At 57.9% G+C, this 57,671-nt stretch carries 47 protein-coding genes (2 of these 47 running past the window's edge); 33 read left to right on the top strand and 14 right to left on the bottom strand.

The window, feature by feature from the left end; genetic code table 11:
* The 3 genes from xylG to xylA form a co-directional block, all read right to left on the bottom strand.
* Positions 1-25: the beginning of a D-xylose ABC transporter ATP-binding protein gene (gene xylG, locus EE949_RS14480; protein ID WP_122664902.1), read on the bottom strand. 1,535 nt of this gene lie to the left of the window's left edge; only the first 25 of its 1,560 coding nucleotides appear in the window; the start codon lies at positions 23-25; its stop codon lies beyond the left edge, outside the window.
* A gap of 175 nt (positions 26-200) precedes the next feature.
* Complete coding sequence (xylF, locus tag EE949_RS14475) at positions 201-1,202, bottom strand: D-xylose ABC transporter substrate-binding protein (protein ID WP_122664901.1); 1,002 nt, start codon at positions 1,200-1,202, stop codon at positions 201-203.
* A gap of 150 nt (positions 1,203-1,352) precedes the next feature.
* Positions 1,353-2,669 (bottom strand): xylose isomerase, encoded by a 1,317-nt coding sequence (gene xylA, locus EE949_RS14470; RefSeq protein WP_122664900.1) that lies wholly within the window; start codon positions 2,667-2,669, stop codon positions 1,353-1,355.
* Positions 2,670-2,859: 190 nt separating this feature from the next.
* Here xylA and EE949_RS14465 point away from each other — a divergent pair, with 190 nt between their 5' ends.
* A complete protein-coding gene (locus EE949_RS14465; RefSeq protein WP_122664899.1) occupies positions 2,860-4,038 on the top strand; it encodes a XylR family transcriptional regulator in 1,179 nt (392 codons plus the stop codon).
* A 402-nt stretch (positions 4,039-4,440) separates the two neighbouring features.
* Complete coding sequence (locus EE949_RS14460) at positions 4,441-5,091, top strand: TetR/AcrR family transcriptional regulator (protein ID WP_122664898.1); 651 nt, start codon at positions 4,441-4,443, stop codon at positions 5,089-5,091.
* A 57-nt stretch (positions 5,092-5,148) separates the two neighbouring features.
* Here the strand turns inward: EE949_RS14460 and EE949_RS14455 are convergent, their stop codons facing one another.
* Together EE949_RS14455 and EE949_RS14450 are read right to left on the bottom strand one after the other, a co-directional pair.
* Complete coding sequence (locus EE949_RS14455) at positions 5,149-7,851, bottom strand: beta-glucosidase (RefSeq protein ID WP_122665002.1); 2,703 nt, start codon at positions 7,849-7,851, stop codon at positions 5,149-5,151.
* A gap of 60 nt (positions 7,852-7,911) precedes the next feature.
* On the bottom strand, positions 7,912-8,160 hold the full coding sequence (locus EE949_RS14450) for a hypothetical protein (protein WP_027901776.1): 249 nt from the start codon (positions 8,158-8,160) through the stop codon (positions 7,912-7,914).
* Positions 8,161-8,671: 511 nt separating this feature from the next.
* Between EE949_RS14450 and EE949_RS14445 the strand changes: the two genes are divergently transcribed.
* From EE949_RS14445 to EE949_RS14380, 14 genes are all read left to right on the top strand, one after another.
* Positions 8,672-8,968: a hypothetical protein gene (locus EE949_RS14445; RefSeq protein ID WP_122665001.1), complete on the top strand. Its 297-nt coding sequence runs from the start codon at positions 8,672-8,674 to the stop codon at positions 8,966-8,968.
* A 559-nt stretch (positions 8,969-9,527) separates the two neighbouring features.
* On the top strand, positions 9,528-10,274 hold the full coding sequence (locus EE949_RS14440; RefSeq protein WP_122664897.1) for a YkgJ family cysteine cluster protein: 747 nt from the start codon (positions 9,528-9,530) through the stop codon (positions 10,272-10,274).
* Between the two features lie 183 nt (positions 10,275-10,457).
* Complete coding sequence (locus EE949_RS14435; protein ID WP_122664896.1) at positions 10,458-11,552, top strand: NADH:flavin oxidoreductase/NADH oxidase; 1,095 nt, start codon at positions 10,458-10,460, stop codon at positions 11,550-11,552.
* 66 nt (positions 11,553-11,618) lie between these two features.
* Positions 11,619-11,954 (top strand): hypothetical protein, encoded by a 336-nt coding sequence (locus EE949_RS29470; RefSeq protein WP_162874459.1) that lies wholly within the window; start codon positions 11,619-11,621, stop codon positions 11,952-11,954.
* A gap of 131 nt (positions 11,955-12,085) precedes the next feature.
* Positions 12,086-12,586, top strand: a complete 501-nt coding sequence (locus tag EE949_RS14425) for a DUF2255 family protein (RefSeq protein ID WP_240350598.1) — start codon at positions 12,086-12,088, stop codon at positions 12,584-12,586.
* A 248-nt stretch (positions 12,587-12,834) separates the two neighbouring features.
* Positions 12,835-13,323 (top strand): (2Fe-2S)-binding protein, encoded by a 489-nt coding sequence (locus tag EE949_RS14420; RefSeq protein ID WP_122664894.1) that lies wholly within the window; start codon positions 12,835-12,837, stop codon positions 13,321-13,323.
* Positions 13,320-14,312, top strand: coding sequence for an FAD binding domain-containing protein (locus tag EE949_RS14415; RefSeq protein ID WP_122664893.1), 993 nt, complete (start codon positions 13,320-13,322; stop codon positions 14,310-14,312). Before EE949_RS14420 ends, EE949_RS14415 begins: the two co-directional genes overlap by 4 nt.
* Positions 14,309-16,699, top strand: a complete 2,391-nt coding sequence (locus EE949_RS14410; RefSeq protein WP_122664892.1) for a xanthine dehydrogenase family protein molybdopterin-binding subunit — start codon at positions 14,309-14,311, stop codon at positions 16,697-16,699. Before EE949_RS14415 ends, EE949_RS14410 begins: the two co-directional genes overlap by 4 nt.
* A 3-nt stretch (positions 16,700-16,702) precedes the next feature.
* The gene (locus EE949_RS14405; protein ID WP_122664891.1) at positions 16,703-17,671 is read left to right on the top strand and encodes an XdhC family protein; all 969 of its coding nucleotides are present in this window, start codon (positions 16,703-16,705) and stop codon (positions 17,669-17,671) included.
* A 19-nt stretch (positions 17,672-17,690) separates the two neighbouring features.
* Complete coding sequence (locus EE949_RS14400) at positions 17,691-18,599, top strand: AraC family transcriptional regulator (protein WP_122664890.1); 909 nt, start codon at positions 17,691-17,693, stop codon at positions 18,597-18,599.
* Positions 18,600-18,976: 377 nt separating this feature from the next.
* Positions 18,977-21,013: an NADPH-dependent 2,4-dienoyl-CoA reductase gene (locus EE949_RS14395; protein WP_122664889.1), complete on the top strand. Its 2,037-nt coding sequence runs from the start codon at positions 18,977-18,979 to the stop codon at positions 21,011-21,013.
* A 261-nt stretch (positions 21,014-21,274) separates the two neighbouring features.
* A complete protein-coding gene (locus tag EE949_RS14390) occupies positions 21,275-22,270 on the top strand; it encodes a 1-aminocyclopropane-1-carboxylate deaminase/D-cysteine desulfhydrase (protein WP_122664888.1) in 996 nt (331 codons plus the stop codon).
* Positions 22,271-22,418: 148 nt separating this feature from the next.
* Positions 22,419-23,756 (top strand): MFS transporter, encoded by a 1,338-nt coding sequence (locus tag EE949_RS14385; protein ID WP_122664887.1) that lies wholly within the window; start codon positions 22,419-22,421, stop codon positions 23,754-23,756.
* 308 nt (positions 23,757-24,064) lie between these two features.
* Positions 24,065-25,294 (top strand): MFS transporter, encoded by a 1,230-nt coding sequence (locus EE949_RS14380; protein ID WP_240350599.1) that lies wholly within the window; start codon positions 24,065-24,067, stop codon positions 25,292-25,294.
* Between the two features lie 3 nt (positions 25,295-25,297).
* Here EE949_RS14380 and EE949_RS14375 read toward each other — a convergent pair whose 3' ends face one another.
* Positions 25,298-26,281, bottom strand: a complete 984-nt coding sequence (locus EE949_RS14375; RefSeq protein WP_122664998.1) for a DUF1853 family protein — start codon at positions 26,279-26,281, stop codon at positions 25,298-25,300.
* Between the two features lie 300 nt (positions 26,282-26,581).
* Between EE949_RS14375 and EE949_RS14370 the strand changes: the two genes are divergently transcribed.
* The 9 genes from EE949_RS14370 to EE949_RS14330 all read left to right on the top strand — a co-directional run bounded on the left by EE949_RS14370 (position 26,582) and on the right by EE949_RS14330 (position 38,311).
* On the top strand, positions 26,582-27,472 hold the full coding sequence (locus EE949_RS14370; RefSeq protein ID WP_122664886.1) for an NAD(+) kinase: 891 nt from the start codon (positions 26,582-26,584) through the stop codon (positions 27,470-27,472).
* Positions 27,472-28,440 carry a metallophosphoesterase gene (locus EE949_RS14365; RefSeq protein ID WP_122664885.1) on the top strand — a complete coding sequence of 323 codons (969 nt, stop codon included), beginning with the start codon at positions 27,472-27,474 and terminating at the stop codon, positions 28,438-28,440. Before EE949_RS14370 ends, EE949_RS14365 begins: the two co-directional genes overlap by 1 nt.
* Positions 28,440-29,312: a rhomboid family intramembrane serine protease gene (locus EE949_RS14360; RefSeq protein ID WP_122664884.1), complete on the top strand. Its 873-nt coding sequence runs from the start codon at positions 28,440-28,442 to the stop codon at positions 29,310-29,312. The genes EE949_RS14365 and EE949_RS14360 overlap by 1 nt, the downstream gene beginning before the upstream one ends.
* 37 nt (positions 29,313-29,349) lie before the next feature.
* The gene (locus tag EE949_RS14355) at positions 29,350-29,610 is read left to right on the top strand and encodes a YeaC family protein (RefSeq protein WP_027902009.1); all 261 of its coding nucleotides are present in this window, start codon (positions 29,350-29,352) and stop codon (positions 29,608-29,610) included.
* Positions 29,607-30,437 carry a DUF2797 domain-containing protein gene (locus tag EE949_RS14350; RefSeq protein WP_205504999.1) on the top strand — a complete coding sequence of 277 codons (831 nt, stop codon included), beginning with the start codon at positions 29,607-29,609 and terminating at the stop codon, positions 30,435-30,437. The genes EE949_RS14355 and EE949_RS14350 overlap by 4 nt, the downstream gene beginning before the upstream one ends.
* 11 nt (positions 30,438-30,448) lie before the next feature.
* Positions 30,449-33,115: an aminopeptidase N gene (gene pepN, locus EE949_RS14345; protein ID WP_122664882.1), complete on the top strand. Its 2,667-nt coding sequence runs from the start codon at positions 30,449-30,451 to the stop codon at positions 33,113-33,115.
* Between the two features lie 376 nt (positions 33,116-33,491).
* Positions 33,492-34,451: an omptin family outer membrane protease gene (locus tag EE949_RS14340; protein ID WP_162874460.1), complete on the top strand. Its 960-nt coding sequence runs from the start codon at positions 33,492-33,494 to the stop codon at positions 34,449-34,451.
* Positions 34,452-34,783: 332 nt separating this feature from the next.
* Complete coding sequence (locus EE949_RS14335; protein ID WP_430735946.1) at positions 34,784-35,890, top strand: WD40/YVTN/BNR-like repeat-containing protein; 1,107 nt, start codon at positions 34,784-34,786, stop codon at positions 35,888-35,890.
* A gap of 27 nt (positions 35,891-35,917) precedes the next feature.
* On the top strand, positions 35,918-38,311 hold the full coding sequence (locus tag EE949_RS14330; RefSeq protein WP_122664880.1) for an efflux RND transporter permease subunit: 2,394 nt from the start codon (positions 35,918-35,920) through the stop codon (positions 38,309-38,311).
* A 96-nt stretch (positions 38,312-38,407) separates the two neighbouring features.
* Here EE949_RS14330 and EE949_RS14325 read toward each other — a convergent pair whose 3' ends face one another.
* Entirely contained in the window at positions 38,408-39,130 is a 723-nt protein-coding gene (locus EE949_RS14325) for a FadR/GntR family transcriptional regulator (protein WP_122664879.1), read from the bottom strand.
* Between the two features lie 220 nt (positions 39,131-39,350).
* Positions 39,351-41,096 (bottom strand): IlvD/Edd family dehydratase, encoded by a 1,746-nt coding sequence (locus EE949_RS14320; RefSeq protein WP_122664878.1) that lies wholly within the window; start codon positions 41,094-41,096, stop codon positions 39,351-39,353.
* 203 nt (positions 41,097-41,299) lie between these two features.
* Between EE949_RS14320 and EE949_RS14315 the strand changes: the two genes are divergently transcribed.
* From EE949_RS14315 to EE949_RS14285, 8 genes are all read left to right on the top strand, one after another.
* Positions 41,300-42,619, top strand: a complete 1,320-nt coding sequence (locus tag EE949_RS14315; RefSeq protein WP_122664877.1) for an MFS transporter — start codon at positions 41,300-41,302, stop codon at positions 42,617-42,619.
* Between the two features lie 192 nt (positions 42,620-42,811).
* Positions 42,812-43,804, top strand: a complete 993-nt coding sequence (gene araD1, locus EE949_RS14310) for an AraD1 family protein (protein WP_122664876.1) — start codon at positions 42,812-42,814, stop codon at positions 43,802-43,804.
* 187 nt (positions 43,805-43,991) lie between these two features.
* Positions 43,992-45,350 carry an MFS transporter gene (locus EE949_RS14305; RefSeq protein WP_122664875.1) on the top strand — a complete coding sequence of 453 codons (1,359 nt, stop codon included), beginning with the start codon at positions 43,992-43,994 and terminating at the stop codon, positions 45,348-45,350.
* A gap of 54 nt (positions 45,351-45,404) precedes the next feature.
* Positions 45,405-45,695 (top strand): DUF5629 family protein, encoded by a 291-nt coding sequence (locus EE949_RS14300; RefSeq protein WP_122664874.1) that lies wholly within the window; start codon positions 45,405-45,407, stop codon positions 45,693-45,695.
* A gap of 93 nt (positions 45,696-45,788) precedes the next feature.
* Positions 45,789-46,958 (top strand): lactonase family protein, encoded by a 1,170-nt coding sequence (locus tag EE949_RS14295; protein ID WP_122664996.1) that lies wholly within the window; start codon positions 45,789-45,791, stop codon positions 46,956-46,958.
* 174 nt (positions 46,959-47,132) lie between these two features.
* A complete protein-coding gene (locus EE949_RS14290) occupies positions 47,133-47,315 on the top strand; it encodes a hypothetical protein (protein ID WP_122664873.1) in 183 nt (60 codons plus the stop codon).
* 473 nt (positions 47,316-47,788) lie between these two features.
* A complete protein-coding gene (locus EE949_RS29465; RefSeq protein WP_162874461.1) occupies positions 47,789-47,962 on the top strand; it encodes a hypothetical protein in 174 nt (57 codons plus the stop codon).
* Entirely contained in the window at positions 47,959-48,162 is a 204-nt protein-coding gene (locus EE949_RS14285; protein ID WP_122664872.1) for a hypothetical protein, read from the top strand. Before EE949_RS29465 ends, EE949_RS14285 begins: the two co-directional genes overlap by 4 nt.
* A gap of 153 nt (positions 48,163-48,315) precedes the next feature.
* On the opposite strand, the gene EE949_RS14280 is transcribed toward EE949_RS14285, so the two are convergent.
* The 6 genes from EE949_RS14280 to EE949_RS14255 all read right to left on the bottom strand — a co-directional run.
* The gene (locus EE949_RS14280) at positions 48,316-48,918 is read right to left on the bottom strand and encodes a glutathione S-transferase (RefSeq protein ID WP_122664871.1); all 603 of its coding nucleotides are present in this window, start codon (positions 48,916-48,918) and stop codon (positions 48,316-48,318) included.
* The gene (locus tag EE949_RS14275; RefSeq protein ID WP_122664870.1) at positions 48,915-52,559 is read right to left on the bottom strand and encodes an AAA family ATPase; all 3,645 of its coding nucleotides are present in this window, start codon (positions 52,557-52,559) and stop codon (positions 48,915-48,917) included. Before EE949_RS14275 ends, EE949_RS14280 begins: the two co-directional genes overlap by 4 nt.
* The gene (locus EE949_RS14270) at positions 52,556-53,800 is read right to left on the bottom strand and encodes an exonuclease SbcCD subunit D C-terminal domain-containing protein (RefSeq protein WP_122664869.1); all 1,245 of its coding nucleotides are present in this window, start codon (positions 53,798-53,800) and stop codon (positions 52,556-52,558) included. The genes EE949_RS14275 and EE949_RS14270 overlap by 4 nt, the downstream gene beginning before the upstream one ends.
* A gap of 139 nt (positions 53,801-53,939) precedes the next feature.
* Positions 53,940-55,601, bottom strand: a complete 1,662-nt coding sequence (locus tag EE949_RS14265; protein WP_122664868.1) for a BatD family protein — start codon at positions 55,599-55,601, stop codon at positions 53,940-53,942.
* On the bottom strand, positions 55,598-57,337 hold the full coding sequence (locus EE949_RS14260) for a vWA domain-containing protein (RefSeq protein WP_122664867.1): 1,740 nt from the start codon (positions 57,335-57,337) through the stop codon (positions 55,598-55,600). The genes EE949_RS14265 and EE949_RS14260 overlap by 4 nt, the downstream gene beginning before the upstream one ends.
* Positions 57,334-57,671 carry the 3' end of a vWA domain-containing protein gene (locus EE949_RS14255; RefSeq protein ID WP_122664866.1) on the bottom strand. 745 nt of this gene lie beyond the right edge of the window, so the window shows 338 of its 1,083 coding nt (coding positions 746-1,083); its start codon lies off the right edge, out of view; the stop codon is at positions 57,334-57,336. Before EE949_RS14255 ends, EE949_RS14260 begins: the two co-directional genes overlap by 4 nt.

Genomic DNA, 57,671 nt, shown 5'->3' with positions numbered 1-57,671 from the left:
TCATTTGCAGCAGGTATTCGGACATGGCGAGTGCTCAAAATAAGCGGGTGCAGGCAGGCACGGTTTCTGTAGGAGCTGCCGAAGGCTGCGATGGCGGTGTGTCAGGACGGATGCCTTCGCAGCCTTCGGCAGCTCCTACAGAAAATGCATTTCAATCCAGAGGAATGCACTTTTTGATCGGAGCGAGGTGCACGCTCAGATCACTTCCCCTCAATCTGCGCCTTGGTGTAAAACCCGTCCTTCTCCAGCAGGTCAATGTTGTCCTTGGTCAACGGCGTCGGCGTGAGCAGGATGGTGTCGACTTTTTTGCTGCCGTTGTCGTACTGCGAGCTGTAGGTGGGTTTTTCATTGCGCGCCAGTTGCACCGACAGTTTGGCGGCCTCGGTAGCGATGAGTTTCAGCGGCTTGTAGACGGTCATGGTCTGCGTGCCATTGATCACACGCTTGATTGCCGCCAGGTCGGCATCCTGACCTGAAATCGGCACCTTGCCCGCCAGCTTCTGTGCAGCCAGTGCCTGAATCGCGCCGCCTGCGGTGGCGTCGTTGGAGGCAACGATGCCGTCGATCTTGTTGTCGTTACGGGTCAGGGCGTTTTCGACAATGCTCAGCGCTTCAGTCGGGTTCCACTCTTTGACCCATTGCTGGCCGACGATCTTGATATCGCCCTTGTCTATTGCGGGCTGTAAGATCTTCATCTGGCCTTCACGCAGCACTTTTGCGTTGTTGTCGGTCGGCGCGCCACCGAGCAGAAAGTAATTACCCTTGGGCGCGGCGTTCAACACGCCGCTGGCCTGCATCTCGCCGACCTTTTCGTTATCGAAGGAGATGTACGCGTCAATGTCAGCATTGAGAATCAGCCGGTCGTAGGACACGACCTTGATCCCGGCTTTCTTGGCTTCGGCAACAGCGTTGGTCAGTACCGTGGCATTGAACGGCACGATGACAATCACATCGACCCCTCGGGAAATAAGGTTCTCGATCTGTGAAATCTGCTTCTGCTCGTTGGCGTCGGCCGATTGTACGAAGACCTTGGCATCCAGTTTTTCCGCCGCCGCGACGAAGTAATCGCGATCGCGGGCCCAGCGCTCCAGGCGCAGGTCATCAATGGAGAAGCCGATTTTTGGATGGGCAGGGTCGGCCATGGCCGGAATTGACAGCAGCGCGAGAGCGCCAACCAGTAGCGTGCGTTTAAAACTCTTCATAGTGGTGCGTCCTTTATTGTTGTTTTTAGAAGCGACTGCCTGACGATGAATATCGTGCTGGTAGAACTGTAGAGAGTCGCAAGGCGCCGCGAGCACAGATTTGTCGCGCGAATGTAACTGGATTGCGGTGCCCGCGGGCCTTGATTGCGATCAGCGATAAATGAACTGGTTGACGATGTTTTCGAGCATTTCCTGCCGGCCGCTGACGGCTTGTGGGTTCAGCTCTTTGGCAAAGGCATGCTCGGCCAGTGACTGAAGGCTGAACTCACCCGCCAGCACCGACTGGCCTAGCGGCTGCTGCCAGCCCGCGTAGCGCTGATCCTTGAATTGCTGAAGCCGGTCGTTCTGCAGCATGGCCGCCGCGCGCTCCAGAGATAGGGCAAGCACATCCATTGCAGCCACATGGCCATGGAACAGATCAACTTCGTCCAGGCTCTGCCGACGCACCTTGGAGTCAAAGTTGAAGCCGCCGTTCTTGAACCCGCCCGCCTTGAGGATTTCATAAGTGGCCAGCGTCATCTCTTCGACGCTGTTGGGGAACTGGTCGGTGTCCCAGCCGTTTTGCGGGTCTCCGCGATTGGCGTCGATACTGCCGAAGATGCCCAACGAAGCCGCTGTGGCGATTTCATGGTGGAAGCTATGGCCGGCCAAAGTCGCGTGGTTGGCCTCGATATTGACCTTGATTTCGTTTTCCAGGCCGTACTGCTGCAGAAAGCCAAACACGGTGGCGCTGTCGTAATCGTATTGGTGTTTGGTCGGCTCCTGCGGTTTTGGCTCGATCAGCAGGTCGCCTTTGAAGTTGATCTGGTGTTTGTGCTCGACCACCATCTGCATGAAACGGCCCAGCTGTTCGCGCTCGTGTTTCAAGTCGGTGTTGAGCAAGGTTTCATAACCCTCGCGGCCACCCCACAGCACGTAATTGGCGCCGCCGAGGCGTAGGGTCGCGTTCATGGCACTGAATACCTGAGCGGCTGCGCAGGCAAAGACTTCCGGGTCAGGGTTGCTGGCAGCGCCAGCGGCAAAACGCGGGTTGCTGAAGCAGTTGGCAGTGCCCCACAACAGCTTTATGCCGCTTTGCTCCTGATGGCGCTCCAGATGGTCGACCATGTGCGCAAAGTTGTTGCGGTACTCCTTGAGCGAGCCGCCTTCCGGGGCAACATCGGTGTCATGGAAGCAGTAGTAGTCGATGCCCAGTTTGCTAAAGAACTCGAACGCCGCCTCGGCTTTGCCGATCGCTACCTCCAGCGGATCACCCGGATGCTGCCATGGGCGTTTGAAGGTGCCTGCGCCGAACACGTCGGAGCCTGGCCAGACGAAGGTGTGCCAGTAACAGGCAGCCATGCGCAGGTGCTCGCGCATTGGTTTGCCGAGGATGATTTTGTTCGCATCGTAGTGGCGAAAGGCGAGGGGCGAATCGCTGTCAGGGCCTTCGAAGCGAATTCGGTCGATAGCGGGGAAATATGGCATTCGCAATGTCCTTGTTGTTTTTATCGGTTGCTCTAATCGATTGCTCTTTTCAGTGCCTCGATACTAGCAACGGCCCTGTCACTGCCGATTATGAAAATCATCAACACCGAGTGCGATTTTGCGTATTGAGAATCTTCGTCTGCACGCCTAGTCTGTTTCGATCACCTCGGCCCGGCCCAGGACAATAACAATGAAGACTGTACCGCCCGTTCACCGCGTTGCGCTGTTGTTCAATGGCAGCAAGATCTATGACCGCGGCATCATCAGCGGCATCGGCAACTACCTGAGCAGTACCCGTGCTTCCTGGGATTTGTTTCTGGAAGAGGATTTTCTGTGCCGGTTGAAAGGTATCGAGCGTTGGCAAGGGGACGGGATCATTGCCGACTTTGACGACCCGATGATTGGCGAGGCGCTGGCCGGGATCAGGTTGCCAGTGGTTGCGGTGGGCGGCTCTTATCAGAACGAGGAGGACTATCCGCGAGGTATCCCTTACGTCGCCACCGATAATCAGGCATTGATGACGCTGGCTTACGAACATCTCATTGAAGCGGGTTTGACCCGTTTTGCCTGTTTCAGCCTGCCAGAAGCGCAAGCCAATCGTTGGGCTCAGGAGCGTGAGAAGGCGTTTCGCAAATTGATGCAGCGCGACGGTCTGCATGCCGAGGTCTACCGCGGCATGGGCACCAGCGCGCCGCTTTGGGACAGTGCTGTCGAACAGCAGATCGCCTGGCTGCAAAGCTTGCCCAAGCCTATCGGCATTATTGCCGTCAGCGATGCCCGGGCGCGGCAGTTATTGCAGGCCTGCCTGACGGCCGGGATTGCCGTTCCGGAACAGGTGGCGCTGATCGGCATCGATAATGATCCGCTGACCCGCAGCTTGACGCGGGTCCCGCTGAGTTCGGTCAGCCAGGGCACAGAGACCATGGGACGCACGGCCGCGCAGTTGCTGCATCAGATGCTGCACGGCATGCCCGCCAAGGGCACCCACATTCTGATCCCCCCGGACTCGATCAACGTACAGCTGTCGAGTTTGCACCAGCCATTAGGCGATCCTTATGTGATGCAGGCATTGTTGTTCATTCGCCAATATGCCTGCCAGGGCATCAAGACGGCGCAGGTCGCGGCTTATGTGGGGGTGTCGCGTTCAGCGCTGGAGTCGCACTTTCGCCAGGTACGGGGCTGCAGCGTGCATGACGAAATTTTGCGCTTCAAACTCACGGCGGCGGCCAATGGCCTGAAGAACACAAATTCGACCATCGCAGACACCGCGCGCAACTGCGGCTTCAAATCTGCGCAGTACCTGCACACGGTGTTCCGTCGCGAGTTTGGCTGCACGCCACTTGAGTATCGGCAGGAGGTGATTGTTTAGGAACATCGCCCGGCCGGTCCTGCGGATTGCGCCGGCGCTGCATCTCGAACTCGATATTTTTTTCAGCAGCTACCCATTATCCGACAGAACATTTTCTCGTACGATTCGAACCTTGCGTGTATCCATGGAGGGCCGTCCTTTGTGGCGCATGTATCGCGAACGGTGGGGCATTTGTCAGCTTCAAAGGTACATGGTATGTTCCGCGGCCGGCTGGATCCACGTGCAGTTCTGGATGTTTTTCACCCTTACGGCATGGGCCTGGGGTTGCATTTCATTGGTGCATCGCTGATGAACTTTCCGAAAATTTCTCTATGGGTATTGTTTGGCCTATAAATGAACGCTTCAGCGAAAAATCAATACGCTGACAGGTTTCATATCTGCGCAACGGACAGTGCTATTCAAATGCCAAAAAACATTCCCGCTCCTGACCCAGCCGCTCCCCCCAAGCGTCGCCATATCCCCAAGGGCGATGTGCGCAAACTCGAAATCATTCAAGCCGCCATGGTTATTTTTGCCAGGGATGGGTTCGCGGGGGCAACGCTGACCAATGTCTCCAAGGTCGCGGGTATATCGCAAGTCGGATTGCTGCATCACTTTCCCAATAAGCTCGCGCTGTTGCACGCGGTGCTGCAGCATCGGGATCAATACGTCGCCACCCGCTTGCAGGAAGCTGATGAGGTCGCGTCGCTGGAAGGGTTTTTATCGTTTCTGAAGTTCATCATGAAGTTCAGTACCGAGGATGCCGCTGTCAGTCAGGCGTTGATGATCATCAATACGGAAAGCCTGTCCGTTACCCACCCGGCCAACCTTTGGTTCAGCGAGCGCTTTGGGATTGTGCACAGCCACCTTCAAGCTCATCTCAATCTGCTGATCGAAGCGGGCGAAATTCACTCGGCCACCGATGTGAAGCAGGTCAGCCTCGAGATTGCTTCGATGATGGACGGCATGCAGATTCAATGGCTTCGCTCCCCGGATTACGTACCGATTGAACGCGCCTTCGCCAGGTATCTTGAGCGTCTGGCTTCGGATCTCAAGCCGGCCGGACTCGCCTGAGAACGACCGCTTGATAGCCGGTGATCGGTGGCTGTAGAAGCCACCGATCAGGCCTTCTTAGTAAGCCTGTTCTGGCTTGACCTGAACTGCTTTGCGCAGCGGAGTCGGGAGAGGGTTGGATTCACGCGTGGATAGTTTTTCGCCATACAGCGCGACCACCGTGCGGTTCAGCGCCATGTTTTCCGAGTCCTTGCCTACCAGAACCTTGAACTTGCCCGGGTCTACAATCCAGCTGACCGCGTCAGGCGAATAGTAGGCGAACGAGCGGGCGTCCAGCGGGATCGTCACGGTTTTGCTTTCGCCCGGCTTCAGGTAGACCTTGGAGAAGCCCTTCAGCTCTTTTTCCGGACGATCAACTTGCGGCTTTGAAGGCTGCACGTACAACTGAGCCACTTCGAAACCAGCCTTGTTGCCCGTGTTGGTCACGGTGAACGTGGCCTTGATGGTTGCGCCGGGCGCAAGCACGTTGCTCGACAGCTTCAGGTCGCTGTATTCGTAGGTCGTATAGGACAACCCGAAACCGAACGGGTAGAGCGGTTTTGCATGGTTCTTGTCATAACCGCGGTAGCCCAGATACAGGCCTTCGCTGTAGGTCATTTCAGTCGGCGGCTTAGGGCTGCTGAAGTAGTACGGTGCCGGATCGGAGTACGAGGCGAAGCTCGGGTTGTCCTGCACTTTCTTGTCCAGCGTGATGGGCAGCTTGCCCGATGGGTTGACCTTACCGTACAGGATTTCCGCCAGTGCCTGACCGCCTTGCTGGCCCGGGAACCAGGCGTGCAGGGAAGCCGCGACCTTGGTTGCCCACGGTTGCATATCCATACCGCCGCCGCCGTGCATCACGACGATGGTTTTAGGGTTGGCTCTCTGCACGAAGCTGATCAATTCAGACTGAAATTGCGGCAGTTCGAAGGGGTGATCAAGGGACTCGCCTTCGTATTCGAAGTTGCTGCCCGCTGCCACCACGACTGCGTCATAGTCAGCCAGATTGGTCGGTGGACGCAGCGACGCCCAGCTCAGCTGCACGCCATTCATGCCGCCCAGCACCGGGGTGTAATTGCCTTTGAGTCGACGATATTCCAGGCGCACGTTGTACTCGGTGCCGGCTTTCAGCGCGACAGTCTTGACGGTACGTGGCACCACAGGAATCAGGTCGAATGAAACCTGCTTGTCTTCATCCTCAACCACCAGCTCGTCGTTGATCCAGAGCTTGTAGGCACCATCGGCGCGGACTTTGAATACGTGCGGGCCAGTGATGGTGGGTTTGATTTTGCTGGTGAAGCGAGCCGAGAATGCGCCCGGTGCCGGGGTGTAGCCGGTTACCGCGCTGGTGCCGCTGTCGGTCACGTTGGTGTTGGTGATCCAGCTCAGGTTGAGGCCCGGCTCGATGCGGGTTGCAACAGGATCGCCGGACAGCGTGGTGTTGGCGTAGTACTCCGCTTTGACACCCGTGTTGCTGATGGCGTCCTTGCCTTTGCCTTTACCGGTACCCGGCTGATACCAGACCGACGATTTCGGGTCGAGGCTCATCTCCGGCAGGTAGTCGACATTGCTGGCGTTCGACGCCAGTTGCTTGAGCCCGCTCAGCTCGGTAACGTAGCTGGCAGGTGCTGAGTAAGCGGTGCCGAATGGCGCAGTCGGTGGCTGCATTGCCAGGTCGCCGATGACAGCGATTTTTGCCGTTTTCGGCAGTGGCAGCAGAGGTTTCTGCCCGTCTACAGGTTCGTTGCGCAGGAGCACAATCGATTCCCTCGCGACGTTCAGCGCAGCCAGTTGGCCGTGCTCACGGTGCTCAAGAGGCTGAGCTTTGTTGATGCCCTTATCGAAGCCGTAGCTGACCAGTGCCCTGAGATTCCTGCGGACTTTGTCGTCGATCACGCTCTGATGCAGTTGGCCGTTCCAGACATAGGGCAGCAACTTGGCTTCAGTGAATTGCAGGCCGCTCGGCATGTCGATATCGGTGCCTGCCCAGGCGCCTTTGAACGCGTCCTGAACCGAGTTGAAGTCACTCATCACGTTGCCCTGGAAGCCCCACTGGCCTTTCAGGATGTCGGTGATCAGGTGGTGATTCTCACAGGCATATTCGCCATTGATCTTGTTGTAGCCGCACATGATCGAGGCAATGTTCGAGTTCTTGACCAGCGATTCGAAGCCGGGCAGATACAGCTCCTGCATGGCGCGCTCGTCAATTTTGACGTCCAGATAGTGCCGGTTCGCCTCTTGCTCGTTCATCAGGTAATGCTTGGCTGCAGCCTGAATCCCCTGAACCTGAATACCGTTGGTGACGGCCGGCGCCAACACTGCGCCGAGGAATGGATCTTCGCCACTCATGTACTCGGCGGAACGCCCGTTGAACGGGGTGCGATAGAGATTGATGGCCGGAGACAGCATTTGCTGACCGCCAGCGATCCGGGTTTCGTAGCCAATCGCCAGACCGAACTCTTTAGCCCGGTTGATGCTCCACGTCGCGGCCAGTGCCGACGGTGACGGGTACTGCGCACCGAAGGTCTTGCCGCCGACCAGCACGCCCATGGCCGAGTCGTAGGCGACTGTGCCTTGCAGGTTGAACTTGTCCAGCTTGGGAATCATGCGTCCGTCATCGACGCGCGAGAAGTTGATCTTTTCCGACTGGCTCATGTTGTCGAGCATCGCGCCAACCCGCGCTTCGACCTCATTGCCCGTCATCGGGGTGACAGCCATTACGGTGCCTGCCTGAGCAATGCTCAACGCAAGCAGACTCAGGCCTAAGCCTTGTTTGATCATGGACATGGAGCTACTCCTGAATTCGTTCGATAGGGGGTGTGCTGCGTATCAAACGAAGACTCATTTCTCGTCATCGGTCGTTGGGGCGTCGTCGGTCACGACCGGGGCGTCCAGCACCGTCTGCGCGCCTGTCGACTGGCTTTTTGTGGCGCTTTCGGCGCCAGTGATCTGCTCGCGTTTGGCCTCGACTTCCACGCGCACATCACTCGATGTCGACGGCAGGGGATTTTTGTTTTCGGCGGCTGATACAGAAAGTGTGGTGAGGCCCATCAGAAAAATGGCAGCAAGAGGCAGCAAGCTTCTAGCCATCGGGAGAATCTCCAAATAGAAGTGGGTAACGAAGAAGTGTCAGCGCGTGGAGGTTTACTACAGGCTGCGGACAGTAAGTCAGCAGTGTGAGCTTAAAGTTCTATGGCGGCAAAAATGTTGCCTTTATATATTTTAAATTTACATCTGCAATGTTTTTGTATTGCAAGAATTATTGGTGATTATTTTCAGTTTAGTAATTATTATTGGTTATTTATTCTAAAAATATTTGATTTATAGCAATAAAAAATCTTTCATAAAAACAGAGTGATAGCTCTGTTTTGAGCGGTGATAAAGTGATTGTGTTGTAAGATCATCCCTTCATGTCGCGTTGGCTAAAGGGTGTGCGTGTCACGCTGCTCATTCCGGAAAGCGAGAAAACGCACGGTGTAAACACGTGCGGTTGTTCAGGCTAATGGTATTCAGAGGTTTATCTGTGACATCCCAAGCGAGTTCCTTCCTGCCTCATGAGTCCGGGTTAATCCCCGAGCTCACAGACCCTCTCGCGGTAGATCTGGCGATTTTAAAAGCGGTCTGGCTACTAATAAGCGAGGTAAGGCCTGGCGGGGGGAAGCCACGACAGCTGACGTGCGGGCAGATATACATGCAGTTGGTGCGCCGTCAGCCAAGCGTTCCCTCCATCGTGCGCTGTGTGTTGGCGATCGATGTGCTCGTGAACGAAGGGCTGTTGGTGTCGGAGAGGGTACTGGAGGAAGATCCTGCTTTTCCCTACACCCAGCACATCATCAGCGGGCTGACTGAGATCGGTGGAGCGTCCCTGATGGCCAAGAATGCAATGAACACCACCTGACATCCAGTGCGACGTTGATGTGCCTGGCTATGCATCAAGTCGCAATGGAGTCATGTGGCCTGGTCTACGAGATTAGGCTCGTTGATCACCAGTAAATAGCGTATCAGGGTGTGTCAGCAGGTAACGTTTCAGCTCGCCATCATCGACTAAGATCCGGCCCTTACAGGGTGCATTGGCGAGCAAGTCTCTATCGCTTTGCTGAGAGACCAAAACGCCAAAATCAACGGTGTGCCCGGCGCAGGGACGCCCTGTGGGATATCTCACTGACGTGGATCAGTCGCGAGCCTGAGGCATCCCTAAATTGCCCCTTATTCCCCCGCTATGACCAAGTGAGAGGTTGCTGGCTTCGTTCGAAATCTTGCCTAAAACGACGGGTCGGAGGTGGGGTTTATGAGTGCAGGGCTGGCATTTCAGATATATCCGATTGGAACGAGCAAATATCGCCGTGAAATAGGCAACAGTGAGATCAGGCCGTTCGACATACTCCGCGAAACCCTAAACATGGTGTTTGGCGCCTTCTGCGTCATCGGTGTTCACTGCGCGTCGAGTCAGTAACTGTATGGAAAATAATGAAATACGCTTTGCCTGCAATAGTTGCGGGATCTGCTGCAAGGGCCGTTTGGTTCCTCTCACCCTTGGCGAGGCCAGGCGTTGGCTGGAAAGAGGGCATGACATTGCTGTAGTACTGGAAGCTTTCGACGAACATCACTGGCCTGCGGAACCCGGCAAGTTCAGCCACAATGCTGGACGTTCTGTTCAGGTCGCCAGCGGCCGCCATCAGATTAACGTGACGCCGATCTTTACCGGTAATGCACTTACTCAATGCCCTAATCTGGATGACCAGAATCGTTGCGGCATTTACGAGGAGCGCCCTTTAGTCTGCCGAATTTATCCCTTGGAAATATCACCCTTTATTGCCTTGAGTCCTGCAAGCAAGATTTGTCCCCCCGAAGTATGGGATGCCGGGGAGGTTATATTCTCGGATCGCGTCACCGATCCGGTGGTGGCTGATGAGATAGAGGAGTCCAGGCGTTCGGACAAGCGCGATGCTCGGGCTAAAGTAGCCATTTGCGAATCCTTGGGTATGACTGTTGCGGCATGGAAAGAGGACGCATTGGCTGTTTACTTGCCTGTTGCAGATGAGCTGCTTGCTGCGATCGAGCGCTTTGATCAAGGGCAAATTGAAGCGCATGAAGTTGATTGGCGGCTGCGTATCGAGAATGCGGAGTTACGTGAAACAGTGAGCAGTCGTGGGGCGTACATCGATAGCTCAAGCGCCCCTGAATATATCTTTTACAAACTGTAGGGCAGCGGTACTCGCTCGATTTATGCATTTCGAATCCAGGAAAGACCCAGAAATGAATAGAACTTGCGGCGTCACCGTTTTGAAGGCGCATCATTTTGTGCAGTCTTTTGCTTCTATCAGGCAAATAATTACCCCTCCCAAAGGCAATAATCCGCTTATTCAAATCAACAAGCGGATTAGCCCATGAACTCGCTATTTTCACCCTACCAATTGAAGGACGTCACGTTACGTAACCGCATCGTGGCTTCACCTATGTGCCAATACCAGGCCGTCGATGGGGCGCTGAATGGATGGCATAAAACCCACTACGAAACGTTGGCGAAAGGTGGTGCAGGTCTGGTGGTGGTCGAGGCAACTGCTGTCAACCCCGAGGGCCGGATCACACCGGGTGATGCCGGGCTCTGGAGCGATAGTCATATTGCCGGTTTTGCCGATGTGGCCTGGGTCATCAAAAACGCCGGCGCAGTGCCCGGCATTCAACTGGGTCACGCAGGGCGCAAAGCGGGATGTACGCCTCCTTGGGTGGGAGGGCACCCACTTGAAGAGTCCGACGCGCAGAGCTGGAAGCCTGTTTCAGCGAGTGCTCTCCCTTACGTGCCTGATTCCTCCTACATTCCTGACGAGCTGACACACGAGGGCATTCGTAGTATTCAAGCTGATTTCATGAGCGCTGCTGCACGGGCTCATCGTGCAGGATTCGAATGGCTGGAGCTGCATTTTGCGCACGGTTTTCTTGGCCAGGCTTTCCTGTCTCCGAAGGCCAATATCCGCACTGACGAATACGGCGGTTCGTTGCCAAACCGGGCGCGTTTCCTGCTCGAAATTGTAGCGGCGGTAAAGACGGTGTGGCCGCAAAATCTCCCGCTGACGATCCGTTTTGGTACGGTCGACTTTGAGGAGGATCTTGAAGAATCACTGGCCGAATCCATTCAGGTCCTTAGGTGGCTGCAGGAAGGGGGCGTGGATTTTGTCGATTGCTCCCTTTCCCTGGCTGTGCCCAGCGAGCCGGTGCCGTGGGGCCCTAATTTCATGGTGCCTTTTGCGGAGCGCGTACGAACTGAGACTGGACTGCCTGTCGGGACTAGCTGGATGATCACAAACGCTCATGAGGCGGATGAGTTCGTGCGCTCTGGCTCCCTGGATCTTGTGTGTTTTGCACGGACGCTGCTGGGCAATCCTCACTGGCCATTCCAGGCAGCGCGTGAGTTGGGCGTCCCTGATCCGGCTTCTGTGTTGCCGACACCTTACGCTTACTGGCTGCAGAACTGGGCTGGCTGATTTTGTAGGGCGCGATGCGCAAGGTACAGATTGTCCATGTTGTGGAGAGCGGGCGGGAGATTGTCCATGAGCGAATTACCAGGTGGAACTGGTTTCGGCCAGACTCTAGAGGTTTTCGTCGGTCCGCTCTCTGTATGGGCGCTAGCCAAAGCATTGACGGAACAGACTGAACAGTTCATTAGCCAGCACCCAGGCTTCGTTGGTGCGAGCGTGCAGGTAAGTGAATATCAACACACTGTTCACCTGCATCTGTATTGGCACTCGAAGGAGGCCAGTGAAAATGCATTGGCCTATCCAAAACAAGGCGAAGGAGATCTCGTTCAGCTTGTAAACAACTTTCAGGTGCGCACGATGAAGTTTCAGACATTTTTTGTCTGTGCAGACATTCGGGCTCAACATTGATTCGCCGAGGATCTTGAAGTTTTGGAAGTTGATCTTTTGCCGATGTTACCCGGCTGTATTTCAGTGGTTCGATAATGCGTCAGTTGTCGCGTGCCTGACGTATACGTTTTGCCTAACCGGAGGGTCATGAGATGAACAAGCATGTGTCAGGTCTGAAAGTCAGCGCCTCATTGTTAATCGCAATGCTGTTTGTATTTTCCAGCCTCAGCGCCGCCCATGCGGCGACGGCAGTGGACAAGGCCGTGAGTTTACATGCAAGTGTTTGGTCCAATGATGACCTCAAACGCATTATCAAAGCTGATGACCTCAAGATTTCCCCGTTTCGCGAGGACGGCGTTACTTACGGGACGCCTACCTGGATCTGGTGTGTGGAAGTTGATGGCAACCTTTATGTGCGGGCGTTCCACGGTAAGGCATCTTCTTGGTACAAGGCGGCCGTTCGCGAAAAGGCCGGGCGTATCATCGCGGCTGGAATGACTCGCGATGTAAGTTTTGAAGGCATCGACGGCGCTATAAATGAGCGGGTTGACCAAGCCTATCGAGACAAATACAGCAGTAGCCCTTACCTCGCTGACATGATTAGTGATCAAGCGAAAGGCGCAACGGTAAAAATCTCCCCCAAGGCACCCTAGGTTTTACCCGGGCAGACGCTGCCAGATGACGTGGCGGCGCTGAGCCCATCATTTCAGGCAGCCCATTTTCCTGAGATAGCCATGAAATACATTGTTACGAGTGACTTTTATCTCTAGCAACTCATTGGATTGGGCAATAAACACACTTGATCAGGCAAATCTATTTGTCGCTGGCCAACCATACTGGCCAGCAGAAAAGCGCCTGATGAGTTGGCGTAGCGCTTTCGGACACTATTGGAGAGGCCTTCATGGCAGACCGCAACAGACTTCAGCTCACCATCAATGGTGCACCTCAGGCCTTCGAGCTAGACCCGCGCACTACTTTGCTGGATGCGCTTCGCGAGCATGCATTCCTTCCCGGCACCAAGAAAGGTTGCGACCAGGGTCAGTGTGGTGCTTGTACGGTTCATGTCGATGGTGAGCGGGTGTTGAGCTGTCTGACGCTCGCGGCTCAGGTTGTAGGTCGTGATGTGACGACCATTGAAGGGTTGGTCAACGCGGACGGCACGCTGCATGCCGTGCAGGCTGCTTTCGTTGAGTTTGATGCATTCCAATGTGGTTACTGCACGCCGGGCCAGATCATGTCCGCAGTTGCCTGTATCCGCGAGGGACATACAGGGTCTGATGATGAAATCCGCGAATACATGAGCGGCAATATCTGCCGATGCGGCGCCTATCCGCATATCGTCACCGCCGTCCGCACTGCGGCAGCACGCTTGCAGGGAGACAAAGCATGAGAGCGCTCGACTATATTCGCGCAAGCGATGTCGCCAATGCGCGGCAAGAAGTGCTCCTGCCGGAAACCCGTTTTCTGGCCGGGGGGACAACACTGCTCGATCTCATGAAGTGCGGCGTGGAACGTCCTGCCCGACTGGTTGATATCAGCCACTTGCAAGGCTTGAACGAAATAAATGTCGGCGCCCAACAGATCAACATCGGGGCTTCGGCGAAGATGAGTCATGTGGCCGCCAACCCTCAAATTCAGACTCAGGCACCGGTACTGAGCGAGGCCCTCTGGCGCGCCGCTTCCCCGCAATTGCGAAATATGGCCACGATTGGCGGCAACTTGATGCAACGCACGCGGTGCACCTATTTTCGTGACCCAAGTGCTTACCCTGAATGCAACAAACGTAATCCTGGATCGGGATGCGCTGCGCTAAACGGGATCAATCGCAACCATGCAGTGCTAGGCACAAGTGATGGATGCATTGCCATCTATCCCGGTGACTTTGCAGTGGCGTTAGTTGCTTTTGATGCCAAGGTTTTGATTCGGGGTGCAACTGAGCGTCAGGTACTGGCCGAAGATTTCTACCGGTTACCTGGTGAACGTCCGGACATTGAGCACGATCTTTTACCTGGAGAGATGATCATCGGCATTGAAGTGCCGGTGGTAGCTGCTTTGAAACGCTCCCATTACCTCAAGGTGCGTGATCGCGCGTCCTATGAGTTCGCCGCGGCAAGCGCTGCTGTCGGGGTCGAATTCGAAGACGATGGCAGCACCATCAAGGATGTCCGCATTGCCATGGGCGGAGTGGGTACCAAGCCTTGGCGGACACGTGCTGTAGAGCAGGCTTTGATCGGTAAAACGTTCACCGAAAAAGTGATTCGTGAGGCCGCCCGGCACGCCGTGAGCGGTGCTCAAGCTCGTGAGCACAATGGCTTCAAGATAGTCCTGGCGCCTCGCGTCGTTGCGCGAGCATTGATGACCGTTGGAGGTCTGGTATGAGCGATCTCTTCAACCCCAGGGTTTATCGCCGGACACTGCTCAAAACCGCTGCGGCGGGCTCAGCTGTCGCATACACCGGTCTTGCGCTTAACCCGCTGACGGGTGAGGCAGCGCCGCTGATCGAGAAGGAACAAAATGGTTCTCTGGGAGAGCGTGCATCCCGTCAGGACGGTGGCCTCAAAGTAAGAGGGGAGGCCCGCTATGCCATTGAGCAGGCCATCGAAGGCATGCTTTACGGAGTTGCGGTGCAATCAACCATTCCCGCAGGCCGCATTACTGCAATCGACGTTGGTGTGGCGGAAAAGGCTCCGGGGGTTGTTGCCATTTACACGCACCTCAATCCGCTCGTTATTCAACCAGCAACCCCGTTTATCAAGGGGGGATCTGCAACTGAAAACTTCACTCCATTGCAGGATGATCAGGTGCGCTGGAATGGACAGCACATTGCTTTGGTTGTGGCGCAGACGTTAGAGCAGGCAACTGAAGCTGCGAATCTGGTCAAGGTCACTTACCAGCAAACGACAGCCATCATCGACCCTGATGATGCGCGTGCCAAACCCCAACCAATCGATGACCTGCAGGCCAAGTGGGGAGACGCACCCGCCGCGTTGGCAGCCGCTGCCGTCAAAATTGAAGGGGTTTACACCACGCCCCGCGAGTACAACGTTCCGATGGAGCCGCACGCCTGCATTGCTCAGTGGGAGGGCGACAAACTTACGGTTTATGAATCGAGTCAGTGGGTAGGCGGCGCGCGTAACGTTATTTCCCAATGGATGGGCATTGAGATAGCAAAGGTACGGGTTGTTTCACCTTTTGTCGGTGGCGGGTTCGGCTGCAAGGTTGCTCCGCATCCTCATGTCGCCATGACCTGTGCCGCGTCCAGGGTATTGGGCCGACCGCTGAAAGTTTCGCTGACTCGTCCTCAAACGTTTACCAGCTTCGGTGGTCGGCCCAGGACCAGTCAAAAACTGGCGTTAGGTGCCACCCGTGAAGGCATGCTGGTGTCGGTCGTGCATGCAGGGTGGAACGAGACCGCCATTGATGACACGCACCTGGAACCCAGCACGTCGGTGACGGCGTTGATGTACGCCACGCCCAACATGCTTGCCCGTCACAGCATCATTCCGGTGAACACCGTAAATCCAGGGTGGATGCGTGCGCCAGGGGAAAACATCAGCACCTATGCGCTTGAGACGGCCATGGATGAACTGGCGGTGGAGCTGGGTCTTGATCCAATCGAACTGAGGCTACGGAACTGGGCGTCCCGGGATCCGAAAGCCAATATTCCCTGGACGACTCGGCGCCTAAGAGAGGGATACGCAGCCGGTGCAAACGCATTCGGCTGGGCCAACCGTAACCCCAAGCCTCGCTCGATGCGTGAAGGTCGTGAGCTGATTGGTTGGGGCGTGGCAGCGGGCACCTATCCCGTGTGGCGAACGCCCGGGGAAGCGAAGATCATCATCCATCGCGATGGCCGGATAGAGGTCTTGAGCGGTGGCGTTGATCTGGGCACGGGCACCTACACCATTCTTGCGCAAACGGCAGCTGAAGTACTAGACGTGCCGACCAGCGCGGTCAAGGTCAGCCTTGGTGACACCGATTTGCCCCGCGCATCCGTCGCGGGTGGCTCTCAGTTGGCAAACAACCTGACGGGCGCGGTTTACAAGGCGGCGAAAGTGGCTCGCAACGAGCTGCTGCGTGTGGCTACAACCGACCCGAAATCGTCCCTGCACGGGATGGACATCTCAAACCTGGTATTCAAAAACGGGCGCATAAAGCCTTCGCAAAGACCCGGCGACGGTATCGCGTTGGGTGACCTGCTGAAAGCGATTGGCAAAGAGCGATTCGAGATAACGACTGACACCTTCAAAGCGGGCGCGACCGAGGCTGATCGTGATGCCGCCGCGCACGGGTTCAGCCAAATGCTGCCTGCGACCAATGGTGGGGTGTCTGCTCACAGCTGGGGTGTCCATTTCGTCGAGGTTCGAGTGGACGAAGACTTCGGTACGGTCAAGGTCAAACGCATGGTGGCAGCGTTCGACAGTGGCAGGGTGTACAACCCCAAACTGGCGGAAAGTCAGTGGATGGGCGGGATGATCATGGGCATCGGCCAGGCTCTGTTTGAAGAGGGCCACATTGATCGCCGGGACGGTCGCATCGTCAACGCAAGCCTGGCTGACTACGTCGTGCCGGTGAATGCCGACGTGCCTGAAATCATCACAATCGATGTCGGGATACCTGATCTGCAGGCCAGTGCCTTGGGCGGTAAGGCTGTGGGTGAGCTTGGGATTGTTGGAGTGGCAGCCGCCATCGGTAACGCGGTTTATCACGCCACCGGAAAGCGTATTCGTGATCTCCCTTTCACTCTGGATAAGCTGCTCGCCTGATCTATGAACAGTCTCGATCTTCAGGTTATTCAACAGGCCTCGACCTGGCTGGAGCAAGGCCACGGTGTGTGGTTGTGCACTGTCCTCTCAACGTTTGGGTCTGCGCCTCGTGGTCCCGGTGCAATGCTTGTGGCACTGGAGCAAGGAGGGTTCTGCGGCTCCCTTTCGGGCGGCTGTGTGGAGGATGATTTCCTTGAGCGACTGGGGCGAGGCGAGTTCGAACCTAGCAGTCAGATCATTCGATACGGTGAAGGCGGGTTTACGCCAAACCTGCAATTGCCGTGTGGCGGCGTGCTTGATGTCCTCGTTGAGTATTTCGAGGCTGACTGCTCGGGGCGTGAGTATTTCGCGAGGCTTGAACAGGCTTTGCACGGGCGGCAGTTAATCGTGCGTCGCGTCATGCTGGGGACTCGCGATGCGTACATTGAAGACGCTGACAGAGAGTGCGCGCCGGTCACCGTTGAGCATGAGCAAGTTCGGCTGAGGATAGGTGCCGTGCGACGGCTACTGATCGCGGGTTTGTCGCCAGTCGCCGAGTTTTGTGCCAGTTTCGCGGTTGCGCTGGGCTACGAGGTCGTTGTGTGTGATCCGCGCACCGAATTGGCCTCGACTTTCAAGATGCCCGGTGTCGCGGTATTCGAAATGCTCCCCGCGACCTACATTGCTCAAGGGGGCTGTCATGCTTCGACGGCTGTCGTCGCATTGACTCACGATCCACGCCTGGATGACCTGACGCTGATGGAAGCGGTAAGGACGTCTGCATTTTACATTGGGGCAATGGGCTCGCGGCGCACCAGCGAAAAACGCCTTGAGCGCGTGAGACGTATCGGAGGGCTGGATGATGACGGTATCAATCGCATTCACGCCCCGATCGGTCTGAACCTTGGCAGCAAGACACCTGCCGAGATTGCACTGGCGGTCATGGCCGATATCGTTCGGGTGAGTAATGCAATCAGCAAAAACGTACTGTAGCGATACATCGGGGGAAATCATGAGTCCAGCTTCCAGAGATGTTCGCAGCGTCACGGATACCGCTCGTCTGGCTGAGCGAGTCGGGCAAATCCTGCGCCAGGAAGGTGACTACTACAGCGCTATTCCAGGACTCAGCTTTCATCGACGTAACGCAGCAACGGCGCCTTTACACTGTATCTACGCGCTAGGGCTTGGCTTGACGCTGCAAGGCGGGAAGCAGGTCATGGTGGGAGAAGAGATTCTGGCCTACGGTCCCGGCCAGTCTATGGTGACGAGCGTCGACATTCCCGTTATCGCGAATGTCACCCGTGCCAGTGCCTCCCAACCGTTTCTTGGGATGATATTGGCGCTGGACGGCACAATGGTTGTGCAGGTAGCAGAGCGAATGAAGCTATCTCAGCGCATGAAAGATGAGGGATTCCGCCCCGTCACCGTGCATGCATTGGATGCACATATCCTCGACGCGCTGGAGCGTCTGATCGAGCTGCTGGATGATCGCGCTTTGATTGAAATCCTTGCGCCGCTGATTATCGAGGAGATAGTGGTGCGTGTCTTGAGCGGTCCCCACAGCCTGCAATTACTGCATATCGTAAGTGCCGGCTCACCCAGTCAGCACATCGCCAGATGCCTATCGTGGCTGAAGCTGAATTTTCGGCAGTCCCTCAAAGTCGACGAACTGGCGGCAACAGCTCACATGAGTCCCTCCACGTTCCGCCAGCATTTTCGGACGGTTACCGGTATGAGTCCGCTGCAGTATCAAAAACAACTCAGGCTCCAGGCCGCCAGGCAAATGATGCTGAGCCAAAACATGGATGCCAGCAGCGCCGGGGGGCTTGTCGGGTATGAGAGCTCCTCCCAGTTCAGCCGCGAATACAGCCGACTGTTCGGCGAGCCCCCGCAGCGCGACATCAAGCGTATGCGTTTGTAGTAAGCGTGCTATGGGATGCACTGTCGTGCAGCAAACACGTTACCTGTAGGAGCAAGCTTGCTCGCGATAGCGGTCTTTCAAATACGGAAATGGTATCTGAGAGAATGTCATCGCGAGCAAGGTGGAGCGCCACCCCGGTCACTTCTACAGGGACGCGTTTCAATTCAGATAGTGGTCTTATGTTTGATGAGAGGCCCTGCTTGCCTGACCCCGTCTGAAAGCTAGCTGCACATTTAAATCATCAACTTGTCACTTACAGTCATTGAGCAGGTCGCGAAGCTCGTCTTTACTGTTGCCCAATGAACAGGCCACCAAGGCCTGAATAATTGACGGCTGCTTCAGGCAGTCGCATACCGTGACAGTTCGATGGAGTTTCTATGGCCGCCGCTCATTACCCGCACCTGCTGGCCCCGCTGGATCTGGGCTTTACCACCTTGCGCAACCGCACCCTGATGGGTTCCATGCACACCGGTCTGGAAGAAAAGCCGGGTGGTTTTGAGCGTATGGCGGCGTATTTTGCCGAGCGGGCAACGGGCGGTGTCGGGCTGATGGTGACGGGTGGGATTGCGCCTAACGAAGAAGGCGGCGTTTACACCGGCGCTGCGAAGCTGACCACGGCCGAAGAGGCTGAGCAGCATCGTATAGTCACCCAGGCGGTACATGAGGCTGGCGGCAAAATCTGCCTGCAAATTCTCCACGCCGGGCGTTATGCCTACAGCAAGAACCAGGTCGCCCCCAGCGCGATTCAGGCGCCCATCAACCCTTTCAAGCCTCGCGAGCTGGACGAAGAAGGCATCGAAAAGCAGATTGCCGATTTCGTCACCTGCTCTACGCTGGCCCAAAGCGCCGGGTACGACGGCGTAGAGGTCATGGGTTCTGAAGGCTATTTCATTAACCAGTTCCTGGCGGCTCACACCAACCATCGCACTGATCGCTGGGGCGGCAGCTACGAAAACCGCATGCGTCTGCCGGTGGAAATCGTTCGGCGGGTTCGCGAGGCGGTTGGGGCTGAGTTCATCATTATCTTTCGCCTGTCGATGCTCGATCTGGTGGAAGGCGGCAGCACTTGGGAAGAGATTGTGCAATTGGCTCGGGCCATTGAGAAGGCCGGGGCGACGATTATCAACACCGGTATTGGCTGGCACGAAGCGCGGATCCCAACCATCGCGACCAAGGTGCCGCGTGCCGCATTCAGTAAAGTCACTGCCAAACTGCGCGGCTCGGTAGGCATTCCGCTGATCACCACCAACCGCATCAATACGCCGGAAATCGCCGAGCAGATTCTCAGCGAAGGCGATGCCGATATGGTCTCCATGGCCCGGCCTTTTCTGGCGGACCCCGAGTTCGTCAACAAGGCGGCTGCCGGGCGGGCTGATGAGATCAACACTTGCATCGGCTGTAATCAGGCCTGTCTGGACCATACGTTTGGCGGCAAGCTGACCAGTTGCCTGGTCAATCCGCGTGCCTGTCATGAGACCGAGCTGAATTACATCCCGACGCGCCAGAGCAAGAAAATCGCCGTGATTGGCGCTGGGCCTGCCGGGCTGGCGGCCGCCACGGTTGCCGCTGAGCGCGGCCATCAGGTGACCTTGTTCGATTCGGCGGCAGAAATTGGCGGCCAGTTCAATATCGCCAAGCGCGTACCGGGCAAGGAAGAGTTCTACGAAACCCTGCGTTACTTCGCACGCAAACTGCAAACCACTGGCGTCGACGTGCGGCTCAATACTCGTGTTGCTGTCGAAGACCTGCGCGGCGCGGGTTACGACGAGGTCATCCTCGCGACCGGCATCGCGCCACGTACCCCGGCGATACCCGGTATCGAACATCCCAAAGTGTTGAGCTATCTGGATGTGATCCTGCAGCGCAAGCCAGTGGGCGGCAGCGTTGCGGTGATTGGCGCGGGCGGTATCGGTTTTGATGTCTCGGAGTTTCTGGTGCATCAGGGTATTTCCACCAGCCTGGATCGCACGGCTTTCTGGAAGGAATGGGGTATTGATACTGCCCTGGAAGCACGCGGCGGTGTAGTCGGGATCAAGCCGGAGTTGCACGCCCCGGCGCGTCAGGTGTTCCTGTTACAGCGCAAGGCCTCCAAGGTCGGCGACGGTCTGGGGAAAACCACCGGCTGGATCCACCGCACGGGCCTGAAGAACAAGCAGGTGCAGATGCTCAACAGCGTTGAATACCTGCGGATCGACGATGCTGGCCTGCACATTCGGATTGGTGAAGGTGAAGAGAAGGTCTTGCCGGTGGACAACATCGTGATCTGTGCCGGGCAGGATCCACTGCGAGAGCTGTATGACGGGTTGGTCGAGGCCGGGCAGAGCGTGCACCTGATCGGCGGTGCGGACGTCGCGGCCGAACTGGATGCGAAGCGGGCGATTGATCAGGGTTCAAGGTTGGCGGCGGGGTTGTAGGGCCGAGACCGACGACTCGGTTTCAATTAAAGAATGCGATCAACCTGTGGGACCGAATTCATTCGGGAAGACTGATTATCAGACGCTGAATATGTATTGTCTGTATCGGCCCCTTCGCGAATGAATTCGCTCCCACAGGAATTGTGATTGCAGGCCAACATAGAATCTCCCCCAAAGATCTGTGGCGCACCTAGCCTTGGATACCTGCATATTCCGGCGCAATGCTAAACTCCCGCCCTTCATCCTGCGGCCCGGCTCCCTGTGTCTATCGCCCCCATTCACTGGCAACCCAGCGCTCCTCTTCAGCGGCTGAACCTGACTTGGCTCGCCAGTGCTGGAGTCGAGGTTGCGGTCCTGCGTCTGGATCTCATTGATCCGCTGATCAGCGGCAACAAGTGGTTCAAGCTCGCTCATCACTTGGCGGCGGCCAGCGAGGTGGATGCGAAAGGCGTTATCAGTCTGGGCGGCGCGCATTCCAATCATCTGCATGCGTTGGCAGCAGCGGGCAAGCGGTTTGGCTTTGCCACGGTCGGATTGTTGCGCGGTCATGCAGTGCAGACGCCCACCACGGTCGATCTACAGACGTTCGGCATGCAACTGCACTGGCTTGGCTATGGCGGTTATCGCGCACGCCATGAGCCGGACTTCTGGCCTTCGTGGCTGACGCAATACCCTGATTTCTACCCGATCCCGGAAGGCGGTGGCGGTTTGCCCGGCGCGCTTGGCTGCGCGGGGTTATTAGAGATGGTGCACGAACAACTGAGCGACCTGGGCTGGGGTAATTACCATGGCTGGTGGCTGGCGGCCGGGACGGGCACCACGCTGGCTGGACTGGTGTTTGCCGAGGAGGGCGCGCATCCGGTATATGGCGCAATGGCGGTGCCGGATGATCATGGGGTCGAGCAGAATGTCGCGGCAATCCTGGCCCACCGCCAAATCTGTAGGAGCTGCCGAAGGCTGCGATGCGATTGCCCTGAAAATCCGCTTTCGCAGCCTTCGGCAGCTCCTACAGATGCGAAGGATGACTATGACCTCATCAGCGCCTCCCGTGGCGGCTTCGCCAAAACCGACCCCCACTTGCTGGATTTCATCGCCACCAGCGAATCCCAAAGCGGCATCCCCTTCGAACCGCTGTACACCGGCAAGGCGCTGCTGGCCCTGCACGATGAAGTGGTCGCCGGGCGTTTTCCGGCAGGCACCCGGCTGATTTTCATCCACACCGGCGGCTTGCAAGGTCGTCGGGCGATGGGCTTGTAATCATTGATCCAAAGCCTCTGGCATGAATCATGCGCTATTGAACTACGGTGGGGTCGGTCCTGAATATGCGGATGACACTTTTGGAGTGAGCCGCTTCAGCGACTGTCCCGATAATCGATAGCTTCCTGATGAAATGTCGAGGTCCAGCATGACAAGCGCCGCTACGGAACAAGTCAGTCCCAAAACGCTGAGAAAAGTGATTGTCGCCGCCGCCATCGGCAACTTCGTCGAATGGTTCGACTTCGCCGTTTATGGGTTTCTGGCGACTGCCATCGCCCAGCAGTTTTTCCCCAGTGGCGATGCCAGCGCAGCGCTGCTGAAAACCTTCGCGGTGTTCGCCGTGGCCTTCGCATTCCGGCCATTGGGCGGGATTTTCTTTGGCATGCTCGGCGATCGGATCGGCCGCAAACGCACCCTGGCAATGACCATTTTGCTGATGGCCGCTGCCACGACCTTGATTGGTCTGCTACCGACCTACGCCGCCATCGGCGTGATGGCGCCGATTCTGCTGACGTTGATTCGTTGCGCTCAGGGCTTTTCGGCAGGGGGTGAGTACGCCGGGGCCTGCGCCTATCTCATGGAGCATGCACCCAGCGACAAGCGCGCCTGGTATGGCAGCTTCGTCCCGGTCTCGACCTTTTCTGCGTTTGCCGCGGCAGCCGTCGTTGCCTATGCCCTTGAGGCATCACTGTCCCCGGAAGCCATGGGCAGTTGGGGCTGGCGCTTGCCGTTCCTGATCGCTGCACCGCTGGGGCTGGTCGGCTTGTACCTGCGCTGGAAACTGGATGAAACCCCGGCATTCCAGGCAGTGACCCAGGAACATGATGTTGCTCATTCGCCCCTCAAGGAAACCCTGCGTAACCACGGCGCGGCGATTTGCTGTCTGGGGGCCTTCGTATCCCTGACGGCGCTGTCGTTCTATATGTTCACCACGTATTTCGCCACTTACCTGCAAGTGGCGGGTGGTTTGAGTCGTGCGACGGCGTTGCTGGTGTCGTTGATTGCGCTGCTCTTTGCTGCGGCGATCTGCCCGCTGGCCGGGTTGTATTCCGACAAGGTCGGGCGACGCAAGACGGTCATGACGGCCTGTGCGCTGCTGATCGTGGTGGTCTTCCCGTCCTTCCTGATGGCCAGTTCCGGTTCGTTCGCTGCGTCTATCGTCGGCGTGATGCTGCTGGCGGTCGGTGCGGTGTTGTGTGGCGTGGTGACGGCAGCGCTGCTCTCGGAAACCTTCCCGACCCGCACTCGGTATACCGCTTCGGCGATCACCTACAACATGGCTTACACCATCTTTGGCGGCACCGCGCCGTTGATGGCAACCTGGTTGATCACCACTACAGGCAGCAACCTGTCACCCGCATTTTACCTGATCGCGGTTGCTTTGCTCGCACTGGCTGGCGGGTTGGCGCTGCCGGAAACCTCGCGGATATCGCTGCATGATGTGCCGACGGGGGAGAAGGGCGTGGCTGTTGGAGCTACGGTTTGACTGGCTCCTGTAAAAGAAAATACAGCGAGTGAATTGAAATGAATTTTCTGTAGGAGCTGCCGAAGGCTGCGAAGCATTTATCCAGACACACCGCCATCGCAGCCTTCGGCAGCTCCTACAGGTCCAATGTTTGCCGCCCGGAAAGGGAGGCAGGACGCGGTCATGCAAAATCAGATTTCGCGTTCATTCCCCGCAACAATATGTAGCGGCCATGCCCCAAAAAATGGCACATTGGCGGACCTTGTGCCGCTGACATATTTTGCAATATCCAGGTCGTGGCACATCCAATAGCTTCGCGGATGAACTCCATGGACGTCAGTAACTCCCCCACCAGCGCAATTCCTGCTGCAACTCCTACGCCTTCCAGTACCAGCAGCCCGCTGGTCATGCGCATCATTGGTGCTGTTGCACTGGCGCATCTGGTCAACGACTTGATTCAGGCGGTCTTGCCGTCGATCTACCCACTGCTCAAGGAAAGTTACGGCCTGACGTTTACGCAGGTCGGTTTGATTACCCTGACGTTCCAGATCACTGCTTCGTTGCTACAGCCCTGGGTCGGTTATTACACCGACCGTCATCCCAATCCGCTGGTGCTGCCGGTGGGCTCGCTGTGCACACTGATTGGCATTTTAATGCTGGCCGTGGTGGGTAGCTTCCCGATGATTCTTCTGGCCTCGGCCCTGATCGGCATTGGCTCCTCGACCTTTCACCCGGAAGCTTCGCGTATTGCGCGGCTGGCTTCAGGTGGGCGTTTTGGTCTGGCACAGTCGACCTTTCAAGTGGGAGGCAATACCGGTTCGGCATTCGGCCCGTTGCTGGCGGCGGCGATCATCATCCCTTTCGGTCAGGGGCATGTGGCCTGGTTCGGGCTGGTCGCGCTGTTCTCCGTTGGATTGCTGTACGCGATCAGCCGCTGGTACCGCGCGCATTTGAATCTGTTCAAGCTCAAACAAGGTCAGGCCGCGAGCCATGGCCTGTCGAAAGGACGGGTGACCGGCGCTCTGGTCGTGCTGGCTTTCCTGATATTTTCCAAGTTCTTCTACATGTCGAGCATCACCAGTTACTTCACCTTCTATTTGATCGAGAAGTTCGACCTGTCGGTGGCTAACTCCCAGCTGTACCTGTTCCTGTTCCTCGGGGCAGTGGCTGCGGGCACCTTCTTCGGTGGGCCGATCGGTGACCGGATTGGCCGTAAAGCGGTGATCTGGTTCTCGATTCTGGGGGCTGCGCCGTTCACCCTTGCGTTGCCTTACGCTGATCTGTTCTGGACAAGCATTCTGAGTGTGATCATCGGTTTCATTCTGGCCTCGGCGTTTTCCGCCATTGTGGTGTATGCCCAGGAACTGGTGCCGGGTAACGTCGGCATGATCGCGGGGATCTTTTTCGGGCTGATGTTCGGCTTTGGTGGTATTGGCGCGGCTTTGCTGGGTTATCTGGCTGACAGCCACGGCATTCTGTTCGTCTACAACCTGTGTTCCTACCTGCCGCTGCTGGGGATCATGGCGATTCTGCTGCCGCGCACTAAAAAAGCCGCTTGAGGATCAGGCGGGCGACACGGGCAATGTGATGGATTGAATCGTATTGCTCGTGTCACCCAGCCGTGGCCAGATGTCCGAAACCAGAAACACCCGTTCGGCTTCCTCCCATTCGCCGCTGGCGTTTTCCACCAGCCTTACCAGCAGTTGCGCCGGGGCCAGTGGATCCAGCTGAGTCAGCCAGTCCTGCAACTGCGAATCTGTCCAGGCTTCACGGTAGTGGGCTGGCGCCAGCCAGGCGTGACGCGGCAATAGCTGCCAGCGACCCTCTGGCCGTTGCGCGGTAAATGCGTGCCAATCCTTTTGATGCAGCCAACTGCCACGCAAGTGCTGGTGATGGACGCCTTGCGGAGAATCAGTCTGACCTGGCCACGGATACAGCAGATAGCCGCCAAGCCACAGCTGGGCATCGAACGTTTCTATACCCAGTGCGGCAAGTAGCTCACGGCTTTCCGGGCGTGCGGAAATCGGTAGCTGATGTTGGCTCAGATGGGCAAGTTTGAGGTCAAGCCGATCATGGCAACCCGGCCCCAACCATTGCGAAGGGTCGCTGCCGTCACCTTGCTGCGGTCCGAGATAGAGCTTTATCGCCAATTCCACGTGGTGCACGCCTTCGGCATCGCGCAGCAGCATGTCCAGCTCACCCAGGGTTTGTCCGCCATTGCGAATCGGCAGGTTGGCGGCAACCATTTCGACGCCGGGCGCCTGAGCCACTGCAAATTGCCATAAACGCTCGTAATACACGCCCAGCCGACGTGTTGCGCTCAATGCCAGCCAGTGGAGCAGGGCATGGCTGTCCTGATCGAGCCGGAACAGAAAATCTGCCAATTGCTGCGGCTCCCGCACCCAGTCACTGGCCGTCAGCGGATGGCGCTGGGGCCACGGCGTCTGCTCCAGCATCGGCGGCGCCAGAATCACCCAGGCCAGATCCCGCACGTGTGGCGTGCGTAACTGGCGGGGCAGGTGGGTGAGGCTGGGGAAAAGAGTCATGGGCGCAGGATAGCGGAAACGGCTTTGGTGCGATAAATGATGAAGCGATATGGCTTCAGGCTGTGTCTCATGTATCGCGGGCAAGCCCGGGTCCCACAAAAACCGCATTCCAGCAGGGATGTCACTGAGTTGGAATGCTGACCTGTGGGAGCCGGGCTTGCCCGCGATACATGAGACACAGCCAGCAGCCATACCCATTTAGCTTTTATCACCCAGTAAAATCACGGCCTATTTGCCGCTACCCCGGCCTTTCGCCCATAATCCCTGTCTTTAAGCCGCATCGAACCCCGCAGGAGCCCCATGGAGCAGTTTCGTAATATCGGCATCATCGGCCGCCTGGGCAGTGTTCAGGTGCTCGATACCGTGCGCCGACTCAAGAGATTCCTGCTGGAACGGCACCTGCACGTCATTCTGGAAGACACCATCGCCGAGGTTTTGCCCGGCCATGGCCTGCAAACCTCATCGCGCAAGATGCTCGGTGAAGTCTGCGACATGGTCATCGTCGTCGGGGGTGATGGCAGTCTGTTGGGTGCCGCCCGTGCGCTGGCCAAACACAACGTGCCGGTGTTGGGTATCAACCGTGGCAGCCTGGGCTTCCTGACCGATATTCGCCCTGACGAACTGGAAGTCAAAGTCGCCGAAGTACTCGATGGCCATTATCTGGTCGAGAACCGCTTCCTGTTACAGGCCGAAGTCCGCCGTCACGGCGAAGCCATTGGTCAGGGCGACGCGCTCAACGATGTGGTGCTGCACCCCGGCAAGTCGACGCGGATGATCGAATTCGAGATCTACATCGACGGCCAGTTTGTGTGCAGCCAGAAGGCCGACGGCCTGATCGTCGCCACGCCTACCGGGTCAACTGCTTACGCACTGTCCGCTGGCGGGCCGATCATGCATCCCAAGCTGGATGCCATCGTGATTGTGCCGATGTACCCGCACACCTTGTCTGGCAGGCCCATCGTGGTTGATGGCAACAGCGAGCTGAAAATCGTGGTGTCCAAGGACATGACGATTTATCCGCAGGTCTCGTGCGACGGGCAGAACCACTTCACCTGCGCACCGGGCGACACCATCACGGTCAGCAAGAAATCGCAGAAACTGCGTCTGATTCACCCCCTTGATCACAACTACTATGAAGTCTGTCGCACCAAGCTTGGCTGGGGTAGCCGACTTGGTGGTGGAGGCGACTGATGCTCGATCCCGCGCGTAGCTACGATTTGATCGGTGACGTGCATGGTTGTGCCCACACGCTGGAGAAACTGCTCAGCGTGCTGGGTTATCGCTTTCAGGCGGGCGTCTGGCGCCACCCTGAACGCATCGCGTTATTTCTCGGTGACATCATTGACCGCGGCCCGTTGATTCGCGAATCGCTGCATATCGTGCGCGACATGGTCAAGGCGGGCCACGCGCTGTGCATCATGGGTAACCATGAATTCAACGCGTTGGGCTGGCACACCCCGGCCCCGCCGGAGAGTGGCAAGCAGTTCGTGCGCGAGCATTCGTTACGTCACAGCAAGCTCATGGGTGAAACCCTGGCGCAGTTCGAACAATATCCGGATGAGTGGAAGGAATTCGTCGACTGGTTCTACGAGCTGCCACTGTTCATGGATGCCGGACGTTTCCGGGTGGTGCATGCCTGCTGGGATGCCAGCCTGATCACTCCGCTGATTACCATGCACGGCGGCGGCTGCATCAATCAGCAGTTCGTTCAGGCTTCGGCGGTGCAGGGCAGCTTTGCCTGTGCGGTGTTTGACCGGTTACTGCGTGGCACCGACATGCGCCTGCCCCATGGCATCACGCTGACCGGCGGTGATGGCCTGACCCGCGAGTTTTTCCGCACCAAGTTCTGGGAAGACGATCCGCAAACCTACGGTGACGTGGTGTTCCAGCCCGACGCATTGCCTGAAGGCGTGGCCAAGACGCCCCTGTCCACCACTGAAAAGAATGCCTTGCTGCGCTACGGCGCCGATGAACCCATGTTGTTTGTCGGTCATTACTGGCGCAGCGGAATCCCCGCTCCGATCCGGCCGAATCTGGCCTGCCTGGATTACAGCGCCGTGCTCTACGGCAAACTGGTCGCCTATCGGCTTGACCAGGAAACCTGCATTGATCCGGACAAATTCGTCTGGGTTGATGTTGAACGTCCCGAGGCTGTTTGATGAGTCCTGTTGCTGTATTGCGTCTGCCGTTGACCACCGACCTGAGTGGCTTCGTCAGTTTGTTGAATCGCCTGCGCGTGCCGCACCGGGTCAGCGAAGAGGCGGGCGAGCAAGTACTGTGGGTACCGGACTCGCCGCAGCTGGCGGACGATATCCGTGCCCTTTATCAGCAATACCCGGAAGGCGACGAGCACTATCAGTTGCCAGCTGGCGAGCAGAGCACCAAAGCACCACGGCCCGGCTTTGTTAAGCAACTGCGCGACAGCCCGGTGACCACGCTGGTACTGCTGGCTTCTTTGATTGTGGGCGCGATTACCCTGTTGGGTGAAAACCTTGACGCGGTGCGCTGGCTGACATTTCTAGATTTTCGCGTGCATGGCGAGTACGCCACGTTCCTGCCCCCCGGCGACAGCCTGGCCGCCGGTCAATGGTGGAGAATCGTCACGCCGATGCTGATTCACTTCGGCATCCTGCATCTGGCCATGAACGCCATGTGGTACTGGGAGCTAGGCCGCCGTATCGAATGGCGTCAGGGCAGCCTGCATCTGCTCGGTCTAACCCTGCTGTTCAGTGCAGTTTCCAACACCATTCAATATCAGTTCGGCGGTGCCAGCCTGTTCGGTGGCTTGTCCGGCGTTCTGTATGGCCTGCTGGGTCATTGCTGGATCTTTCAATTGCTCGCGCCCAACCCCATCTATCGTTTACCGCGCGGTGTGCTGGTGATGATGCTGGCCTGGCTGGTGCTGTGTATTTCAGGGTTGGTCAGCATGCTGGGCTTTGGCGAAATCGCCAACGGCGCCCATGTCGGCGGGCTGATCACTGGTTGTGTAACAGGTCTGATTGGCGGGGCAATTGCCCGGGTCAGAGCCTGATTTTGAATGCTGGTTAATTAAGAGTCAGGAGTGCGCTATGTCCTCTTTTGCCGAAATGATTGAAAACATCACCCCGGATATCTACGAAAGCCTGAAGCTGGCAGTAGAAATCGGGAAGTGGTCCGATGGCCGCAAGCTGACTCAGGAACAGCGCGAGTTGTCCTTGCAGGCGTTGATCGCCTGGGAAGTGCAGAACCTGCCGGAAGACCAGCGCATCGGTTACATGGGCCCACAGGAATGTGCGTCCAAGTCCACCACTGTGCCGAATATCCTGTTCAAGTCGGATGCCATCCATTGATTGAGATTGGTCGCGGAGCCGTTAATAAAATGTCGGCGCGTCTGGACGCGTCGGCGGTGCAGTATGCGTTTCGTCTGGGTGACACGGAGATTCCGGTCAACCCGCTGATTGGCAAAACAGTCCGTCTGGAGTTCCTTGGCGCGATCCATTGCAGCCATTGTGGACGCAAGACCAAGTCCAGCTACAGCCAGGGTTACTGCTACCCGTGCATGCTCAAGCTGGCGCAGTGCGACATCTGCATCATGAGCCCGGAAAAATGCCACCACGAGCACGGCACGTGTCGTGATCCGGCGTGGGGCGAGCAATTCTGCATGACCGATCATGTCGTCTACCTGGCCAACTCGTCGGGCGTTAAAGTCGGTATTACCCGCGCCACGCAGCTGCCAACCCGCTGGCTGGATCAGGGCGCCAGTCAGGCGCTGCCGATCCTGCGCGTGGCCACTCGCCAACAGTCCGGGTTCGTTGAGGACCTGTTGCGTAGTCAGGTTGCCGACCGCACCAACTGGCGCGCGTTGCTCAAAGGCGACGCACAGCCGGTGGACCTGGCCGCCATTCGCCAGCAACTGTTCGACAGTTGCGCCGAAGGCCTGGCCGGGCTGCAAGAACGATTTGGCTTGCAGGCCATCCAAATGCTGCATGACGTCGAACCGATCGAGATCCGCTACCCCGTAGAGGCGTACCCGACCAAGATCGTCAGCTTCAATCTGGACAAGAACCCGATCGCTGAAGGCACATTGCTGGGGATCAAGGGCCAGTACCTGATCTTCGATACCGGCGTGATCAATATTCGTAAATACACGGCTTATCAGCTCGCCGTGCATCAGTAAGAGGACTCATCATGCGCACCGAACAACCGCAAATGATCTACCTGAAGGACTATCAGGCCCCTGAGTACCTCATCGACGAAACGCACCTGACGTTCGAGCTGTTCGATGACCACTCGCTGGTTCACGCGCAACTGGTCATGCGCCGCAACCCGGCGCGTGGCGCAGGCTTGCCGCCGCTGGTGCTGGACGGCCAGTTGCTGGAGCTGCTGTCCGTCAGGCTCGGTGATGCCGAATTGAGCGCCACTGATTACCAACTGACTCCGGACCATCTGACTTTGCACCCACAGGCCGAGTCCTTCACGGTCGACACCAGCGTGCGCATCCATCCGGAAACCAACACCGCACTGGAGGGGTTGTACAAATCCAGTGGCATGTTCTGCACCCAGTGTGAGGCCGAAGGTTTCCGCAAGATTACCTACTACCTCGACCGCCCGGACGTGATGAGCAAGTTCACCACGACGCTGAGCGCCGACAAGCACAACTTCCCGGTATTGCTCTCCAACGGCAACCCGATTGCCAGCGGCCCGGAAGATGACGGCCGGCACTGGGCGACCTGGGAAGACCCGTTCATGAAACCGGCGTACCTGTTTGCCCTGGTAGCCGGCGATCTGTGGTGCGTCGAAGACAAGTTCACCACCGTGAGCGAGCGGGAAGTGACCCTGCGTATCTATGTCGAGCCGGAAAACATCGACAAGTGCCAGCACGCCATGACCAGCCTGAAAAAATCCATGCGCTGGGACGAAGAAACCTACGGTCGTGAGTACGATCTGGATATCTTCATGATCGTCGCTGTGAACGACTTCAACATGGGCGCGATGGAGAACAAGGGTCTCAACATCTTCAACTCCAGCGCCGTGCTGGCCCGTGCCGAAACCGCCACCGACGCCGCACACCAGCGCGTCGAGGCCATCGTCGCCCACGAATACTTCCACAACTGGTCGGGCAACCGCGTGACCTGTCGTGACTGGTTCCAGCTGTCATTGAAAGAAGGCTTTACGGTTTACCGCGATGCAGGCTTTTCGTCAGACATGAACTCGGCCACGGTCAAGCGCATTCAGGACGTGGCGTACCTGCGTACCCACCAGTTCGCCGAAGATGCGGGCCCGATGGCTCACGCTGTGCGCCCGGACAGCTTTATCGAGATTTCCAACTTCTACACCCTGACCGTGTATGAAAAGGGTTCGGAAGTTGTTGGCATGCTTCACACGCTGCTCGGCGCACAGGGTTTCCGCAAAGGCAGTGATCTGTACTTTGAGCGTCATGACGGCCAGGCCGTGACCTGCGATGACTTCATCAAGGCCATGGAAGATGCCAATGGCGTCGACCTGACCCAGTTCAAACGTTGGTACAGCCAGGCCGGTACGCCGCGTCTGGCGGTCAGCGAGTCCTATGACAGCGCAGCTAAAACCTACAGCCTGACCTTCCGCCAGAGCTGCCCGACCACACCGGGTCAGCCAGGGGATGCGAAGAAGCCGTTCGTGATTCCGGTGGAGCTGGGCTTGCTGGACAAGCAGGGCGGCGAAATCCCGTTGCGCCTGCAAGGCGAAGACGCTGCCGCTGGCAACACGCGGGTGATTTCCGTCACCGAAGCCGAGCAGACCTTCACCTTCGTTGATATTGCTGAACAGCCGCTGCCCTCGTTGCTGCGTGGTTTCTCGGCTCCGGTGAAACTCAGCTTCCCGTACAACCGCGACCAACTGATGTTCCTCATGCAGCATGACAGCGACGGCTTCAACCGCTGGGATGCGGGCCAGCAACTGTCGGTGCAGGTGCTGCAGGAGTTGATCGGTCAGCACCAGAAAGGCCAGCCGCTGGTCCTCGATCAGCGTTTGATCACGGCGTTGGGCACGGTTCTGGCGGATACCTCGCTGGATCAGGCCATGATTGCCGAAATGCTATCGTTGCCGGGCGAAGCCTATCTGACCGAAATCAGTGAAGTGGCCGACGTGGATGCTATCCACGCTGCCCGTGAGTTTGTGCGCAAGCAGCTTGCCGACAGCCTGTTCGACGGGTTGTGGGCGCGCTACACGGCCAACCGCAAGGTGTCGAAAGCCACTGAGTACGTCGCTGAAGCCGAGCATTTCGCCCGTCGCGCTCTGCAGAACATTGCCCTGTCGTACCTGATGCTCAGTCAGAAACCGGAAGTGCTGGCCGCGACCATCGAGCAGTTCGATACCGCCGACAACATGACCGAGCGCCTGACGGCCCTTGCCGTACTGGTCAACTCGCCGTTTACCGCCGAGAAGGACAAGGCGCTGGCGGTGTTTGCCGAGAACTTCAAAGACAACCCGCTGGTTATGGATCAGTGGTTCAGCGTTCAGGCAGGCAGCCCGTTGCCTGGCGGTCTTGGGCGGGTCAAGACGCTGATGCAGCACCCGGCATTCAACATCAAGAACCCGAACAAGGTACGCGCCTTGATCGGTGCTTTTGCTGGCCAGAACCTGATCAACTTCCACGCTGCGGACGGCTCCGGCTACCGTTTCCTGGCTGATCTGGTGATCCAGCTCAACGGCTTCAATCCGCAGATCGCCTCGCGTCAATTGGCCCCCCTGACTCGCTGGCGCAAATACGACAGCAAACGTCAGGCGCTGATGAAGGACGAACTGGTGCGCATCCGTGATTCGGGTGAGCTGTCCAGTGACGTGTTCGAAGTGGTGAGCAAAAGCCTCGCCGAATAGCGAAGACTGTTGACCCAAGGGCCTTCCGCGCAAGCGGCAGGCCCTTTTTTTATGGTGCTAATCCGGTCCCACTGGATCGCGGTGACCTGAAGGTGAGTACAAATCCTGTGGGAGCGAATTCATTCGCGAAGGGGGTGATGCATCCACAGCCTCGTTGTCGTCACGAATACCGCCTTCCCGGATGAATCCGGTCCCACTGGATGCGCGTGAACTCAAGCTTGCTGCGTAGGGGCTTTCCAGCGTTCTGTGTGGACGTTTCACACGATCAGACAAGGATTCGGCTGGCAGAAGCGTCCTGCAACATCGCCCATCCTTTCGACCCGCGTTGCGTTGACCCTGGGGTTGCGCGCGCGTCATCTCAGAAAGGGTAGGGATTGTGTTGATAAACGTACGGGAAACGTTGGTATTGCTGGGGCTGGTCGCTTTTGGGCATGAGGCCCTGGCGGATGCAAAGGTCTTCAACGAGCAGAAAACAAAGTTGGGCAGCATAGAGCTGAATCTGGGAGTAGGGCTGCTCAACGGTCGGTCTCTGGAAAAGGTCTACGATGATGGCGAAAAAGTCAGCCAGTTGAACTGGGATATCAAGCAAGTGCCCACCCTGCACCTGGGGCTGACCTACAATCCGCTGGACTGGCTCTCCCTTGAAGCACGCGGCTGGACGCGTATGGCGGCAGGTAACAGCCATATGAAAGATTACGATTGGTCAGCAGGCGAGGACGCCGACTGGACCGATTACTCGAACCACCCCGATACGCGTCTGAAGAATGCCTGGCAGGCCGAGTTTGCCGCGACGGGCTGGGCGCTGAAGCGTGGGAACGTTGCCCTGGGCGTTATGGCAGGGTATCAGCGCACCCGATTTGACTGGCAGGCCCGGGGTGGCAGCTATGTCTATTCTTCAGACAACGGTGATCGTGATGTGACCGGAGACTTTCCTTCCGGGCTCAAGGTCATCACTTACCAGCAAACCTATGACACCCCTTACCTCGGGCTTGTCGGGCTCTACAATCTGCAGCGCTGGAGCCTTGAAGGTCGTTTCAAGTACAGCCAGTGGGTCAAAGCCAGAGACTTCGATTCGCACCACCTGCGAAATCTGACATTTAGCGGCAACAACGGAGACAGGGGACGGATGCAGAGCCTTGCTCTGGCGCTTTCGTATCAGATGACCCCGCAGTTTTCCGTCAAGGCTGGCCTTGATCATCAGGTCTATAGCGAGGCCAAGGGCAGTGCGTTGATCAAGCATGCCCCGAGCGGTGACAGCCTGCGCACCGGCGATAAGTCCAATTCACAATCCAACAGAACAACCGTTTCCAGCCTCGCCCTGGCCTATCAGTTCTGAACCTGGCAGGCCGGACCGTCAAACCCGGCCTACACTGGCAATGAGTTATCCCCTGTAGGAGCTGCCGAAGGCTGCGAGCGATTTATCTGAATCAGCGCTTTCGCAGCCTTCGGCAGCTCCTACAGGGGGAGAGGGTTCTAAGCCTGCATCACCCCAACTGATAATCCACCAATCACACAAGAGGCCTCGACCAAAGATAGCCATATGTCGATTGTCATGCGTTTCCAAAGCTGGATAGGATAGGTCGGCTTCCAGAAGTCCAAGGCTAGAGCGCTTCGCCAAGGCTTTCTGATAAAAGTCGCCTAATAAAAATAATGGAAAGGGGACGCTTCATGAGTGAGCCTGCAAATCGGCGCACACAGTCCGGTGGGGAATCGGCAGTCGGACAGCCATTGGCATTACGAATGGGCAAGCCCTTGGCGACAGCCTGGTCGCTGTTCGCAATCATGGCTTTATCAAGTCTGGCCATGCCATCAATGGCGGCCACCGAAAGTACCACCCAAAGCCCTGACTCGACTCAGAGCACTCTGTATTCCATCGAATCTGCCAAGGCCTCGCGCAGCCTTCTACTCGATGTAGCCCATGCCGGTGCCCGACTGGTGGTGGTCGGCGAGCGTGGACACATTCTGTATTCCGACGATCAGGGCAAAACCTGGGTTCAAGCCAAAGTGCCAACTCGTCAACTCCTGACCTCTGTGTATTTCGTTGATGACAAGCACGGCTGGGCTGTGGGGCATGACGCGCAGGTCCTGGCCAGCAGCGATGGCGGCACCACATGGGTCAAGCAATTCGAAGACCTGACGCGCGAGGCACCGTTGCTGGATGTCTGGTTCAAGGACACCTCAACCGGTTTTGCAGTCGGCGCTTACGGCATGTTGCTGACGACGGTGGACGGTGGTCAGCACTGGGAAGACGTCAGCGACCGCCTCGACAACGAAGATCAATATCACCTCAACGGCATTACGCATGTTGCAGATAGCGGTCTGTTTGTCGTCGGCGAATCGGGGGCGATGTTCCGCTCCGGAGACGATGGCGAGTCCTGGGAAAAGCTTGAAGGGCCGTATCAGGGATCGTTGTTTGGCGCGATTGGCACCGGTCAGCCCGGCACGCTGCTGGTATATGGGCTGCGTGGCAATCTCTACCGCTCCGCTGACTTTGGCGACACCTGGGAGCCCATCGAGCTGAAGGCTGCGCGCGGGCCGCTGGAGTTTGGACTGTCCAATGCGACGCAGCTGGAAGATGGCTCACTGGTGCTGGTGGGCAACGGTGGCAGCGTGATGCGCAGCACCGACGACGGCCTGACATTCAAGGTTTACAACCGTCCTGACCGGGTTTCGTTATCCGGGGTGACGGCTGATGCACAGGGCAATCTGATTCTGGTTGGACAAGGAGGCGTACGCGTCACCTCGCCGACGGGCGCCGAGTCGAGCCAACAATAAGAATGATCAGGGCAGGGAAATTTCGGCATGAGTAATCTGCACGACACTCAGCAGCACAGCAGCGGCAAGGAAACCTTCCTTGAACGTTTGATTTTCAATAATCGTCCAGCAGTTATCGTTATCTGTCTGCTGGTCAGCATCTTTCTGTTCTGGCAGGCGACGCTGGTTCGGCCTTCGACCAGCTTCGAGAAAATGATCCCGCTGGATCATCCCTTCATCCAGAAAATGATGGAGCACCGCAACGATCTGGCCAATCTGGGTAACACCGTACGGATATCGGTCGAAGCGCTGGATGGCGACATATTCTCCAAGCAGTACATGGAAACCCTGCGGGAGATCAACGACGAAGTTTTCTACATCTCCGGGGTTGATCGTTCCGGCCTGAAATCTCTGTGGAGCCCCAGCGTACGCTGGACCGAAGTAACAGAAGAGGGCTTTGCCGGTGGTGAGGTCATCCCGCAAAGCTACGACGGTTCCGACGACAGTCTCGATCAGTTGCGTAACAACGTACTCAAGTCCGGGCAGGTCGGACGCCTGGTGGCCAACGATTTCAAGTCGAGCATTGTTGATGTGCCGCTGCTGGAGTCCTACCCGGACCCACAGGATCAGGGCAAGCTGATCAAGCTGGACTACCAGCAGTTTTCCCATCAACTGGAAGAGAAAATTCGCGACAAGTACGAAGCGCAGAACCCCAACATCAAGATCCATATAGTCGGATTTGCCAAAAAAGTCGGCGACTTGATCGACGGCCTGTTGATGGTGGTGCTGTTCTTCGGTGTGGCCTTCGTCATTACCCTCGTGTTGTTGATCTGGTTTACCCGTTGTATTCGCAGCACCATCGCCGTGTTGAGCACCACCCTGATTGCGGTGGTCTGGCAATTGGGGTTGATGCACGTGGTGGGCTTCGGGCTGGACCCGTATTCGATGCTGGTGCCGTTCCTGATCTTTGCGATCGGTATTTCCCACGGCGTGCAGAAAATCAACGGTATTGCCTTGCAGTCCAGTGATGCCGATAACGCCCTGACTGCAGCGCGGCGTACGTTTCGCCAGTTGTTTCTGCCAGGCATGATCGCGATTCTGGCGGATGCGGTGGGTTTCATCACCTTGCTGATCATCGACATCGGTGTGATTCGCGAACTGGCAATTGGCGCATCGATTGGTGTCGCGGTCATCGTCTTCACCAACCTCATCCTGCTTCCCGTAGCGATTTCCTACGCGGGGATCAGCAAGAGGGCAATCAACCGCAGCAAGAAGGACGCGGTGTCCGAACATCCGTTCTGGCGTCTGTTGTCCGGTTTTGCCAGCGCCAAAGTTGCACCGGTGTCGATCGTGCTGGCCTTGCTCGCCTTCGGTGGCGGCCTCTGGTACAGCCAGAACCTGAAGATCGGTGACCTCGATCAAGGCGCGCCGGAACTGCGCCCCGATTCACGCTACAACCAGGACAACAGTTTCATCATCAACCACTACTCCACCAGCTCTGATGTGTTGGTGGTAATGGTCAAGACGCCGCCGGAAGGCTGCTCGGCGTATCCGACCCTGGCTGCCATGAACGAGCTGACCTGGAAAATGGAGAATACGCCGGGCGTGCAGTCGGCGATTTCTCTGGTAACGGTCTCCAAGCAGGTCATCAAGGGCATGAACGAGGGCAACCTCAAGTGGGAAGCCCTGTCGCGCAACAAAGACGTGCTCAACAGCTCCATCGCCCGGGCGGATGGCTTGTACAACAACGACTGTTCGTTGGCACCACTGCTGGTGTTCCTCAATGATCACAAGGCTGAAACCCTGGATCGCGCGGTGCATGCGGTGCAGGAGTTTGCGGCCGAAAACAATCGTGAAGGCCTGGAATTCCTGCTGGCAGCCGGTAACGCCGGGATCGAAGCAGCGACCAACGAGGTGATCAAACGCTCCGAGTTGACCATCCTGATTCTGGTCTACATCTGTGTGGCGGCGATGTGCATGATCACCTTCCGCTCCTGGGCCGCTACGCTGTGCATTGTGCTGCCGCTGGTGCTGACCTCGGTGCTGGGCAACGCATTGATGGCGTTCATGGGCATCGGCGTCAAGGTCGCGACCTTGCCGGTGGTGGCGCTGGGGGTGGGGATCGGTGTCGATTACGGCATCTACATCTACAGCCGTCTGGAAAGCTTCCTGCGTGCAGGCCTACCGTTGCAGGAGGCGTATTACGAAACTCTGAAGTCCACCGGCAAAGCCGTTCTGTTTACCGGCCTATGTCTGGCGATAGGCGTATGCACCTGGATCTTCTCGGCAATCAAGTTCCAGGCTGACATGGGCCTGATGCTGACCTTCATGCTGCTCTGGAATATGTTCGGCGCGTTGTGGCTGTTGCCAGCGCTGGCGCGGTTCCTGATCAAGCCGGAGAAAATGGCCGGCAAAGTGGGGAATTCGCTGTTTTCACATTGAGATCAATGCATCCACTGTAGGAGCTGCCGAAGGCTGCGAAGGCGATGTAACAGACATACCGCTTCGCAGCCTTCGGCAGCTCCTACAGGTGCAGTGTTACAACCCCAACTCCCGGCCCAGCACCACGCTCAATGCATTGCGCGCGTCATCAAGCTGCACCAGCGTTGCATGCCGCGCACCCAAAGCGTCGCGGTTTTCGATGGCGGTGAGGATTGCCTTGTGGCGCGGCAACGCCAGTTCATGCAGGTTGGGGCGTTGGTTTGAATGCTTGAGCGCTTCACGCAAGGCCAGCGAGAGCATGTTGCACAGGTGCGCGAGCAGATCGTTGTGCGTAGCGTCGGCAATACGGCTGTGGAAATCCAGGTCGGGCTGCAACAGTGCTTCAGGATTTGGCGCAGCCTCCATGCGTTGATACGCCTCGCCAATCGACGCGATCTCTTCATCGGTGGCGTGTTGCGCGGCGAGGGCGGCAACAGCGGGTTCGATGACCGCCCGGACGCTGGTCAACAAATTGAAGAATTCATTTTGGGGCGTGCACTGCATGACCCAGTGCAACACATCCGGGTCGAGCAAATGCCATTCACGACGCGCTTTGACCACGGTGCCGACCCGCGGGCGCGAGTACACCAGACCTTTGGCCACCAGCACCCGGGTTGCTTCGCGCAACACCGGTCGACTGACAGCGTATTCCTCACAGAGCAAGGCTTCGGCAGGCAATTTCTCATCCGGTTTGAAACGTCCGGAAACGATCTGCATGCCCAACTCCTGGACAATGCGGGCGTGCATGCTTTTGCGGTCGGAAGGCTTTCGGTAATCCATGGGGACGCAAGTCGATCCTGAGCGATGAGTGCGGGGCATCATAGCATCGGCTTTGAGTCCTGGCGCATATCCCCTGTGGGAGCGAATTTATTCGCGAATGGGCCGGTACATCCAATCACATTCGTTGTTTGAAAAACCGTCTTCGCGAATGAATTCGCTCCCACAGGTTGCGCGCCCTCAAAGATATCGAGGCAACCTGTTAGAGCGACATTCAGTTTTATCAATGCGAATGCCTTGGCACCTCCGCCCCGCGCATACCCACCAGGAAGTCGAAGTCGCAGCCCTGATCAGCCTGCAACACATGCTTCACATACAGCTCGCGATAGCCGCCCACCAACAGTTGCTGCTGTTGCGGTGGCTGCCAGTCGGCGAGGCGGGCGGCCAGTTCGGCGTCCGGAATGTCCAGGTGCAGACGGCCGCTGGCGCAATCAAGTTCGATCCAGTCACCTTCCTGCACCACCGCCAATGGGCCACCAGCCGCTGCTTCCGGTGCCACATGCAAAACCACTGTGCCGTAAGCGGTGCCGCTCATACGTGCATCGGAAATGCGCACCATGTCAGTCACTCCCTGAGCGAGCAGTTTGGCTGGCAGGCCCATGTTGCCGACTTCAGCCATGCCCGGATAACCCTTGGGCCCGCAGTTTTTCATGACCATGATTGAGTTGGCATCGATGTCCAGATCCGGATCATTGATCCGCGCCTTGTACATGTCGAAGTTCTCGAAGACCACGGCGCGGCCACGGTGTTGCATCAATGAGGCAGTAGCGGCGGAAGGCTTGAGCACGGCACCCAGCGGCGCCAGATTACCGCGCAGGACACAGATGCCGCCGTCAGCGCGGATCGGGTTGTCCAGAGCGCGGATCACTTCGTCTTCGCCATAGATTGGCGCGCCCTGGGTATTCTCGCGGATGGATTTGCCGTTGACGGTCAAGGCGTCCGGATTAGGTAGCAGGTTGGCCTCGTCCATGCGTCGCAGCACGGCGGGCAGACCGCCCGAATAGTAGAACTCCTCCATCAGGAAGCGCCCGGACGGTTGCAGGTCGACGATGGTTGGCATGCCACGGCCGATACGGGTCCAGTCGTCCAGCTCCAGATCGACGCCGATGCGCCCGGCGATGGCTTTCAAATGGATGACGGCATTGGTCGAGCCGCCAATGGCCGCGTTGACTCGAATCGCGTTTTCAAACGCGGCTTTGGTGAGAATCTTCGACAGGCGCAGGTCTTCTTTGACCATCTCCACCGCACGCATCCCGGACATGTGCGCCAGCACGTAACGTCGGGAGTCCACGGCCGGAATCGCCGCGTTGTGGGGCAGGGAAGTGCCGAGCGCTTCAGCCATACACGCCATGGTCGATGCGGTGCCCATGGTGTTGCAGGTACCCGCCGAGCGCGACATGCCGCCTTCTGCTGCGAGAAAATCATCAAGGGTGATTTGCCCGCCTTTATAGGCTTCATGCATCTGCCAGACCACGGTGCCGGAGCCGATGTCCTTGCCTTTGTGCTTGCCATTGAGCATCGGCCCGCCGGTCACAACGATGGCGGGCACGTCGCAGCTGGCCGCGCCCATCAGCAGAGCGGGGGTGGTTTTGTCACAGCCGGTGAGCAACACAACGCCGTCGATGGGGTTGCCGCGAATCGCTTCCTCGACGTCCATGCTGGTCAGGTTGCGGGTGAACATTGCGGTGGGGCGCAGGTTGGATTCGCCATTGGAGAACACCGGGAATTCCACAGGCCAGCCACCTGCCTCAATCACACCACGTTTGACGTGTTCGGCAATCTGTCTGAAGTGGGCGTTGCAGGGGGTCAGTTCCGACCAGGTGTTGCAGATGCCGATGATGGGCTTGCCCTGAAACTGGTGATCGGCGATGCCCTGATTCTTCATCCAGCTGCGGTACATGAAGCCGTTTTTGTCGGCAGTACCAAACCATTGGGCAGAACGCAGGGGCTTTTTATCGGAATCAGACATGATCAGGCTCTCTTATTGTAAGACTTAATGGCTTTTATGCTGGTTAAGTTAAGCGTAAATTCGGCTCATTGGAAGAGTTGTTCGCTAAATAGTATTACTATATAGTCGATTTTCAGTGAGGGACGACCGTGGCGGCAGCATGCAAATGCTTCAGGCCAGAGGCGATCTCCACTTCATAACAAGAACAATTGGAGATCGCACACATGAGCCAGGAACTCCGGCTTATTCGCCGCATCACCCTGAAACTGATTCCCTTCCTGATCCTGCTTTACCTGATCGCTTATGTGGACCGCTCCGCCGTGGGCTTCGCCAAGTTGCACATGGGCGCGGACATCGGTATCGGCGATGCGGCCTACGGGCTGGGTGCCGGGCTGTTTTTCATCGGCTACTTCCTGTTCGAAATCCCCAGCAACCTGATGCTTGAACGCTTCGGTGCCCGTCGCTGGTTCGCGCGGATCATGATCACCTGGGGCGCGATCACCATCGGCATGGCCTTCGTGCAGGGGCCGCACAGCTTCTATGTGATGCGCTTTCTGCTGGGTGCGGCCGAGGCAGGCTTCTTTCCGGGCGTTTTGTACTACATCACGCAGTGGTTCCCGGTTCGCCATCGCGGCAAGATCCTCGGCCTGTTTATCCTGTCCCAACCGATTGCAATGATGATCACCGGCCCGGTGTCCGGCGGTTTGCTGGGCATGGACGGCGTGCTCGGTCTGCACGGCTGGCAGTGGCTGTTTATCGTCATCGGCACCCCGGCCATCCTGCTGACGTGGCCGGTGCTGCGCTGGTTGCCCGATGGCCCGCAACAAGTCAAATGGATGGACCAGGCCGAGAAGGACTGGCTCACCGGCGAGTTGAAAAAGGATCTGGAGGAGTACGGTCAGACTCGCCATGGCAATCCGTTGCACGCCCTGAAGGACAAACGCGTCCTGCTGCTTGCGCTGTTTTACCTGCCCGTGACGTTGAGCATTTACGGCTTGGGCCTGTGGCTGCCGACGCTGATCAAACAGTTTGGCGGCAGTGATCTGGTGACCGGCTTCGTGTCTTCAGTGCCTTACATTTTCGGCATCATCGGCTTGCTGATCATCCCGCGCAGTTCCGACCGTCTTAACGACCGGTATGGGCACCTTGCCGTGCTTTATGTGCTGGGCGCGATCGGTCTGTTCCTCAGTGCCTGGCTGACCTTGCCTGTCGCGCAACTGGCGGCGTTGTGCCTGGTGGCGTTCGCGCTGTTTTCCTGCACCGCGGTGTTCTGGACCTTGCCGGGCCGCTTCTTTGCGGGTGCCAGTGCTGCGGCGGGTATCGCCTTGATCAACTCAGTGGGCAACCTGGGTGGCTATATCGGTCCGTTCGTGATCGGCGCGCTCAAGGAATACACCGGCAACCTGGCTTCGGGCCTGTACTTCCTGTCCGTGGTGATGGTCTTCGGGCTGGTGTTGACCGGTGTGGTTTACCACTTGCTGGAACGCAAGCATGTGCTGCCCGCCAGCGATTTCGCCGCCAGTGCCCGCGGTCGTCAGGCCTGATAACTCAATGGTGCCTTTCCCTGTGGGACCGAATTTATTCGGGAAGGCGGTATTTCAGGCAATACAAAGGTGGCGGATGTACCGGCCCATTCGCGAATGAATTCGCTCCCACGCAGACTGTGTTTACAGGCCAACCTGGAATCCCCCACCGGGGAAACGCGTCGCCTGCAATGAATATGAAAGGAGAAACCCATGAACCTTGTGCAATTCGAACTCAACAACGGCCAACGCCGCGTCGGTCTGGTCGACGGTGATCTGATCCGTGAAGTACAGGGCGCGCAGAGCGTGCGGGAGCTTGCGCTATCGGCTATTGACGCTGGCATTGGCCTGGCGCAACAGGTCGACAAGCAGGGCCTCGGTGACAGCCATGATTATGCTCAGCTCTTGCAGGAACTGCGCATCCTGCCGCCGCTGGACCATCCCGATCCTGCACATCTGCTGGTCAGCGGTACCGGCCTGACTCACTTGGGCAGCGCCTCTGCCCGGGACAAGATGCACCAGCAGGCGGGCGATGAAGCCTCGATGACTGACACCATGCGCATCTTCAAATGGGGCGTGGAGGGGGGCAAACCAGCAGCCGGGCAGGCGGGTGTACAGCCGGAATGGTTTTACAAAGGCGATGGCAGCATTGTCGTGCGTCCCGGCAAAGCTTTTTCGTTGCCACCGTTTGCCGAGGATGGCGGCGAAGAGCCCGAGCTGAGCGGTCTGTATGTGATCGGCAATGACGGTAAGCCGTACCGGCTGGGTTTCGCCATTGGTAACGAATACTCCGACCATGTCATGGAGCGTCGTAATTACCTCTATCTCGCCCACTCGAAGCTGCGCGCCTGTTCCTTTGGCCCGGAACTGCGGGTTGGCGAGCTGCCGCAGAACCTGGCCGGAACCAGTCGGGTGCTACGTGACGGTGAAGTGCTCTGGGAGAAAGAGTTCCTCAGTGGCGAAGCCAACATGTGCCACAGCCTGGAAAACCTTGAGTACCACCACTTCAAATACAGCCAGTTCCTGCGTCCGGGTGACGTGCACGTGCACTTCTTCGGCACCGCGACCTTGTCGTTTGCTGATGGCGTGCGCACCCAGCCGGGGGATCAGTTTCAGATCAGCCAGGCAGAGTTCGGCAAGCCGCTGGTAAACGGAATCGAACAAACCGAAGCCGCGTTTTTGCCGGGCGGGATCGGGCAGTTGTGATGATCATCCATAGGAATGCGATTTAACCCTGTGGGAGCTGAGCTTGCTCGCGATACATGAGACGAGTCTAGAAGATACACCGCGTTATCGTTTATCGCGGGCAAGCCTCGCTCCCACAGGGTTCATTCCACAGGATCAAATTGCATTTAAGTTCGACACCCACTAATAACAACAAGGAGGTGCGCACATGACCACCCACACTGCGCCAGTCGAAGCGTTCGATGAGGATGCCTTCGAGGACAAGATCTACCGCAAGGTGAACTGGCGGATCATCCCGCTGTTCATCGTCTGCTTCCTGTTTGCCTATCTGGATCGCGTCAACATCAGCTTTGCCAAACTGCAGATGCAGAGCGATCTGGGCTTCAGTGAAACGGTCTATGGCCTTGGTGCCAGCCTGTTTTTCGTCGGCTACTTTCTGTTCGAAGTCCCCAGCAACATGCTCCTGCACAAGATCGGCGCAAGGGTATGGATTGCGCGGATCATGGTCACATGGGGCATCACTTCCGCGTGCATGATGTTCGTGCAGACTGAGTTCTGGTTCTACACCCTGCGTTTTCTGATTGGTGTGATGGAAGCGGGCTTTGTGCCTGGCGTGTTGTATTTCTTCACCCAGTGGTACCCGAGTAACCGCCGCGCGCGGGTCAATTCCTACTTCAAGAGTTCGATCTGCCTGTGCGGTATTGTCGGCGGGCCGATTGCCGGGCTGATCCTCAACCACTTCGACGGGGTGCTGGGCATGCCCGGCTGGCGCTGGCTGTTCCTGCTGGAAGGCCTGCCGTCGGTATTGCTCGGCATCGTGGTGTTCTGGTTTGTCTGCGACCGCATTGAAGACGCCAAATGGCTGAACGACGCCGAAAAAAAAGTCGTTCTGGCGCGCATGGCCCGGGAAGTCCAGCCCGAGACGCCGCAAAGCTTCAAGGACATCTGGAAACACCCGACCACCTACGTCATGTCGGTGATTTACCTGTGTCTGGTCATGGCGCTGACCGGTCTGTTGTTCTGGATGCCGCAACTGATCAAAAGCGCAGGCGTTGCCGACACCATGACCATTGGCTGGCTGACGGTGATTCCCTATGTGGGTGCGGTGGTTGGCAACCTGCTGATCGGTGCCAGCTCCGATCGACACGGTGAACGCCGTTGGCACATGGCGGCTTGCGCATTACTGACAGCGGCGGGCTATCTGGTCTGCGCGTTGCTCCCAGGGCAATTGCTGCCGTTGATGGTTGGCATGACCATGATCATGACTGGCATCATCGCCTGGATGCCGATTTTCTGGACCATTCCGCCGCGTTTCCTCAGTGGTCTGGCGGCAGCAGCGGGTATCGCGCTGATCAATTCCATCGGCCAGTTGGGCGGCATCATCGCGCCGTTCATGGTCGGCCGGGTCAAGGATCTGACCGGTGCGGCGACGCCTGCGCTCTATGTACTGTGCGCGGTTTGCATACTGGCCGCTGCGTTGATTATCTGGGGGATTCCGAACCGGTATTATGTGCGCGAGACCACCCACGACAAACCCTCATCGGCTGCCGTTGAAGCTACTGCTTAAACTCGCAGGTGGTTTTGGCCTATCATTCGCGCTTTTACACAGACGAAGACTGCCATGACCACCACCCCGACGACGATGAGTGCAGCCCTGAAAGACGCCACGATGCTGGAAATTGACGGGCTGCACGCCTGGGATTTCTTTCTGGGCGATTTCCTCACCCTCGAGTGCATGGACGGTCGCGAGCGCAAGACCTGGCGGTTCACCATGGAGCAGGTCAACGCCGCGACATTCGATGAAGCTCAGCAATGCTGGCTGATTACCGACGGCACTCATGATTACCGCATGAAGTGCCTCGAAGCGTTCACGCCGACCAAAGAAGACGATGAAGACGTGCAAGAGGATTGATCCGCATAAAACCAATCAGGGCAAAGCAGTGTCTCAGAAGTTGTTCGCGCGTCGATGGCGCCCAATAACAACCTGAAAAAGAAGGCTCTGCCCATGACTCGTACATTTCTGCCTTGGCTGGCACTGGCCGGCGCAATGAGCGCTTTCCCGATACAGGCGCAAAGCATGACTGAATACGACGTACTGATTGGTTCTTATACCCAGGCCGCCAGTGAAGGTATCTATCGATACCGGTTCAACAGCCAGACTGGCCAGCTGGATGCCAAGCCGTTGCAAGTGATCAAGACTGACAATCCGTCCTGGCTGACGCTGTCGAAAGATCAGCGCCACCTGTTCGTCGTCAACGAAAACGGCCCTGGTGGCAAGGACGTGGTCGGCAAAGTGAGCAGTTTTGCCATTGACGCCAAGACCCATCAGGTCACGCCGATCAATCAGGTGAAGAGCCAGGGTGATGAGCCGACGCATTCGAGCCTGAGCCCGGACCAGCGTTTCCTGTTCGTTTCCAACTACGCCGTGCAACCCCATCCGGGTGGTGCGCTGGCGGTGATTCCGGTTGGCCAGGACGGCACGCTGTCCGACGTCGTTCAGGTCAGCAATAATCACGGCGCCAGTAAGGTCAACCCTGAGCGTCAGGCGTCTTCCCATGTGCATTCGGCCATCCCTACGCCGGACGGCAAGTACGTGGTGACCAGTGATCTGGGCGCCGACAAGATGCTGGTGTTCAGTTACGACGGCAAGCGCGCCAAGCCTTTGCAACCCGCGAAAACGCCGACTGTGCAATTGCCGCCAGGCAGCGGCCCGCGTCATCTGTTGTTCAGTCAGGATGGCAAACACGCCTGGTTAACCCTTGAGATGGTCGCGCAGGTCGCGGTGTTTGATTACCACGACGGTGTGTTCAAGCAGACCCAACTGGTGGATCTGAAGAACAAAGACCAGCAGCAGAAAGTCGGTGCGGGTGGTTTGCACACCTCGCCAAACGGCAAATACCTCTACGTGGCCAATCGCGGTGAAGCCAACCAGTTGCTGGTATTTGCCATTGATGCAAAAGGGCAGCTCAGCGAAGTGCAGCGTCGCTCGGTTGAAGGCCTGGAGCCTCGTGAGTTCAGCTTCGACCCAAGCGGTCAGTTCATGCTGATCGCCAACCAGAAGAGCAATCAGATTGTCACGGTGAAGGTCGACCCGAAAACCGGTTTGCTCGGTGACACGGTGCAAAAACTCGATTTTGATTCACCGTCGGATTTCCGTTTCCTGACGGGCAAGTGATTGTCCCGGAGCCTCAACCCCGCTATTTACGCGGGGTTGAGGTTCTATCAATTCAAGTGATATGAGCTAGTGCTACAAAACATTTCGGCTGAGCCGCCCTCGGGGGTAAGTTTGAGTCACGGCCAAGACGGTCAAGACTTGAAACGCAGTAAACATACTCCGAGGGTTAACGCCATGAACTTCAATATCTTCTCCATCATTGCCGCGTCTGCCATCTCCGCCACTGTTGCATTGCCTGCACAGGCCAGTGTTGATGTCAGCGACAAAAAGAATCACGCCACTCAGACTTACACCCCTAAATACTTGCAGCAAAGTGCTAATTTTTACGCAGCACTGGATCACAAGACTCAACAATGAATAAGCGATTGAATCCATTCCCGGTTAGCGAATAGTTCGATACCCGGGAATGGATTCTCAAAGAACAACCCTGTTTGATTAACGCCGCTTTCGCGAGCATGTTCGCTTACCCAGGTTTTTGCGACCTTCTGATCATCGCGTATCAGAGCCATGCAAATTCTGCCAGTGAGCCTGCTCGCGAAAGCGCCGGATGAGTCCCTCTTGGCCCGCGTCTCTCATAGGATGCGGGCTTTTTTTGTCTGTAGGGTTCCACAATCTGTAGGAGCTGCCGAAGGCTGCGAAAGCAATATTTCTGATGCACCGCCATCGCAGCCTTCGGCAGCTCCTACAGGGTTATCTATTGAATTGATAAACCGATTCAATAATCAACCCAGCTGATATTCGCTATCTCTAACCATCGTTTTTCAATACTCCGTTTTTTCGCGATCCTGTCGGCCAGGAAACACAACACTGCAACTGACGGAGTTACACCCATGGCCACTGCCATTCTTCATTCAATCAAACAAGGCGCTTACATCGCCATTTCGCTTTATGTGGTTTTTATTGCAGTGGTCACTGTTACCAGCATGAATCCGCAACTGACTTCTCCCTCAACTCAAACCGTGGTTGACCGCGCGGCGCTGAATACTCAGGAGCGTGCATCGTGAGTGGCGGCAAGATGTGGGTGACGGCGGGTCTGGCAGTCATGATCAACGGCAGTTCATTGTTGGGCATTGGCCAGAACTCGGTGGGCGGTGTCGCGCGTAATATCGAATGCCGGTATGAAATCGCTCAGGCTATTGAGCTATCAAGGGCGCAGAAAGTGCAGGCAGGAACCCGGCCGGACAGGGTTGAGGTGGTTGTGTAATGCGGCTTGCGATGCGCTTTCCTGTGGGAGCGGTGCTTGCCCGCGATAGGTACAACTCGGTCTATCCCAGCATTGCGTCCAGCCTTATCGTCGGAATGCCGCCCAGACCAAGCACCGCTCCCACAAAAGATTGCGGTTACCGATAGGCTGTTGTCACTTAGCCATCACTGCTTTAAACAATGCTGACTGAATGAACCGTTCCAGCCAGCCACGCAACTGCGGATATGGACTCGTTGCGAACCAGTCAGGATCCACCGCGCTGAATTGCCGTATGAACGGCGCGACCGCGATGTCTGCCAGGCTCACTTGATCCGTTACCAGAAAGTCCCGGTCCTCTAAACGAGCCTCCAGCTTCTGCAAAAACACCTCACCCAGTTGCCGGTAATGTTCTTGCGGATGCTCTGGGTGGCGTACGAAGTATTTGTAGCGATCCAGATGCTGCTTGAACACCTGATCATTCTCCTCAATAAGCGCCTGAATATCCCGACGACCATCACCGTTGTCGATCAGTAGCCAGTTATCCGGATCATTGCAGGCCAACGCCCAGTGCATGATGTCCAGGCTTTGTTCCAGCACCTGATCTTCCAGCACCAGCACCGGCACCGTGCCTTTCGGCGAGCGCTCAAGCATCTCCGGCGGTTTCGCCTTGAGGCTGACTTCGTGGATTTGTACCGCGCAGCCCGCATACCGCAAAGCCATGCGAGCGCGCATGGCGTAAGGGCAGCGGCGAAAAGAGTAAAGCACTGCGCTCATCAGGGACTGACCTCTACCGTACTCAGGCCATTGCCCTGGCGCCGCACCTGAATCTGTACCGGGATTCGTTCGTGCATTTCCTGTACGTGAGAGATCACCCCGACCTTACGGCCCTGGGCTTGCAAACCATCCAGTGCATCCATGGCGAGTTGCAGGGATTCCGGGTCGAGGCTGCCGAAGCCTTCGTCGATAAACAATGATTCGATTTTCAAGGTGCTTGATGCCATGGATGCCAGTCCGAGGGCCAGCGCCAGCGAAACGAGAAAGGTCTCGCCGCCAGACAGCGAATGCACCGAGCGCAGTTCGTCGCCCATTTCCGTGTCCATCACCAGCAACCCGAGCATGCTGCCGCCGCGCTTGAGACGATAACGTCGCACCAGTTGTTTTAGCTGGGCGTTGGCATGATGGACCAGCAAGTCGAGGTTGTAAGCCTGAGCGATCTTGCGGAATCGATCGCCTTCAGCCGAGCCGATCAACGCTGCCAGGCGAGCCCAGCGCAGGTACTCGCTGTGGGCCTTGGCGATCTGTTCCTGCAGGTCGCGGCTTGCGTTGTTACGGCGCTCGTCTTCGCTGAGTTGAGCGCGCAAGTCAGCGCATTGCTGTTCCTGATCGGCGCAGCGTTTTTGTGCCTCCAGCAACGCGGCGGCCAATTGCTCGGCATCGGCCACATCGCTGTGGTGGGCCTGATGCTGCTGCAGCTGTTTGTCGCGTTCCTGGAGCAGAATGCGACTCTGTTCCAGAGCCTTTTCGCTTTGTTGCAGTTGCTGACGCAGTTGAGTGATGCCCTCATCGTTGTAGGTGAGCAACACCTCCAGAGCGGCATCGTCCAGCTCGGCGTGGGTGCTGCGCCATTGCGTGATGTTCTGATTCAGCTCGGCCAGCTCCTGCTGCAAATCCTTCAGGCGGGACTGTTCGCTTTCAAGCCCCGTGGCCAGTTTGATCAGTTCGCTGCGTGCCTGTTGCAGCTCATCACTGGCGTTGGCTTGAGCCCGGCGAGCATGTTCCAGCAGCGTCTCAAGCTGCTGTTGCCATTGTTCGGCACTGGTGTAATCGCCGAGCATTTGCGCGAGACGTTGCTGGCTGGCCAGTTGCAGAGCCTGAAGGTCTGCCAGACGTTGCTGTTGTTTCAGGCGTTCCTGTTCCAGATTGTGCTGACTGTCCTGTTCGCGCTCGATTTTGCGTGCCCGCTCGCTGTGTTCCTGTTGTTCTTCCTGCTGGCGATCGAGTTGTTGCAGGCGTTGCGCGATGTCGTTGTCGAGTTGCATGAAACTGTCGGTCGCTGCGTCACGCCAGCGCGGCAGGCTTTCGGCAGGCAGCAGGGGCTCAAACTCCTGAAGCGCCGCTTCGAAGGCCTGATTGTCCAGGGCAATATTGCGTTGCTGGTCATCCAGCATTTTCATCGCGCTCTGGCTGGCGTCGCGGGCGATTTGCACGTTCTGCTGCAATTGCTCGGCGTCCTGCTGCACTTTGAGCAACAGGCGCTGGCGTTGCTCGCTGGCGGCAATTTCTTCAGTCAGTGCATGCAGTCGTTCGCTCAGCCAGTCACCGCGTTGCGGCTCGGGTTGCTCCAGCAGGCGCGGGTACAACGGGTGCGCCTCAAGCTCGGGGGTCAGTTTCTGCAACTGTTCTGTGAGTTGTTCCAGCTGTGGCCGGGCCTGTTTGAGGCGAGTGTTGAGCTCCGTGACTTCGGCACGCAGTTCGGCGAGCTTTTCGCTTAGCTGGCTGACCTTCAGGCGGGCACTGTTTTCTTCGCTGTCATCATGGCCGGACAACGCTTGCAGCAGAGCATCGGACTGGTGATAAGGATGATCTTCGCTGCCGCAGACCGGGCAGGGTTGTTGATCAACCAACTGGCCGCGCAGCTCTTCGACACTGGCACTGCGGGCCAGGCGCTGGCGTTGCAACACCTCGACGGTCACTTTCAATGCCTGCTCGGCCGCGTCGTGTTCGGTTTTCAATTGCAGGCCGTTAGCGATGCTTTTGTTGCGCTGCTCATTGGCTTGCTGTTGTTGCACTTCGACATCTTGCAGGCGCTTTTCGATGTCCTGATGCCGCTGCCAGATACGCTCCAGTGAGTCGCTGGCGCTGTGTTGCTGACGATTGTCCTGCAGCAGTTGCCCGAGGCGCTGAATCTCGGCGTTGACGGCTTCAGCCTTGACCTGAGCCTCGCTGTACAGCGCTTGCAGGGCATTGCGTCGGTCGGTCAATTCCTGCTCGGCGCGGGTCGAGTTTTTCTCCAGTTCGGGCAGTTCTTCACGACCCTTGTTCAAGCGGGCGCTGAGTTTGACCGCTTCCTGCAAGCGGGGCCGGTAGGCCGTCCACGCCTGGCTCAACGGTGCAAGTACGGCACTTTTTTCCAGCTGCCCGGCGATGGATTGCAAGCGCTCGTCCAGCAGGCGTTGTTGATCAAGCAGTTGATTCAATGCGGCCTGGCTGTTGGCTTTTGTCCGTTCTGCTGCTTCGGCATGAAGCGCGGCGTCCTGCACTTCCTTGTTCAGGTGGGTGAGGTTGCCTTGCTGTTCGAACGCCTGGCCGATGAGCGGTGCGGCGGTCTTTTTCTGTTGTTCGGCTTGTTCGAGTGCGGCAGTAGCAGCCAGCAGTTTTTCTTCAATCCCGTTTTGCCGTGCTTGAAGGTCACTCTGACGCTGGACGTGCTCGCTGATCTGCGCACTCAGCGGGCTCAGTTGGGCATCCAGCCGGTTACGCTGGGCGAACAGGTGACGTTGTGGCGCGAGGCGTTCCAGTTGTCCCAGCAACTGACGCTGGCTGGCCTGGCTTTCCCAGTCTTGCTGGGCGCTCGCCAGTTGCTCACTGGCGCTCAGGTGTTCGTCACGCAAGCGCAATAGTTCGGTCAGCCACTGCTGTTTAAGTTCCAGCTGACGCTGTTGAGCTTGCTGGGTCTTGAGCTGTTGCTGCGCTTCGCTGAAGTGTTGTTCCAGTGCTGCGCGTTGCTCCGGCTGCATGGGTGCGATGCCGGTGGCCAGCAACTTGAGGTCTTCGTGGACCTTTTCTGCTTCCTTGCTCTTGCTGAAAGCACGGCGACCCAGTTGGCTGTAGATCGCCGTATCGGTGAGCTTTTCCAGCAGTTCGCTGCGCTCTTTGTCGTCAGCTTTGAGGAACGCACTGAACTCACTCTGAGCCAGCATGACCGCCCGGGTGAACTGCTCGAAGTTAAGACCCAGGCGGGCTTCGAGCATGGTTTTGTATTCGGACTTGTTCTGCGTGCTGAGGATCTGCTCGCTGTCCAGATCGGTCAGGGTCTGACGGCTGGCCTGGAGTTTTTTCGCGGCGTTGTCCCGCGCGCGGTTGGTTTCCCAGCGGGCGCGATAGCGACGTTTGTCGATACCGACGAAGTCCACCTCGGCATAACCACTGCCGGTGCCACGGCGTAGCAGCGTACGCGGGTCGTTGGTGCTGATGTCACCGTCGATTTCCGGAACCCGCGACTGGCCGATATTGCTCAGGCGCGGTATGGCCCCGAACAGTGCCAGGCACAACGCATCAAGCAGGGTGCTTTTGCCTGCGCCGGTGGGGCCGGTGATGGCGAACAGACCGGCGCTGGCCAGGGGTTCTGCGGTGAAGTCCAGTTCAAAAGGCCCGGCGAGAGAGGCGAGGTTTTTCAGGCGGATGGCGAGGATTTTCATGGTTGTTCGCTCTCCAGCTGGACTTCCTGCAACAGCGTGGCGAAGTCACTCAGGGTTTGTTCATCGACCTCGCTGCCATAGTTATCCAGCCATGCGCGGCTGAATAGCTCTTGTGGGCTCAGCTGATCCAGCTCGATCAGGCCTTCGTCGTTGTCATCACCGTTACCACTGCCTTTACCGGCATATTCGGCGCCGATCCGCACCAGCCGCACGGCTTTGCCTTCCAGTGCGCCTTCTATCTGGTTACGCAGGTCCGGCTGGGGTTCGTCCAGTCGCACGCGCACTTCCAGCCAGGGCTGGCGATCAATGTCGGCCAGCAGGTCGATGTCCGGCAGCTCCTTGAGCTGCAACAGCAGTTCGGCCAGCGGTGCCGGGCCGATCCGTTGCAGGTTGACGGCGCGGGGGATCAACAGCGTTTCGACGCTGCGCAGTTGATCGCCGTCGCAATCGATTTCGAGAATCTGATGCTGGTAGCCGATTTCCGAAAATGACAACGGGATCGGCGAGCCGCAGTAACGAATGCGTTCTTCGCCGTTGACTCGCTGCGGCTTGTGCAAATGGCCAAGGGCAACGTAGGTGATACTCGGCCCGAACAGGCTGGCGGGGAGCGCTTCGGCGTTACCGATGATCAGGCTGCGCTCGGAGTCTTCCGAGACCGAACCTCCGGCCATGTGCGCGTGGCTGATGGCGATCAGGGCTTGCCCCGGTTGGCGTTTCAGATTAGCCGCTTCGATCAGCAGTTCGTGCACGCGGCCAATGCCGCGCAAGTAGTCGTCGCCCAGAGTTGCGCCGGTGACTTCAGCAGGACGCAGGAATGGCAGCGCCAGGCACCATGCGCCGATTTCACCTGTGGCGTCCGGCAGGGGCAGTAACAGGCGTTCGACATCCAGCGTGCCGTCGTCGAGCCATAACACCCGACCCAATGCGTGGGTGCGCAAACGCCGCATCAGGGGCGCGGGCAATTCGATGCGCGAGCCGGAATCGTGGTTGCCGGCGATCATCACGATGGTCAGCAGCGGTTGTTGCTCGTGGGCGCTGACGATGAAGTCGTACAGCCGCTCCTGGGATTTAACCGGCGGGTTGACGGTGTCGAAGATGTCACCGGCAATCAGCAGCACATCAGGCTGACGCTCGGCGAGCCGCGCCAGTAGCCAGGTCAGAAAGCTGGCGTGTTCGAAGTCCCGCTCCTGGCCATGAAGGTTCTGGCCGAGGTGCCAGTCGGAGGTGTGGAACAGTCGCATGTTTTTACCTTGTTTATTCGGCGCTATTGACCCTGTAGGAGCTGCCGAAGGCTGCGATATCGGTTTACCGATTCATTGCGGCGAGTACGAAGGTGCCTTCGCAGCCTTCGGCAGCTCCTACAGGGTTAGCGGCGTGATTCTATTTTGGATACAACGGCGGCAAGCTCTGCTCGCCCGTCGGGTCCTGAATGTGTTCGGCGGCGGGCAGGGTACGTACTGCTCGCCATAGTTGTTCGCCCAGCCAGAGCTGGCCGGTTTCGCTGTACAGCGCGCCATTGAGGCCATCCAGTGCATCGGACAGCGGCACGAAGCGGGCAGCCATGTCGGCCAGGGTTTCCGGTTGCTGACGCGCCCAGGCGTCCAGTGCCTGACGGGTGGCTTGCGGGTCATTCGCCAGGCTGGCGCGCTTGAGATCATCCAGCACCGTGCGCGGGCTGGGCCCTGTTTGCACGGCGCGGGTGACGGCTGGCAAGCCGCGAGCACGCCACCAGAGCACAAAACCAATCAGCGTGGTGAGGGCAAAGAACAGCGTGCTCATCTGCCACGGCCAGACTGGCGGGCCTATGACAGTGACGCCGTTCAGATCGCTGCTGACCGGTGTGTCCACCGCCAGGCTCGGGTTGATGCTGACCTGCAAGGTTCGGGCGGGCAGGGTGGTGTGTTCAAGATGGTCTTCAAAGGTGTTCCACCAGACCACGTCGACACTTGGTAAATCAATCGCACCTGGACGAGTGGGCACCAGCGCTTCACGTTCTTCACGCGTGCCGATCAGGCCTCGTTCGCTGGTCAGGTTGGCCAGCTTGGGCTGGTCGGGATAACGTCGCAAGGCACTGACTTCTGTCGCTGGCAACGGCGGTAACTGTGCACCGGACAGGCCTTCGACCTTGAGGGTAATGGTCCGGGTCAGGGAGTCTCCCACCTGGCTGCGGCCGGGCTCTGGGCTCCAGCTTTCGCTCAGGTTAATGCTGCGGGCGGGCAGCCAGGGCGCATCAGCCGGGTAATTGGCTGGCTTGGCCTTGACCGTCAGGGGCAATTGCGCCGAACTGACACGCATCACTTTGCCTGGCTGTGGCCCGAACGGCGTGCCCGGTTCGTTGCTCGAAGGTCCGTCGCTATTAGGCTGAACCAGCGTGGCGCTGAAGTGCTGGGGCGGTATCACCAGCGTGCCGCTTTGCTGCGGATAGATCGCGTAGCGCATTTCGATCACGCCGTGGCGGATACCGTTGATGAGCTTTTCGTAAGTTCGCGATTCGCCGAGTTTCTCGACCCGTGCTTCGGGGATTTCCAGGGGGCTCAAGGTGCTGTCGTCGAACAGCGATACCGAATGGTAAACCCGCAGCGTCAATACGGCCTGGGCCTGGACGTAAACGGTGTCTTTATCCAGCGTCGCCTCGACGAATACGGGCGCCTGTTGGCTGGCGTGATCCGGATTGTCGCTTTGTATAACCTGCAGGCTGATCGGCTGGCTCTTCAGCGCGCCCAGTTGCAGCGAAGGAATTTCCACCGATCCCGTCTGTTTTGGCAGCAGGGTGATGATCCAGCGCGTGGTGGCCTGATTGCCGCCGTCGAGGGTGTTGAGGCGGTTGATCTGCCGCGTACCGCCCACATCGAAGCTGTTCTCCAGAGCGCTCAGGTCCGGCTTGCCAAACTGCGTGACGTCGCTGGTTTCCAGGGTCAGCTCCACGGTTTCCCCGGAGTTGAGCCGCGTGCGATCGACACTGGCTACCAGTTCCGCAGCCTGGCCCGGCAGCGCAACAAGGCTGAGCAGCAAGCCGAACAATAGGGAGTAGGCGCGACTCATTGAGTGTTTTCCTGACGCTGTTGCTGTTCATACCAGAATTTACGTCGCAACAGCTCGCCGGGATCATCCGGGATCTGCCGCAACCATTGCTCAAGCGCCTGGCGCCGTTCGCCATTGATAGTGCCGTCAGCCGGCCTGATCGGTGGCCGGGTGGTTTCTTCGTCATCCATCGGTGAGCCTGACTGCGGGTTACCTTTGGGTTGAACTGTCGACTCACCGGGGGAGGGCTCACCGTCGGCAGTGCTGGCTTCGGCGGATTCAGCCGATTGCTGACTTTCGGTACGCTGATGGGTCGCAGCCTGGTTCTGCGGGTTTTCGCCGTCACTGTTGTCGTCGCGGCTTTGAGCCTGATCAGACTCTTCAGGTTCCGCGGCTTTATTCTTCTCCAGCGCCTCTTCTACCAATGCCTTGTTTTGCAGCGCTGCCTGCAAGTCAGGCTGGCGCTCCAGTGCCTGCTCATAAGCGTCCAGCGCGGCTTCAAGTTCGCCATTGCGGGCCAGCGCATTCCCGCGATTGTAATGGTCGGCGGCGCTATTGCCCTCGGCAAAACGCTGGGCGGCGCTCGCGTAATCTCCGGCCTGATACAGCGCGATGCCTTTCCATTGCGGGTTTTCAAAGTGCCGGGCGGCTTCGGCGGGGCGCTGCTGCTCAAGCAGTTGCTGGCCTTGCTGATCCGGGCGCAACCACAGATCGGCGAACTCGAAGGCATAGCTGTTCTGCGGCAGCGCCATTAATAGCGGCAGACACAGCAGCCACCCGCGACGCCCGGCGCAGGCGGCCAGCAGCAACAGCGGCAACAGGAACCAGTAGCCTTGGTCGGTCCAGCTGTCGAGTTGAATCAGTTGCCCATCGTTTTGTACCTGTTTCGGGCTGTCCAGCAAGCCCAGTTCACGCAGGTCGTGATCGTCCATGCGCAATTGCCGGTACTGTCCGCCGACTTGCCCGGCGAAGTCCGTAAGGCTGGCGCTGTCCAGGCGCGGCAGCAGGATCGCGCCCTGGGCGTCTTTGAGCAGACCGCCTTTTTCCTGTTCAACCGGTGCGCCTTCAGCGGTGCCAACCCCGAGAATCAGCAGCGGCGGTGACTGGCCGACCAGCGCCTGACGAATACCCTCGCGTTCCTGCTCGCTCAGTGATGAGCCGATGATCAACAAGCGGCCACGTCCCAGCGCGCCTTGCTTGAGCAGGGCCAGCGCCTTCTGGACGGCCAGATCGGCACGGTGCCCGGCCTGCGGCATGATCGACGGTTTGACCGCATCCAGCAGGTTGCGAATAGTGATCTGATCATCCGACAGCGGCACCAGCGTATGGGCGCTACCGGCGTAGACGATGATCGCCGTTTGCGAATCGCTGCGGGCCTGCAGCAGGTCCATCAGTTTACGACGGGCTTGTTCGAGTCGCGTCGGCGGGGCATCGGTGGCGAGCATTTCCGGGGTCAGTTCGAGCATCACCACCAGCGGATCAACAGGTTTCTGGCTCAACTGTTCGACACGCTGCCAGCCTGGGCCAAGCAGCGCCAGCAAACCCAGCAACCAGGCAATGCCGAGCACGATCCACGGTTTTTTACTGTCGCGACCTCGGCCGCCGCTGAGCAGGACGGCATGGAACGCAGGGGGCAGAATCATTTGCCAGCGCCCGGCACGTTTCTGCCGGTTCCAGAGTTGCCAGAGCAGCCAGCCCAGTAATGGCAGGAGCAATAACCACCAAGGGCGGAACCAGTGCGGCCATAGCGCAATCATCGGCGGCGCCCCAGACGTTTGACTCGTTGCCCGACCCGCTGACGCCAATGCTGACCATCACGAACAAAGCGTTGGCGGTTGAGCACGCGGTGCACCGGGTTGTTCGGCCAGCGTTCGTGTACGACCAGCAACACGCTCAGCAGCATCGCCATCGCGAGTGGCCAGTGATAAAGCGCCTGAGCAGGGCGTGCCTGAGTCTGTTGTTGCGCAACCGGCTCAAGCGCGTCGAGGGTCTGACGAATTTTTTCCAATTGGTCGCCGTCCCGTGCGCGGAAATACTGCCCGCCGGTCAACTGGGCGATTTCCTTGAGGGTCGGCTCATCCAGGTCCAGGC

Source organism: Pseudomonas viridiflava (assembly GCF_900602065.1).
Taxonomy (GTDB): Bacteria; Pseudomonadota; Gammaproteobacteria; order Pseudomonadales; family Pseudomonadaceae; genus Aquipseudomonas.
The sequence above is the reverse complement of the archived record's forward strand: the minus strand, read 5'-3'. Positions and strand labels throughout refer to the sequence as shown.

Bases quoted from the DNA above. Each gene is read 5' to 3' on its own strand.
- xylF (WP_122664901.1), bottom strand. From the start codon at position 1,202: ATGAAGAGTTTTAAACGCACGCTACTGGTTGGCGCTCTCGCGCTGCTG.
- xylA (WP_122664900.1), bottom strand. From the start codon at position 2,669: ATGCCATATTTCCCCGCTATCGACCGAATTCGCTTCGAAGGCCCTGAC.
- EE949_RS14465 (WP_122664899.1), top strand. From the start codon at position 2,860: ATGAAGACTGTACCGCCCGTTCACCGCGTTGCGCTGTTGTTCAATGGC.
- EE949_RS14460 (WP_122664898.1), top strand. From the start codon at position 4,441: ATGCCAAAAAACATTCCCGCTCCTGACCCAGCCGCTCCCCCCAAGCGT.
- EE949_RS14455 (WP_122665002.1), bottom strand. From the start codon at position 7,851: ATGATCAAACAAGGCTTAGGCCTGAGTCTGCTTGCGTTGAGCATTGCT.
- EE949_RS14450 (WP_027901776.1), bottom strand. From the start codon at position 8,160: ATGGCTAGAAGCTTGCTGCCTCTTGCTGCCATTTTTCTGATGGGCCTC.
- EE949_RS14440 (WP_122664897.1), top strand. From the start codon at position 9,528: ATGGAAAATAATGAAATACGCTTTGCCTGCAATAGTTGCGGGATCTGC.
- EE949_RS14435 (WP_122664896.1), top strand. From the start codon at position 10,458: ATGAACTCGCTATTTTCACCCTACCAATTGAAGGACGTCACGTTACGT.
- EE949_RS29470 (WP_162874459.1), top strand. From the start codon at position 11,619: ATGAGCGAATTACCAGGTGGAACTGGTTTCGGCCAGACTCTAGAGGTT.
- EE949_RS14425 (WP_240350598.1), top strand. From the start codon at position 12,086: ATGAACAAGCATGTGTCAGGTCTGAAAGTCAGCGCCTCATTGTTAATC.
- EE949_RS14420 (WP_122664894.1), top strand. From the start codon at position 12,835: ATGGCAGACCGCAACAGACTTCAGCTCACCATCAATGGTGCACCTCAG.
- EE949_RS14415 (WP_122664893.1), top strand. From the start codon at position 13,320: ATGAGAGCGCTCGACTATATTCGCGCAAGCGATGTCGCCAATGCGCGG.
- EE949_RS14410 (WP_122664892.1), top strand. From the start codon at position 14,309: ATGAGCGATCTCTTCAACCCCAGGGTTTATCGCCGGACACTGCTCAAA.
- EE949_RS14405 (WP_122664891.1), top strand. From the start codon at position 16,703: ATGAACAGTCTCGATCTTCAGGTTATTCAACAGGCCTCGACCTGGCTG.
- EE949_RS14400 (WP_122664890.1), top strand. From the start codon at position 17,691: ATGAGTCCAGCTTCCAGAGATGTTCGCAGCGTCACGGATACCGCTCGT.
- EE949_RS14395 (WP_122664889.1), top strand. From the start codon at position 18,977: ATGGCCGCCGCTCATTACCCGCACCTGCTGGCCCCGCTGGATCTGGGC.
- EE949_RS14385 (WP_122664887.1), top strand. From the start codon at position 22,419: ATGACAAGCGCCGCTACGGAACAAGTCAGTCCCAAAACGCTGAGAAAA.
- EE949_RS14380 (WP_240350599.1), top strand. From the start codon at position 24,065: ATGGACGTCAGTAACTCCCCCACCAGCGCAATTCCTGCTGCAACTCCT.
- EE949_RS14375 (WP_122664998.1), bottom strand. From the start codon at position 26,281: ATGACTCTTTTCCCCAGCCTCACCCACCTGCCCCGCCAGTTACGCACG.
- EE949_RS14370 (WP_122664886.1), top strand. From the start codon at position 26,582: ATGGAGCAGTTTCGTAATATCGGCATCATCGGCCGCCTGGGCAGTGTT.
- EE949_RS14365 (WP_122664885.1), top strand. From the start codon at position 27,472: ATGCTCGATCCCGCGCGTAGCTACGATTTGATCGGTGACGTGCATGGT.
- EE949_RS14360 (WP_122664884.1), top strand. From the start codon at position 28,440: ATGAGTCCTGTTGCTGTATTGCGTCTGCCGTTGACCACCGACCTGAGT.
- EE949_RS14355 (WP_027902009.1), top strand. From the start codon at position 29,350: ATGTCCTCTTTTGCCGAAATGATTGAAAACATCACCCCGGATATCTAC.
- pepN (WP_122664882.1), top strand. From the start codon at position 30,449: ATGCGCACCGAACAACCGCAAATGATCTACCTGAAGGACTATCAGGCC.
- EE949_RS14335 (WP_430735946.1), top strand. From the start codon at position 34,784: ATGAGTGAGCCTGCAAATCGGCGCACACAGTCCGGTGGGGAATCGGCA.
- EE949_RS14330 (WP_122664880.1), top strand. From the start codon at position 35,918: ATGAGTAATCTGCACGACACTCAGCAGCACAGCAGCGGCAAGGAAACC.
- EE949_RS14325 (WP_122664879.1), bottom strand. From the start codon at position 39,130: ATGGATTACCGAAAGCCTTCCGACCGCAAAAGCATGCACGCCCGCATT.
- EE949_RS14320 (WP_122664878.1), bottom strand. From the start codon at position 41,096: ATGTCTGATTCCGATAAAAAGCCCCTGCGTTCTGCCCAATGGTTTGGT.
- EE949_RS14315 (WP_122664877.1), top strand. From the start codon at position 41,300: ATGAGCCAGGAACTCCGGCTTATTCGCCGCATCACCCTGAAACTGATT.
- araD1 (WP_122664876.1), top strand. From the start codon at position 42,812: ATGAACCTTGTGCAATTCGAACTCAACAACGGCCAACGCCGCGTCGGT.
- EE949_RS14305 (WP_122664875.1), top strand. From the start codon at position 43,992: ATGACCACCCACACTGCGCCAGTCGAAGCGTTCGATGAGGATGCCTTC.
- EE949_RS14300 (WP_122664874.1), top strand. From the start codon at position 45,405: ATGACCACCACCCCGACGACGATGAGTGCAGCCCTGAAAGACGCCACG.
- EE949_RS14295 (WP_122664996.1), top strand. From the start codon at position 45,789: ATGACTCGTACATTTCTGCCTTGGCTGGCACTGGCCGGCGCAATGAGC.
- EE949_RS14290 (WP_122664873.1), top strand. From the start codon at position 47,133: ATGAACTTCAATATCTTCTCCATCATTGCCGCGTCTGCCATCTCCGCC.
- EE949_RS29465 (WP_162874461.1), top strand. From the start codon at position 47,789: ATGGCCACTGCCATTCTTCATTCAATCAAACAAGGCGCTTACATCGCC.
- EE949_RS14275 (WP_122664870.1), bottom strand. From the start codon at position 52,559: ATGAAAATCCTCGCCATCCGCCTGAAAAACCTCGCCTCTCTCGCCGGG.
- EE949_RS14270 (WP_122664869.1), bottom strand. From the start codon at position 53,800: ATGCGACTGTTCCACACCTCCGACTGGCACCTCGGCCAGAACCTTCAT.
- EE949_RS14265 (WP_122664868.1), bottom strand. From the start codon at position 55,601: ATGAGTCGCGCCTACTCCCTATTGTTCGGCTTGCTGCTCAGCCTTGTT.
- EE949_RS14260 (WP_122664867.1), bottom strand. From the start codon at position 57,337: ATGATTGCGCTATGGCCGCACTGGTTCCGCCCTTGGTGGTTATTGCTC.